Genomic DNA, 53,997 nt, shown 5'->3' with positions numbered 1-53,997 from the left:
CGGCTTCCTGATCAAGCGCATCCCGCAGACGTCTGGCATCATTCAGGCGCTGGGAAGTCGTGTCGACTTTTGCCTGCTGGCTGGACACGCCGGCATCGGCATCAGACTGCGACATGCCGTCAGCGACGGCATCTGCGGCCTGAACCCGCATCTGCTCAAGCCGGTCCTGCTCTTTTTGCAACCGGAGCGTCAGGCTTGCGACTTCATCGCCAGCCGCAGCCGACATCTGAAGGAAGGATTTCAGGGATCCCGTCATGCTGCCCTGTAAACCACCGGCCACACCCTTCTGGGCCTGATCCAGAGACATCAGCGCATCACGCATGCCCAGTGTGGCCGCGCTGCCCTGTCCCAGCTCGCCATTCCATGCGGCCTGCGCATCCGCCGCCGCTTTCTGGCGCTGCGTCAGGTCTGCGATCTGATCACGGGTCTTGCCCAGGGTATCCTGAACTTCGGACAGCCTGGACGTGATGGCAGTAGTGTCTGCGCCCGCAGCAGAGGAACGGTCGAGATCTTCCTGAAGGGCCTTTTCCTCCTGACGGAGGCCTGTGACGGCGCGTCGGAGCGTGGAAAGGCTTTTGACCCCGGACTGTGCCGTATCTTCCAGAGCAGACGAGGCCGTGTCCGCCGTCTTCGCGACGGCCTCCACTGCTTCCTGGGCAGCGGTCCCGATGCCGGAAAGGGAGTCCGCAACAGAGTCACTTTTCTCCTGGAGCGCATCGAGGTTTTTACCTGCGCTTTCTGCCCCCGCCGCAGTGTTATCCTCAACGCTGACATCGTTGACGATCTTGTTGATCTGCGTGAGGGTCGCCATGGCTATGAGATCCGTTCAGTCAGGATAAGGGTAGGATAACGCATCTGCTGCCCGGCCTGCCGGTCGGGTCGACGGCTGGCATAGGCCTTGTGTTTCCGGCTCCAGCCGGCCTTTTTGGTCCAGCTCAGGCCCGACGCGATGCCAGCACTTTTCAGGATGTAAGGAACTGCCCCACCACGGGCATCGCGGCCGCCTTTCAGAGCCTGAAAGCCACGCTCTGCTTTCACAGAAGGGAAACGGCTTCCCATGCTGCTGCGGACGCTCTCCACGATCTTTGGATCGACGCGGACTTTCTGGCCACCAACGTCAATCTTGCGGGCATAGGGCATCGTGTTGACGATCCAGACTGTCGATCCCGTTGGGATCTTCGCAGCCGGCTGCGTCCATTCCTTTTCGTCGACCAGGATGGTCCAGCTCTTGCGGAAGGCCCCGCTCTTCACGGGTGAGCGCTTGCGGCATTCTGACAGCGCCCAGTTCGCGGCCTGTGCCAGATCACTGAAGACATAAGTGATGATCCCGCCATCGAGGCGGACCTCTTCCTCCAGGCGCCCCAGCTGCCCATCGACACGGGTCGTATACGCCCCCGACGCCAGTCCCTGGTGGATGGCGTCATCGCGCAGGCTCCGGCTCTCCTGCGCCACAAGGGCATGAAGGGCCGGGCTGGAAAGAGCGGCAGTCGTGTTGATCGCAATCTGCCGATGCATCACTTCCGACCATTTCAGAGCAGATGACCGTCGCCTCATGATGCTCTCTGCCGCTCCTGTTTTTCGACCCATCGGCGAATGAAAACTTCGTCCATCAGAACGATACAGCGATCGAGCAGGGCCATTTCCTGCATGGACATCCCATGGTGTTCGGCCCAGAGCTGCACGGATGACCAGGGGATCTGTCGGGGGCGGCCACTGATCAGACCGCCACCCATCGGCATCATGATGCCATGGGGCGCTTCATGGCGTTCTGAAGAAAGACGATGCCAGGCGCGCCAGATCCAGAGCCACTGCGGCTCCGGATCGACACGCACGGCATCTTCCCCCTCCAGGTCATCCCAGAATTCGGGGTATTCTCCCCATTCCAGCCACCATGCCAGCGCCCGCGTCAGTTTCCCGAAGCGGCCTCGGCCTGCTCAACCGCGCCGTTGGCGACGAGGCTGGCAGCCTCCCAGCAGCAGCGCATCAGGCGCGCATATTCGGGATCGGCAATCAGCTTTCCGAAGTCTTCCACCGAGACCTTCTGGGTTTCGGCATCGTCCGCATACAGACCGTCGACATCGAGGATCAGGAAGTCAGCCAGCAGGCCTGCGTTGATCGCGCGACGCACAGCGTTTGGAATGCGGGACGGATCATTGCGGAACTTCTCCGCAGCCACAGCCAGACGCCGGTTCTGCGCGTCGACAAAGGCGTCAGTGTAGCCACGCGTGCGGATCCGCAGGCCGGGGAACTGTTCGATATCGACCCAGACGCCGTCGTTGATGGAGGCACTGTCGATCTTGAGGTCTGAAAGTTTCGGCATGTGAATTTTTCCAGTCTGAAATGAGGGATAAAAAGCGCAGATTTCCGGGGATCAGCCGCCCGGAGCAACTGCCGGGATGCGCTGGATCTTGAAGGTGCCACCACCGGCCTGCGGATTGCCCTCGATGTCGAAGGTGGCGACGATCGAGGAGTTCTTGCTGCCGGCATTGATGACCGGATTGCGCAGCGCCGCATTCAGGAAGGTCAGGACGTAGCTGTTGCCGTCCGCGTCCTTGACCGTGGTGACGATCGGCCCCTGCGTGCCACTGGCCCAGACCTGATACATGTCCCAGGTCTTGAAGAAGATCTGCGCCGAGCCCGAAGCCAGCAGCTGACCGACGCGGATGCCACAGGCATCGGCATGGCCCATGCCGTAATCCGAACCCGAGCCATCACGATCGAGCGTGATCTGGATCTGCTTGACGCAGCCATCCGGAGCCACGCCGTTCACGGTCATGCCGACGAAGTTATCGACCGTGTTGAACACGCGGCCGGACGGCGCATCGGTGTAGGTTGCAGCCGGGTCGGCATCCGCCAGCGTCTGCTGCTTGCAGGAGAAGTCGAAAGACGTCGACGCAAAGCTGCCTTGGGCAAAGGTCAGCTGCGCCTGAGTGCAGTAGCTGCCCGGACGCACCACCCATTTGCCGTTCATCTTTTCGATGATGGTCCAGGTCTTCACGACAGGGCCATTCTGCGCGACGTTGTTTGCCCAGTCTGCGCCGAGCACGGCCGCCAGCATGTCGTCGTAGGTGCCGTAAGACAGCGCACCCGACAGTGTGCCAGCGACGGCCGTCTGCGTCAGGACAGCCTGCGCTGCCTCGATGTCGGCATTGATTTCGTCCGGACGCTGGGTCGTGTCCGTCGGCTTGAAGTTCTCACCCGTAAAGCGGGTGCGCTGGTAGTTTCCCGTGGCCGGGACGCCGTAATTCGGCTCCATCGCATAGGAAATCGCAGTATCGTTCGCCTGCGCGGCGGCCTGATAGCCTGCCGTGGCACCGGTAAAGGCCATGTTTCACCTCATAAAAAAAGCCACCCGAAGGTGGCTGCGTCAGGAATTTCAGGATGCCGGCAGGACGATGTCCTGATAGCGATAATCCACCATCAGGGAGAAGCGGACCCAGTTGCCGGTCTGATCGTCATCGGGCGGATCGAAGCCCTGATCGTCGTAGAACAGACCGGCAGGCAGCGGCGCGACCGGAACCCGGAACGCGACGGACAGAGCCTTGCGTTTCGTGACGGCGTCGATCGCGCCCGTTCCGCGCCGCACCATCAGGTGCAGCCAGATCTGGCCGGTTTCTTCGTCGACGATCTCGCCCATGCCCAGACGTCCGGAGGAGGCGCTGGCCGTCTCGAAATAGATCCACGGGCCGGTGTTCGTCTCTTGATCCTGTGCGAGTGCATCCTTGACCACCAGTCCCAGCGATGTGGCGGCGGCCGTGGCGCGGTCAAAGGCATCCTGCCAGACGACGGGAGAGGTCATGTTCCACCTGCTGCAAAAAGTTTCCAGCCGCAGAGCAGGCTGCCGTCATAGACAGGCGTGGCATCTGTCAGCGCGTATTGACGACCGCCATCCGTCAGGATGTCGGCATTCCGGGGTTGCCCGTAACCCGCTGCCGCCAGTTCGTCGTTCAGGGTCTCGGCCACAAAGGGCATGACCGACACGCCTGATTCCAGTGCGGCCGTCGCGGGCGGTGCGGCATAGGCCATCAGCGTGACCGGGTTGGCCTCGTTCGGCCGTGATAGCGTCATCAGCCGGCCTTTCTTGCGGATCTGCCGACGACGGCAGTCTGCCTGGTATCCCATCACGCCGTCCCCGGAGACTGGTAGCGCTGGACGAGGCCAGCCGCTTCAGGTGTCAGGCCACCCAGGGCAGGGTCAGGTGTGACCCAGCTGGTCGAGCCGATGCCCTGGGCACTTTCGGACTTCAGGGAAGGGTCACGGCCTTCCGCATAGTAGGCCGCTGCCGCAACCCTGCGGACAGCGAGCTGGATCGGCCGGGGAATGTTCCCAAGAAGCGCCGTGCCATCGTCCTGCGTGGCCGGAAGCTGGTATCCGGCCTCATAGGTGATCTCATAGCGCCCCGGATGCCAGAACGGGCGCTCCGCATCCGGCCGGAAGATCTCGCCGGTTTCATCCGCGATGACGAGACCGTCGATTTCATCCTGAGACAACGCTGTCCCGTTGCGGACGATCCCCAGAACCTTCTGGACAGGGTAGGCCGCAACCAGAAGGGACAGGGTTCGTGGGAAGTGTCGGACAAAGATCTGATCCTGCCAGGTCTGGGACAGGATCGGGCGGCCGATGAAGACCAGAACGGCCTCGGTCGCATCCAGGAGATGCCGCTCGAGGGGATCGAAGGCCTGGGCATCCGTGATACCCAGATCCGTCATCAGATCCTGCACGGATGCCAGGGGAACCGTCGCAGGAGCCGATCCGATGGAAATGCTCCTCATAGATCGTCTCCTCCGTCAGATCAGCCGCCAGTCGGGGCACCGGTCTGCAGGGCCTTGATGGCCGTGCCCGCCCCCGGAACGCCACCACCAAAGCGGGCATATCCGAAGTAAGCTGTCTGCAGCGCATCAGCGTAGCGCTCATTCAAACGCACCACCGACAGGCCCTTTACGTTGCGGAACTTGTAGTTTTTGAAGTTGCCGAACAGCATCGCCTTATTGCCGGCCGCAATGTCGGGCATGCTCTGGTTGATGTTCAGCGGCGAGCCCGCGAACATGTCGGGTGCGCCAGCAGCGATGGACGGCGACCACAGCGGACGGCCCTCGTTATCCTTCAGCTTGCGCAGAGCCTTGAACGTCATGTCGTTCAGCATGAACGAGGCGCCCTGACGATAGGCGGGGTCAACACTGTGCTGCAGATCGAGGATGTCGTCATAGCCAATGGCGACGGTTGCCGTGGTGGGGCCTACGCCTGCGGCCGTGCACACACCCTGCGGCATGTTCGTGCCAGTCCCATTGGTCAGATCGTCTGCCAGCGTGCGCCCGAAGCGGGTAGCCAGAGCGCCGCGCAGGAAGGCATCCAGATCCAGGAAGGAATCCTGCATCAGCGTCCAGGGGACCAGAACAGCATCCGTGGCGTATAGATAGGCCAGGATGCTGGAGATACCGAACTTCATGTCGCTGGTGCTGATCGTGGTGTTCTCACCGATGATCTTGGCACGGGCAGACGTATCGTCATTGGTCGGCCAGGGCAGCGGGGCTCCTGTTGCGGTCGGGATTTCGTCAAACAGGTCCAGTGCCGTGAAATAGGCTTTCAGGGCCACCAGCAGCTGATTTTCGAAGAGCGGAGGCACGAGATAGCCGCCAGCCTGACCGGTCTGTGTGCTCTGCGCTGCCCGGAGTTCGGTGCCGAGCTGCGCCTGGCGCATTGCGAACAAGCGGTCTTCACCGGAAAGGTTGTCCATGCCACCACGAAGCCAGGCACCGAAGACGCGGACTTCCTGCGTCTCACGATCGCGCTGTTCGTCAGTCCCACGGCCTTCCTGTTCGCCACGGGCCGCGATCTGGCCGACCAGTTCTGCTTCAGCCGCATCTGCGGTCTCGATGCGGTCGATCCGCGCCTTGAGCTCGTCAGCCTCGGCCATCATGGCATCGAACTGGGCACTCTGTTCGGCAGTGACGGTCTCGCCGTTGATCAGGGCGCGGGCGTCAGCAATCAGCTTTGCACGCTTGGCGCGCAGTTCCTTGGAACGCATGGGTATTCCTGTTTTTGCAATGAAGGAGGACCTGCCGCGCAATGTTGGCGGCATTCTAGAAGGGTCATGACCTGATGCCGCCTCGCGTGGAGGTCGGTCTGGACATGGTCAGAGTGCGTTTTCGGCCTCAGCCAGACGGGCCATACGCCGGCGCGACGCAAGGGCAATTTCCCCGGCCTGTGCGAGCAGGTCCTCGGGCGGCGGCTGTGTTGCCTTGGCTGCGGGCGAACTACCGCCGGAGCGGTCATCATCGACGATGACGTCCGCCAGACCTGCATCCAGGGCCTCCTGGGCCGTGAACCAGGTCTCGGCATCCATCTGGGCCGAAATGGCGTCGACGCTTTGGCCGGTCTTGCCCGAATAGAGCGCCGCCATCTGGCCGTCGATCTTGGACATGACACCTGCCGTTGCCGTCATGTCGGCCTTGTTGCCGATCACAAGCCCCCAGGCGTTGTGGATCATCATGAAGGCATTGGGCGCGATCGAGACCGTATCGCCAGCAAGGGCGATGTAGGAGGCAGCCGAGGCAGCCAGACCGTCGATGATCACGTTGACTGCGCCATCATGCTGCTTGAGCGACGAATAGATGGCGAGGCCGTCGAAGACATCGCCGCCCGGGCTGTTGATCCGCAGATTGATCGGTCCGGGACCGACCTGCGCCAGCTGGCCGGCAAAGTCCTTGGCCGTCACACCCCAGAAGCCGATTTCGTCATACAGCAGGATCTCGGCCGGCTTGCCGTCAGCCCGTGGCCGGCTGCTCAGGGTCTGCGGGAGCCCTGCCTGCGTGAAGGCCAGAAGGGCTCGGTTCGAGAACCGGCCTGCCTGGGCATCATAGCGTTTCATTCCTGTTGCCCTGGTGAAGGTGGAGGAACAGGCGAGGACTTGTCTGGCCCTTTTGCCGCCTGTGTCGTCAACGGCACGTTGGTGCTGTTGATCAGCGGGGTATCGCCGCCCGTTACAGGTGGACGATTTTTCTTCCGGCGTGCCTCGTTGATCGTGCTGACACCGCTGGAGATCTCGCTCTGCATGACTGTCGCGGTCTTTTCAGGATCCATGGAAAGCAAACCATCACGGTCAAATTCCACGAAAAGACGGGTGTTCGAGAACAGCTTGTAGTTCAGCTCGCTTTCGATCCGGCGCAGGTCCGCATCAAGCGAGAAGATCAGATAAGCCAGCGTGTTCTCGGACAGGCCCGTCCCCCAGGACGACGTCTTGTCCGTCTCGTTCAACAGATGCAGGGGCACACCGAAGAAGCGGGAAATATCGGCCACCTGATAGCGTCTGCCCTCGATCGTCTGGAGATCCTGCGGAGACAGCTGGAAGGGCGTGTATTTCGACCCTTCATCTGCGATGACGGTCTTACCCCAGTTGGCGACACCGGAATGGGCTTCCTGAAGCTGGCGTTTCAGGCGACGAAAGCCATCATCCGACATCTTGCCCTGCACCTGCATGATGCCGCTCGGCATCGAGGCATTCTGATGGACCCGGCCCGTGCGTTCTTCCATGGAGCGCGCCAGCCCGACAGAGCCACGTGCGAAAGACTGGATCCGGGACAGACCCTTGATCCCGTCAAAGCCCGGACCGGGAATGTGCAGCATGTCCTCCTGGTGGAGGACCTCACTGTTGCCGTCATCATCCGTGCAAACGTAGAAATTGACCCCACGCTTGCCCGGAAGGCGCACCACCTGAACCTGCCAGGGCATATAGGCGTCAAAGCCGATGACCCGGCCTGCGCCGTCATAGCGGATTGCGCTGTAGTGGTTACCCCAGAGCAGGACATTCACGCCCCAGAGTTCCCGCCAGGAGAAGGCTGTTAGAGAACGTCCTGGAAACGGCGCCGTCTGAAGGAGCGGCATCAGCCGGTGATTCGACAGTTCTTCGCGCTGGCCATCCACCGAGAGGCGATAGATTTTCAGGGGCAGTCCGGCGATGACGCCAGCTTCCAGCGTCACGCAGCGATAGACGGCCGAGCAGGCCATCGCCGTGCGTTCGCTGGTAGGCGGGATCCAGTCATCACTGGTCCCCGGCAATCCCAGAAACTCGCTCCAGTTGCCGATGTCAGACAGTGGCGTACTGGGGTTTTCGAGGATCTGCGCCAGGACGGGCTCTCTGCGCTCCGGAAGAGGACGTTGAGAACCGCCGAAAATACTCTTCAGGAATCCCATAGGTCCTCACGGTCAAAAATGCTTTTCGGTCCGGGTGGCTCCGGGTTTTTGGACATGCAGGCCACGGCATCGAACAGCGCCATCAGAGGATCAATCTTCTTTCCGCCCGCCAACTGCTTGGTGATTTCGATGTTGTTGCCTTTGGCCTGGGCTTTCGCATTCCCAACGGCCCAGGCCATGATCGGCCGGCCGCCATGGTGGAAAGAGCCATCTGCCAGTTTGCGCTCGAGCGTCTTGATCGGTCCGGTGAGCTTCCAGCCCTGACTGACACCGACGATCTGGCTTTCCTCGATCTCCTGCCGGCGTAGCTCGAAGACGATCTCCGCCACGCCAGCCGGGTCGAGCCCGATCAGCGCCAGTTTTCCCGACCGGTTCAGATCCGCGGCGATTTCGCCCAGTTCGATGATGTCGTCCTGCATCGTTGTGACCAGCACGAGATCACGCTGTTTTTGGAAATCGAGATAACGGGGCGCTTCTTCCTTGCGGGTCTTGAGGACGTCGCAATAGACCCAGCTGCGCTGCCAGTGCAGCCACTCATCGGTCTCGGCATCGCAGCCCAGAACGGCCATGGACAGGAAATCGTCCAGGCCGCCACCGTCGATCCCCACGACCAGGACACTGGAGCGTCTGACCACATCGTCCAGGGTGAGGTTGGGATCCCCTCGCTGCTCCCAGTATTTCGCGCCTGCCCAGGCTTTCTCTCGCAGGGAAAGCCCGACCTGCACATTGAGGTGCTTGGCCATCCAGACCCGAAGCGGGCCTTCGCCAGCTTCTTTCTGCTGGTCAAACTGGCTGATCAGGAACTCGGTTCCGACCGACAGGCCGAGGTTCGGATTGGTGACGTACCAGTAATCCGGATCCTTGTGCTTCTCAGCCTCAATCAGCGCGGCCGGAAACTCGTAGATGACCGGGAAGAACTTCCTGTTCTGGATCTTCCCGTCGCGGACGGAGCGGGCATAGTCCAGCTTTGATTTGAAAACGCCGGCTGGCTCTTCCTCTGACTGGGTGGTCAGATAGATCACAAAACCTTCAGGGCGCGACGAGATGCCGCCCATGGCTTCCATGAGCATGTTCTCGCCTGTCGGCTTCTTGCCAAACTCCCAGAGTTCGTCGACGAGAATGCCGGTCGCCTTCTTGCCGACCACCGACTGACCGTCAGCGGCCACGACCTTGAGCGTCGCCCCGGTCTGCCGGTGGGTGATGATGCGGTTGTACTGCTGGACGTGGAAGATCGCGTCCAGATCCGGATCGTTCAGGACCATGTCCCGTGCCGGTTTGAAGGCGTTGTCAGCCGCTTCCTTGGTTGGTGCCAGGATCAGAAATTCAGCCGATCGCCGCCAGTTCAGCACCAGCTGGGTCAGCATGACGCCGGCTGCGATGGTCGATTTGGTGTTCTTCTTGCTGACCAGCAGGAAGAACTCGCTGATGTGTCGAACGCCGGTTTCCGGATCGTAGGACCCGAAGAAGGATTCCGCGAAGTCCTTCAGCCATGGCCGGCAGGATTCCCCGATTGTCGGCTCGCCCATCACGTCGACGAGCTTCAGGGCATTGAAGACGTCCATGCCCTGTTTGGCAGCCTCAGGGAAAAGCGGCGGGCAGGGGATGATGCTTTCGCCGGCGACAATGCGCTTTTCCCAGGTGGGGCACGCCGTTGACCAGGTAAGCGCAGGAATGACAGGAGCCTGCTTGAGAGCCTTGCGCATTCCGGTCCGGCGCGATGCCGGTTTCCGCCCCCGAGAGCTGACTTTAACTGTCCCGTCGCTTGCCATTGTTCACTACCAGTTTGGGTTGAGTCATGGGCGCAAACTTCCCAGAGGATGCAGTATCAGCAGCATCTTTGAGCTGCTCCTTCTTGCCCTTTTTGCTGGCCCCTTTGCCGCCGAGCAGCGCGACGGTCTGCGCGATCGTCTTGAGCGAATTGGCCCGGATCGGGTGACTGATGGCTTTCAGCATTGCCTCTTTTCGGCGCGGGTTTTCGTCGTCCATCGTCTCAATTTCGATTGCTTCAGAGATTTCGCCCTGGTGCGCCGTGATCTGCTCCAGTTCGTCGGTCATGCGTTCTGCCAGGCAGAGCAGGCGGCCCTCGATGTCGTCCGGGATGGCTTCTGCGATGATCGGGGAAGGGCGTTTTGGCGTTGCTGTTCCAGAGTGCGCAGCGGTGCGCACTTTTGGAGTGCGAGTGCGCACCTTTTGCGCACCTGTTTTCTCCCATCCTTCAGACGCGATGCGCTTGCGCAGGGTGCTTTCGGCAATCCCGAATTGCTTGGCAATCTGGCGATTTGACAGGCTTCCTACGCAGTAGGCGCTGGCAATCTCCTCCCAGTTTGCGGGCGGTTTTTTCGACATTCTGGACCGTCCTGCGCAGGATGGTGCGCACCTCATTTCGTAATTTCAGGAAAATTTTTCACGCGTGGAACTGGCGCGGTTACGCCCCTGGGGTCGGGCCGAAGATTTGACCCGCCCCCCCCTCAATCCGTACCGTTTCGGTCGCCTTTTGGGTTGAAAACGCGAGAAAATGACGGTTTTCAGCCGTTTTTCACCAGCTTTTCGCCGCGCGCTGCGCTTTTGCCCGCGCCGTCTTGGCCGTGTGGCACGAGCCGCAGAGCAGCTGGACGTTCGCCGGATCGAGCTTGGCGCCGCCGTCCTTCAGTTCGACGATGTGGTCGCCGAAGATCCGGCAGCCAGACCGGCCGCAGCGCTCGCAGACGCGTCCACGCTGCTTGAGGATGGTGCCCATCAGGGCGCGCCATTCCTTCGAGACATAGAACGCGTCTGCGCGCTTGGGTGGTTCGTGGGCGATGCTGGTGTCCAGCACTGCCAGCCCGCTGTTGATGCAACGCAGCAGTGCCATGATGCTTCTCACTATTATTTGTAACTACATTATATCCTTGCTCTATGGATTATTCGTAGCTACATCAAGTTCATGAAAGTCGAGTTCGATAACGCCAAGTGCGATAAAACCTTGTCTGAACGCGGTCTCGACTTCGCCGACGCTGCTGCCGTTTTCGAAGGCATGACAGCAACCGCGCCGGACTTACGAAAAGACTATGGCGAAGAGCGTTTCATTACGGCCGGGATGTTGAATGAACGCCTTGTCGTGATGGTCTGGACACCACGTGGCGATGCTCGCCGCATTATCTCCATGAGGCATGCACATGAACGCGAAGAACAACAGTGGAAAGCCAGAATGGGTTGATCCGGACGATGCTCCGGAACTCACCGATGCTTTCTTTGAAGCCGCGACCGTTCGGAACGGTAAAACGGTCGTGCGTCGCGGACGTCCGACTAATCCGCATCGAAAGCAGCAGGTCACATTGCGGCTGGATGCTGACGTTCTGGACGCTTTCAAGCGGCAAGGTGCTGGTTGGCAGACAAGAATCAACGAGGCGCTTAAAGCCTCATTGTCTCATTGAGACGGTGCAATGACTGAATACCTTGGTCTCGTTCACAAAGATCCCGATAGCGATTTCGGTGTCAGTTTCCCAGACTTTCCGGGCTGCGTAACAGTTGGTGATACATTGGCTGAAGCACACGTCATGGCCTACGAGGCTTTGGCTTTTCACATTGAAGGAATGATCGAGGAAGGATGTGACATGCCAGATCCATCATCCTTCAAAACTATTATGCGGGATCCGAATAACGAATCGGGTATGGCATTCATCGTCAGAGTAAGGCTGCCTGAAGACGATACTCAGTCCGTATGTCAGCTCAGAGACTATGCTTGTTGATTCTGAAACGTGACAAAGCGCCGTTAACTGCGAAAAGCCGGACATTGCTCCGGCCTTTTTTTATGCCTTGGCAATGTCCAAGGGAACCTGAATGAACGCGCTGTCCGGAGAGGCGCGCTCATGGAAACGGATGTAGCTGCGCGATGCGTTCACCTTCACCGCGTCAGTGATGGCCTGCATGGCGCGCTTCCATTCATCATCGTCGATCGAAAGCCGGCGCAGTCCGAGGATCTTGGACACGTTCAGCTTGCCTTCTTTGCCGACGTCAAAGGCATCGGTGACGACGGCGCGGATATTGGCGTTGCCGCCTTCCGTCCAGCGCGTCAGGCAGCTGTCCACCAGTTCCTTGGCGATCTGAAGCTCTGGGCCGAACGTGATGGTGTCGCTGATGGCGATGGTTACGCGCTCGCAGCCGTCATAGGTCGCCAGCGTCAGATTGCCCTTGGCACCGCCCTTCTTGGCTCCGTACTGCTCCGCCAGAAGATCCAGAAAGGCGCGAATGTCGCTGTCTGCATCCTCACGAAACTGGCGCATGCCTTCACGGATGGTGCGGGCGCGCTCGAATAGCTTGCGCACCAGCTCGTCCTGAAGCAGGTCCTCCGGCTTCACGTTCGCCCGTGGCACCAGACGGCCAGCGGAATCCTTCATGTAATCGTCGGGGTTGTGGCTCATGCCTGTTCTCGCTTGCGATCGGCCTCGATTGCGCGGGCGCGGCGCGCTTCAGCGGCTGCCCAGATCTTCATTCCCGGCATCCGCGCATGCTGTGCCGTGCGCTCGTATCGCTCGGCTGCGCGGGTCCAGAAATCGACATGCTCCGCCTGGATCTCTTCAGGCGTTTCGGGGCGGCGTCGGTATCGAGTGCTCATTTTGCTCTCCAGTAATGGCCGACGCTGCCTTTTCGTGAGGCGTCAGTCTTTCAGGTAATTGCCGCCACCGTCGCCTTCGCGGACGTGGGCGTAGCGTGTCGTGGTCTTCAGGTCGGAATGTCCCAAAGTCTGCTGGACGACATGCGCGGGTGCGCCATTGTCCAGGGCGTGTGATGCGTGGGCGTGCCGGAACCAGTGCGCCGAGGCATCTGGCAATCCGGCACGCTTCGCCGCCCGCTTCACGAGGCGATGTGCAGCTCTCAAGTGAAGCGGGCTCCCATCGTGGCCGGGGACAACAGGCGTTTCAGGACGCCAGTCGTCAGCTCTCACAGCCACGATCTCTTTCCACAGCTTTGCGGGAACAAGCACATGGCGTGTCTTGCCCCCTTTGCCGAACACGGAGGCCACGCCTCCCTGCTGACGCCGTGTCATGTCTCGCCAGGTCAGGCTGCACATCTCCGAGATGCGCAGTCCCATGAAATACAAAACGCGGAGGGCGACCCGCTTTCGCGGGCATTCCTCCATGTCGATGACGCGCCGCACATCCTCTTCCGTGAGGATGCGCTCACTGAGACGATCTCGCCCACGATCGAGACGGAGCGCCGCGCCAACGTCTACGTCCAGAAAACCGACGCGGACCCCGAAGGCCAGAGCCGATTTGACGGAGGCCAGCTTTCGGCGGCGCGTGGCGTCCGATCCCTTGAGGCTGTCAAACCAGCCTTGCAGGTCATCCAGCACAACATCCGCAAGCGGCTTGTCGGCCCACTGGCGAAAGGCATCCACGTCCGCACGATAGGCGCGGGCCGTGTTCGCGGAGCGGTTGTGAAGCCACATATTCACGAGGCGATCGTCATCAGAGATACGGGGCCTTTTCGCGGCCGTTGCTGGTGCCATTGGCCCAGTTCTCCGACAAGTCGTTGAATAATAAGGATTTCCGATCCTGCGGAGACCCTGAAAAACCGTCAGATAACAGGTATTATCTGACGGGTTATGAACCCTTCTGACGGGTTATCTGACACTCTGTCTTGATAGGCTTGTCAGATAACTCCGGGTTATCGTGTCGCCTTTCGCGCCTGTCAGTCGGATGGTGAGCCACCCTTCTTCCGACCGCGATCACCGAGCTTGGGCCCGCGCGCCAGAGTGGATTGATACAATCCGGAGCGGCCAGTCTCGATTGCCTGGGCTTCACTGTCCCGACACAAACTGGCGAGGATTTTTCGCATGACTGAAGGGCTGACCTGCAACGTGCAGCTATCCCAGCCATTCTCGCGCCAGCGATGATCTGTGCAACGGACAACCGTTGTCCCTGACAGCTGAAGCGATTTTTCGCGCCGACTGTCCCAGAGGAAAACATCAGCGCGATGAATGAATGTGCGGTTGAAGATGACGGGCACGCAAAGCGCCCGTTTCCCCTCGACCGCAAGCACACAATAGTGCTGCGCGCCGCGACGGCACACGTCGCCTGCGCTCGCAGGGGCGAGTGTCCGCATTTCTGATTCGCTTTTGGGAGAGGGGCGAAAACGCCAATAAAAAAGGCGTGGACCTTCAATGGTCACACGCCTTCGTAGAGCTTAGATGTTTACTGTCCGTTCCTGTTTCAGGTCAATAGCTAACTATGCTTGATAAGGCTGATCAGGAACCTTCAACTTAGCTCTGCATTTCAAAACTATCTTCTCCAGATCATCGACCAGCAATCTTTGGAACTCAGCATGGCGCGCTCGATGGTGAGCTGCTTCAGCGAGGGAATTTCTTACGGCCTGTGATGAATGGTCACTTTCTCGTTCGACCCATTTATCGAGAACAGAAGCTTGAAGTTCTTCTGCCAAGATATCTGCTATTTGCTTATCTATGCCTCGGATATTAAAATTCATACAGTAAGTATCTTCTATTTCTTGTATTATATCAGGTATATCAGAATTTGTCTCCCGCGTTCCTAATATTTTGTTTTCATTAGATTTTAGCCATGTTGTAAGTTTTGATAAAGACGATCTTCTCACATCATAAAGGCTTATTAAATATTGGTTTGCAGCAATGTCCTTTTGGGCCTGTGTGGCATCTTTTGCTTCGACAGAGACTTTATATGCCACCCAGGCAACTAGAGCTGGTGCAGCTGCTTTTAGCCCATCCCAAACAAACCCAAGAATATCTACAAAGGTCCAGTCTGGAATATGCCAGAAGCAGTTGAACATCATCTCACAACCTGTTTTGTAAAAACATCTCAGTTCGTATCATAATAGTCTGTGACTTGCTCGAGCAGCAACTCGACTGCACCTGTCATGCCTTGACGATTCTTACCGTACAGTTCTGCGATTTTCGCAATGGACAGCCCGTCTAGCACCAGAAGAACAAGCAAATCGGCTGCATATCGCCCCAAGGTTCGGCGTATGCCTTCACAGCGTGCCACTGCCGCAGATCGCGCCAGTAACATGTCTTCTAGCGTACCCTGTCCGTTTGAGCGTCGCTCCGGATCAGACGCGCCCATAATGCCCGTTTCAAAATCCCGCGCCCATCGTTCGGCATTATCTACATGCCGCTGTGTAATCTTCCCGCTGCGGAGGAGGCTATACAGCCCGACACCGCGTCGAATGACTTCGACAGGTGGTCTGTCTTTTCCTAAATCCAGCTCAGTTAAGGTGAAGCGGTTAGCCCAAGCCCCGACAAGCGGGACGATGTTTTCTCTGATATTTTGAGTTGCCTCAGTGGCAGTAGTCATTTGCATTCCACGTTCATGTGGGGTTGCGCTTCATAAATCGGCCGTCGGCATCCCGGTTCGAGGTGAGCCGAGCCAAACGGGCCTGGAGCGTGACAATCTCCAGGGCTTGATCCGCGACAGTCAGCTCCAGTGCCAAGGCAGCATGCTGCGCCTGGTCACGTTCAGAGCGGACCGTGAGGAATTCAGAATGGGTGAAAGAGGCGAGGGCTCTCCGCAGCGCCTTCATGCGGCCTGCGCCTGCGGGCGGTACCAGTCCAGATATGCATCGCGCTCAACGGGGCAGGTAGGCAGGTCATGGGTCTTCGTCAGTTCCAGCCAGTCCCGTTTCACGGCCGAGAAGTCCCGCTTCAGGCGGAAGGCTTCATTCCAGACCCTCTGCGCCCTGGCATAGACTTCCAGCGCACGATCTTCCCAGTCTTCCCGAGCTACTGGCTCCGGGGAAGGGGCGGTTGATACGCCCGCCTGATGATCGGCCCAGAACCGCTCGATCGGCTTGCGGAAAGCGCCCATTTTGTAAGCAGTGTCGCCATTCAGCGCCATTTTCTCGGCATGCTGCTTTACAGCCTCAACCAGCACATCGGCTGGAACACCATCTCGCAAGAAACGGCCGCAGATGCTCTTGGCGAACCCGGCCTGGCCGTCTGGCAGGCGTCCAATCTTGAGGACGCGGGCGACGGTCTGGGAGATCAGTGCTTCCGAAATCTCCAGGGCCGGTTTGTCGGTTTCGGTTTCTGCCGGTTTCGTAGAATTAGAATCAGAAGGGGATATATCTTTCTCTAATTCTAGATCTACGGAAAACCCGGAAACCGGTTTTGAAACCGAAACCCCGGAAACCAAAACCGCTTTTGAAAACTGGCTTTGGTTTTCAGTTTCCGAAACCCGCCCACCCGACACGGCCGACAGCAAACGCATTTCACGCTGTGCGATCGCTTCACGCTCCCGCCGCGCATAAGCCTCTTCCGGCTTCTCGCCCTGGCGCGGGCGTCCCCCCTTCGCAGCATTGGCGCGAGAGGTCATCTTTTTTATAGATGCCCCTGGAGCGAATTCTCCCGCGTCTTGACGCTCCTGAAACTCTTCCAGGCGACGTTGCTTTTCAGCACGGGCCTGAGCCCGTTCTTCACGACGGATCTGCCGTTCCACGAGGTGCGGGCTGTAGAGCGCGCCGTCTTCGTCTCGCAGGATGAACCGGGTGAACTCGAGTTCCGGCAAGACGCGACGCAGCACCTCGACGTTCTCGCACGCCAACTGCGCGACTTGAGCATCGTCCAGCGCGCGACCGCCAATGCGGAACACTACGTCACGGGCAGATTTCAGAGCGTCCATCAGAGAATGGAACACGCCGCGCAACTCGGCCGGTAGAACCTTCAGGAACGCCATGGCAGGAATGTCGTCACGATCAAACGTGACGGGGATCTGGAGCGTCATGCCGAGGCTCCTGTCTTTTCTATCCCGCGCACGATCTTGAGAGCATGATCGACAACGCGGCGCAGCTTGGTCAGCTCATGGCCAAGGCTGTGGGCTTCATCGACCGTCACGATGCCATCCGCCAGAACGCGGATCGTCATCTTCATGGTATCGTTGGCCTTGTCCGCCACGTCTTCCATGATCTCGGCTACATCGCCATGACCCAACTGGATCGGCGTCAGATTGTAGCCAAGCTCATGCGCCATGGTCTGGAGAATGAAAGGCTCCTGGGCGAACTCGTCCAGCACGATGGCGATATCGACCGGGGCTGTCGTTGTTGAATTCCGGTTCTGATACTCCGAGATCCGGGCACGACCGACGCGTGTGACAGCTGCGGCGGCATCGATGCCGCCAATCGCACGAACGGCCAGTTGCGTGGCTGTCTTGAGGGCGGGGGCGTGATTCATGGCTTCACCCCCGCAGCACGATCGGCCATCTTGCGCGCATCTATAGCGAACGGAGCGAGGACACATGGCTGACGAATGGAAACTGAAGGAAGACGGAAATCTCGATATCTCAAGCCTGACGGGTTTCCGCACGGTGGTAATTCAGGACGGTGCTGTCGTGCTGCAGGTGAAAGCGGCCACAGCGCCAGAGCATTTCCCGGCGGGCGATAAGCTCGAGCAGTTTTCCCTGTCCCCGCAAACGGCTGCTGAACTGGGACGCGACCTGCTCGACGCTGCCGAAATTCTTCTCCAGAAACCCAAAGGCGAGATGCATTAAAGCCCGCTGATTTTACCGCATCCTGCGCAATACTTTTTTGTGAGCAGCAGTCTGATCCAAGCACACGCGAGAAATTGTCGGAAATGCTCACACTGCTGCTCCAGTAAGCACAGTCGAGGACTCGCATCCTCGACTGTGATCGTTCATCCTGTGTTTCTCACAACCAACAGGAGACGATTTGCATGTATGAAATCGGCAGCTGCGAAAAATGCGGAGCGCAGTTCGAAGCCAAAGGCGAGCGCAACCATTTTCAGTCAACTTTACTCGATCGTTTTTCCATGAAACGTTGCTTGGATTGGCATGATCAGAATCCCGGCTTTGAAAACGATAGGCAGGGCAGCATCGGATGCCAATTTGCAACAAAATCTTGTAACGAAATGACCGCAAACTGGCCTCGTCGCTAAGATCCGGCCAGCCTGCGACGAGAATGTGGGCGATAAAATGTCGCCACCGTACATAGGACCAGCCTCTGACAATAGGCTGACTATCGTGATCGTCCCGGGTGGTTACTTCAAAAATCGGAACGAATAGCCTGCTCTTTAACGAAAACTGCAAGAAGGGAGAGGTCTCACTCATCGCAAGGATCGGAGGTGAGATGAAAGACTGTAAGCTCAGCAAGACACCATCTTGCTGACGGCGGCATGAGCGGAGTTTACGTTTGAGGGTATGAAGGATGCTCATGCTGCTGCTCCCCTAGTCGAACCTTGCTGCGGATCGTTATTGGATCTTGTCGAAGTAAGCGGCACGAGAGCGTCCAGTGAGACATTCAGAGCTGACGCGACTTCTCTCAGCTTGTGCGTGGGGATGTACGAAGCCCCTTTCACCCACCGGGATACGGTTGGCTCGCTCATTTGCACTTGTGCAGCCAATTGAGTCTGGGTGATTCCGCGCTCGATGAGGATAGCTTTCAACGACATGCAGAAAATTTATTCTGATGAAACTTTCAGGTCAAGAAAGTTTTCATGTGGAGGTATCCCGCTTCTTCGCTTTAGCCGCCAAAATGGCAGCATGATCGAGAAAGAGCTCTCCCCTCAAGAAGTCGCCAAAAACCGTCACACTCTTCGGTTTGTTAAGGCATGGATGAAGCTCAAGGGATATACGCAACGAAAATTGGCTGAAGCATTAGATATGTCCGAGCCGTCAGTCTCTAAATGGCTGAATGGCAAGGTTAATATGACGTTATCGCAATTCGTGCGGGTAGCAGAAATTCTTGAAACTACCCCGGAATCTCTTCTCTTCGATCCTTCTGAGCTCGATATGTCACAGCGATATAAAGAGGCCGCTGCATTGGCAGCTAGCTTGGACGCTGGAGCATTTGATGCGTGGATCAATGCTGGAAAAGCAATGAAAGGAAAATAAGAAATTTCTTCTAATGAAATTTTTTATTGACCAATAAGTTTCTTCTGGTGAAACTATCTCCATCGCACGAACGCGATGGAGATCGATATGTCATTGTCTGAAAATTTAGCTAACCTATCTGCTCCGCGCCTTAAGCTGATGGAGCCTGAAGTTCATGACCCCAGAAGTCTCGCCAATCGTTACCGGGTCATTCGTGAAAGAGGCTCAGCCTATGGAAGAACTGTACGACGCGGAACAGGTCGGGGCCTCTTCGGATCGGCAAACTCTTCGTCTCTGGAAGGCGACCGAAGCACAGCGGATTGCGAAGGATCGCATCGACGCGCAGATGAAGCTGCTGGAGCGCTACATGGCGCGAGGGGCAAGTTTCGTGGGATGGGGCCTGACAGCAACGATTGGGCTATCGGCGGCCTGGAGGCTCCACAGTCATCCACCTTATATATGGATACCGGCTACTCTGACAGCTGCGGCTTCATTTTCAGCGGCATTGCTCCTGTGGCCGCTGCGGTGGCAGATTTCTGGCGATCTGCCGTCCTACCTCGACAGCCTGCAGTACGAAACAGAGCTAGAACTACGCGAAACCCTCGCCCAGAGAGACGAGCAGGGGATCAAGCTGAACGATATTCGTTTGGGCTGGGCTTCGGTATTCATGAAATTAACGCTGGGTCTTATGGCAGCAGCGGCTTTAAGCGTTGCGGTAATTTTTCTGTCTTAAATGGAGGCCAGCTTACCTGTGGAGTAGGCTTGGGTGCAGGGGCCTGTATTGGCGGCGGAAGTGGCTTGGCCATTAGTTTCCTCATTGGGTGTTTGTCCGCACCAATGATGGAAAGAACGGGAGAATTGGGCAACCGATTCTCCCGTATATTCAGTCTATCTCTGAAGGCGCAGGGCGCGGCATGATGCGCCAGCTTCATCCTCTCCTGCGCGGTCATACGGACCAGTCTTTCGCCGCTTTGCTTTCCGACCGTCCAGTAGCGGTGCAGCAGAAGGCCCGCGAACGTCGCGTGTGCCTGATCTATGCCCGTGAGCGTGCCAAGGACGCTCCGAATTCCGGCATTGCCGCTGCCTACACTAAGACGGCCGAGGAGGTCGAAGACGAACTGGTGGCGCTGCTTCATGCAACACGCCCGGCCGATCCCGTTCCGTTCCCGGAGCCGCCTGCCGCATCCGGCCCGCAGACGCTGGACGACCTGCTGGAGCATTCCGCCCCGCAAGTCCGCGGTCTTCGCCTCGCGAGCTTCCTGCGCTTCTGCACGGACCTGCTTCCCGGAGGGCGCGATGTCCACTGATCTCATGGACGTGCTGGTCCCGTGCGTTCTGGTGGTAGCGCTGTATGGGGTAGGGATCATCACCGGCCTTGTCATCGCCAAGGCAGATGACTGGATGCAGGGCCTCGGCCGGAGGCAGGTGCCATGAAAGCATCTGCCCGCTCGCCGGATCTCTTCCGCGTTACCGTCTTGGGAATGCGCCCCAGTCCCCAGCGGGATCAGGGGTTTGCCGAATACCGGGACGCCGAACGCCGCGCCAAGGAAGACACGCGCCGCACGATCTGCGCCCACGACATCTATCTCGGCAACCGCCTGGTCGCCACCGTCAGCGCCCCGTCTTTCGCTGGGAAGATTTCAGTGGATCTGACGGAATTCGGGAGCAGCTGCGCATGAATGTAATCCACAGCGCACTCGCCACGATCAAGCGGGAAGCACTCAGGGCCAACGCGAAATGAAGAAATGGCTCAAGAAGATCTGGCGCGCCCTTACTGCAGAGCCTGCGCCACCTCCGAAGTGGACTGATGACGAATACCAGGGCAGCGACATTCATCTGGATACATGGTGATGACCCAGCGCACTGACACGGAGCGGCTGGACTGGTTGGAGGCTAACAAACTGACCGCTGGTTTCCATCAGTTCGGAGGGGACCCAAACCATCGAGTTAATATGTGGATTATCTGGGATTATTCGGGGCCCCAGTGCCGCAAACTGAGCAGTGGCCTAATCCTGCGAGACACATTGGATATAGCCATGGACGGGGAGGAACGGGCATGAGCGGGAAAATTGTTCAGATGCCGCCACGCGTCCTCGATATTGGCGATGCGGCATCCTATCTGGCGATGTCGGTCGGGACGTTCAGAACTCAGGTTCTTCCCCATGTGCGCCAGATTGCCCTGTCGGCTCGTCGGCGGGGATATCTTGTCTCGGATCTGGACCGCTGGATCGATCAGCAGGCTGGCGGCGGGACAGAGCTGCCAGCTTCTGCCAACCCTTGGGACATGATGAGTTGACCACCCTTAGACTGCCCTACATCCAGCGTTTCAAGGATCGGCATGGGAAGGTCAGATACTATTTCCGCAAGAAGGGCCAGAAGCGGATGGCGCTGCCGGATCTTCGGGATCCGGGTTTCATATCCGCCTATCAGGCCGCGGTTGCGGGGGCAGAGCCGAGAGGGCTCGACGCAGCGCAGGTGACGCCCACCGGCAGCCTGAGAGATGTGATTGAGTCCTGGTATGCCACCGCGCATTTCAAGACGCTTGAAGAGAGCACGAAGGCCGTTTATCGGCGCTTGCTGGAACGCATGAGAGGCGCAGACTACGCCGCCAATCCCGTCCTGCTCATGGAGAGCCGGCATGTGCGGATGATCATGAGCCGACATAACGATTCGCCCACGACCGCCAACCGCATGCTACGGTTGCTCTCGGTGCTGATGGAGCATGCCATCCACATGGGCTGGGCCGAAAGTAATCCGACGGCTGGTGTCCCGCGGATGAAGGTTAAAAGTGACGGCATCCATTCATGGACAGATGATGAGATTGCCCGATACGAAGCCCGCTGGCCAAGCGGCACGAGAGAGCGTCTGGCCTTGGCTTTACTGCTCTATACGGGGCAGCGCCGAAGTGACGTTGTGAAGATGGGCCCCAGTTCCGTAAGTGCGAACGGCATTCATCTCCGTCAGCAGAAGACAGGTACCGAGCTGGTGATCCCTATCCACGAGCAGCTGCGCATCGAACTGGATCAGTGGCAACCGAACGGGGCAGGGACGTTCCTGGCGACTGAGCGAGGCCGGCCGATGTCAGTGAACAACTTCTACAATCAGTTTATCGACTGGTGTCGTGAAGCCGGATTGCTGCCCGGATGCAGCCCGCATGGTCTTAGAAAGGCCGCAGCTCGAAGGCTCGCAGAAGCTGGCTGCACAACCCACCAGATCGCCGCTATCACAGGCCACCGGAGCCTCAGCGAAGTCGCCCGCTACACCCGTGCTGCCGAGCAGATGGAATTGGCACGATCGGCGATGTCAAGGCTGAGGCCGAATGTCAAACCTGTCCCGGAAGGTGTCAAACCTGCCGAAAAACTGGCGGAAGATAGCGATTTTTGAGATTGGTGGTGGACCTGACGCGATTCGAACGCGTGACCTTTGCCTTCGGAGGGCAACGCTCTATCCAGCTGAGCTACAGGTCCATAGGGGTTCAGATAACTGCTTCGGCGGAAGATTGCCAGCCCTCTTTTTGAAAGTTCTGCCGTTCATTTGCGTGATCGGAAGGTGGTCATGGAAAACTTCCTGTCTGGGCCGTGGCCTGCCATGCGGCCGCGGCGATATCGCCGCCTGAGGGAAGCAGACGATCCGGTTCGGTCAACCATGACACAGTATCCTGCACAGCGCCTCTGCGATCGCGGCTGAGGAGATGGTGGGCGCCCGGCAGTTCGTCGGTCCGGGTGCCGGTGGGCAATCTGCGGAGCAGACGGGCCGTGAAGGGGGGCAGGACGAACTGGTCGCGGCCTCCGAAGATGATGAGCAGGGGTGTCCGTACTTTTGGAGCGGCCTCGTAGGCACTCCGCATCAGTAATGTCAGGCCGTAGAGCGGATGGATTGTCGAGCTGTGCAAGGTAAGGGGATCGAAATACATCCGGCGCAGGGCCTGAATATTGTCGCTCGCGACGCGGTGACCCGGCACCGCCGACCCGTCCAGCTTCCAGTGCGGCGCCAGAACATCCATTCCCCCCAGAAGAATTTCCCACGGCTGGCCGATGTCCAGTGCGGCCGGGGCGAGCAGGATTGTGCTGCTGATCTGCGGCGTGTCGGTGGTCGCCAGTAGCAGGGCGATGGCACCCCCCATGCTTTCCCCCATGACGTGAATGGGGACGTGCGGATAACGGGCGTGCAACCAGAGCACCTGTTCGCGGGCGTCCTGCACCAGCCTTGCCGTGCTGCTCCATCCGTTCCGCTTCGGAGCCTGTCCAAAGCCGCGGATGTCGGGGGCGGCAAGGGTAAAGCCCGCGGAGGCGAAGGTTGGAGCCGCGAATTCCCAGGCGTCCCGGCTGTCACCATATCCATGCAGTGCCAGGATGATGCCACGTGGTTCAGGCGTGCTGGCGGGGTAGAGGCGTAGCGGGATCGAGGCGCCGTCCGACATGTCGAGCGTCACATCCGGAGGAATGAGGGCTGTCTCCTGTGCCGTTGGATGCAGGTCGGGCATAGGCGGTGCTGTGCACGCCTGTAACGCCAGCAGGCCAAGCAGCCCGCAGGAAAGACGTCTGAGGCGGTTTGAAACGGAAGGGAATGGGCCTATCATCGCGCAGATTTTAGAACGTCCGCTCCTTCGGGGCGAGAAGGGAGACATTCGTGCCGCCAGAAAAGCCTGATTCGGGAAAGCCCCATCTGGTCCTGATCGACGGATCTGGTTTCATCTTCCGTGCGTTCCATGCCCTGCCGCCGATGAGCAGCCCGCAGGGCGTTCCGGTCAATGCGGTCTATGGCTTTACGAACATGCTGTCGCGTCTGCTGCGGGACCATGTGGGCACGCATTTGGCGGTGATTTTCGATGCTGGCCGCGTGACGTTCCGCAACGAGATTTACCCGCAGTACAAGGCGCACCGTCCGGAAGCCCCGGAAGACCTGCGCCCGCAGTTCGGTCTGATCCGTGATGCCACGGCCGCCTTCAATGTGCCGTCGATCGAGCTTGAAGGCTGGGAGGCGGATGACCTGCTCGCCGCCTATGCCAAGGCGGTCGTGGAGGAGGGCGGGTGCTGCACCATCATCTCATCCGACAAGGACCTGATGCAGCTTGTGCGTCCCGGTGTCGAACTGATGGACCCGATGAAGCAGAAGCCGATCCGCGAAGCCGAGGTCGAAGCCAAGTTCGGCGTACGCCCCGATCAGGTCGTAGATGTTCAGGCGCTGATGGGAGATTCGACGGATAATGTGCCGGGCGTTCCGGGTATTGGTCCGAAAGGAGCCGCGCAGCTCGTTAACGAATACGGCACACTGGAGCAGATCCTCGCCGCAGCCCCCGGCATGAAGGCGTCCAAGCGGCGCGACAATCTGATCGAACATGCCGAGGCCGCGCGCATGTCCCGCAAGCTGGTCCTGCTGGACGACAATGCCCCGATGCCGCAGCCGATCAGCGAGCTGGGATGTCGCGAGCCGGTTCGCGAGACCTTGCGGGACTGGCTGGAGGACATGGGGTTCCATTCCACCATCCAGCGCATGGGGCTGGGTCTGGCCGCCAAGCCGCGTCCGTTCACGCGTCAGATTGTCCGGCCCGAAGACAAGGTTGCTGCACGGGACGAAGCTTCGGCTGTCACGGTCCCCGATGCGCCTTATGGCCCCTACGAAACCATCACGGATCTGGAGACGCTGGACCGCTGGATCGCAGAGGCCCGGACGGCGGGTGTGGTGGCCGTCGATACCGAAACGGACAGTCTCAATGCGCGTCAGGCCAATATGGTCGGGCTGTCGCTGTCGGTTGCGCCAGGGAAGGCCTGTTATGTGCCATTCCTGCATGAAACCGTACGAGACCTTCTGGAAGAAAATTCGACCGGCGAAGCTGCCGTCCGTCAGCTGGACCGTACCGAGGCACTGGAGCGTCTGAAGCCCCTGTTGCAGGATGCGTCCGTTCTCAAGGTATTTCAGAACGCGAAATATGATCTGACTGTCTTTCGGGGCGCTGGCATTCCCGAGATCACGCCCATCGACGATACGATGCTGATTTCCTACGCCCAGTCCGCCGGTGAGCACGGGCAGGGGATGGACGAGCTTTCCGAACTGCATCTGGGGCACACGCCTGTCCCCTATGATTCCGTGACGGGAACAGGCCGAAAGCGCATTCCGTTCGCACAGGTCGCGATTGACGCGGCGACCGCCTATGCCGCCGAAGACGCGGATGTCACGCTGCGTCTGTGGCAGGTGCTGCGTCCGCAGTTGCGGACCCGTCAGGCGCTATCGCTGTATGAGGAAATAGAGCGTCCGCTCATCCAGATCCTGACGGATATGGAAGACGTCGGCATCAAGGTGGACGCCACCGAACTGCGTCGCATGTCCGTTGATTTTGCCGAACGCATGGGAATGATCGAGCAGGACATCCATGAGCAGGTGGGGCGGAGTTTCAATGTCGGCTCCCCCAAGCAGCTTGGCGAGATCCTGTTTGATGAAATGGGCCTGCCCGGCGGAAAACGGACGAAAAGTGGAAGCTGGGGTACCGATTCCGGGGTATTGGAATCGCTGGCCGAGCAGGGGCATGACCTGCCGCGCAAGATTTTGGACTGGCGGCAACTGGCCAAGCTGAAATCGACCTATGCCGATGCGCTGGTCCAGCAGATGGATCAGGACACGCAGCGGGTTCATACATCTTTTCAGATGGCCATCACCACGACGGGTCGTCTGTCGTCCAACGAGCCGAACCTTCAGAACATCCCCATCCGCACCGAAGAAGGCGCACGCATCCGCAAGGCATTCGTCGCTGCTCCCGGCTGTGTTCTGCTCTCGGCGGATTACAGCCAGATCGAACTGCGCCTTCTGGCCCATGTTGCGAAGATCGAGCCGCTGCTTGAGGCGTTCCGTCTGGGGCAGGACATTCATGCCCGCACGGCGTCCGAAGTGTTCAGTATTCCGCTTGAGGGCATGGACCCGCTGACCCGTCGCCGGGCCAAGGCCATCAATTTCGGCATTATTTACGGCATTTCGGCTTTCGGTCTGGCGCAGCAGCTCCAGATTTCGCCGGGCGAGGCACGCTCCTATATCGACGCCTATTTCGCCCGCTATCCCGGCATCCGCGCCTATATGGAGCGGACCAAGGAAGAGGCGAAAAAGCACGGCTATGTCACGACGCCGTTCGGACGTCGCTGCTATGTGCCGGGCATCGCGGAGAAAAACGGTGCCCGTCGCGCCTATGCGGAGCGTCAGGCTATCAACGCCCCGCTTCAGGGCGGTGCTGCGGACATCATCAAACGCGCCATGGTCCATCTGGCGCGGCGTCTGCCCGCCACGGGACTGAAGGCGAAAATGGTTCTTCAGGTGCACGATGAACTGCTCTTCGAAGTCGAGGAGCAGGACGCGAAGGCTCTGGCGGAGTTCGTCCGCACGGAAATGGAAGGGGCCGCCAAACTTGACGTGGCCCTTGAAGTAGAAACCGGTATCGGCCCAAGCTGGGCTGACGCACATTAAAGACAGGAAGGTCATGCAGACCAATCACGAACGCCGCAAGCGGGTCGGCAATCGCATCATCTGGAGCGTTCTCGCCGTGGCGGCCGTTCTGGGGTATGTCGGCTTCCACCTGGCGTCCAATGGCGGGCCGGGCCTTCTGGTCCAGTCCAACGGCAACGAAATCGGTGGCAGCTTCCGTCTGGACTCGCTGGGCGAAAGCACGGTTACCGAAGGCGATTTCCACAATACCTGGATGCTGGTGTGGTTCTTTGATGCGAACTGTCCCGAGGACAAGTGCCAGCCCGTATTGAAAAGCATGGATCAGGCACTGGTGACGCTCCGGGCGCAGGGCATCCGCGTCTCGCCGCTCGCAGTGTCGCTCAATCCCTTTGATGAGGCGGACCCGCTTCGGGAATACGTTCTGCCCGTCGCCCCCCATGTCATGCCATTCACCGGGACCCCGAACATGATCAAGGCAATGACGGCCGAATATCATGCGCCGCTCCAGAAGGAGGGGGATCATTTTGTTCCTGCGCCGCAGATCGTCATCATGGACCCGAATGCGCGCTATGCCGGCACCGTCCCGGCTGACGGCAATGCAGATGCCCTGATCGCGCGTCTGCGCGAACTTGCGAAGCGCTGAATGAGGCGCGGGGCAGCGCTTCTCGCGGCAAGTCTGCTTCTGGGGCCTGGATTTTTTCAGGCCCATGCACAGGAGCAGACCCCGCCGCAGTGGAACGGTATTACGCTCGGCAGCCCCCATCGTGGCGGGACCCTGCATCTGACGGCGGACGGCCCCGGCGGTACGCTGGACCCGCAGATCAATTACGGCACGCAGTACATGCAGGTGTTCGTCAATATGTACGACCCCCTGCTGACGTTTCGTCTGGCGCGCGGAGCCGCCGGACTGGATGTGGTACCGGACCTCGCCGATGCCATGCCGGTCATCAGCCCCGATGGCCTCACGTGGCGGCTGCATTTACGCTCCGGTCTGCATTTTTCCAATGGTTCCCCCGTGCGTGTGGAAGATGTGGTGGCATCTTTTCGCCGGATCTACCGCGCCGGAAGCCCGACTGCGGGATCTTTCTATGGCGGTATCGAGGGGGCTGCGGACTGTCTGGCCAAGCCTGACCGCTGCACGCTTCCCGGCGTCGAAGGACACCCGGAGACAGGCGAGATCGTCTTTCATCTGACGAAACCCGACGGCGAATTTCTCTACAAACTCGCATTTCCCCACGCTGTGATTGTGCCTGCCACCACCCCAACTCATGACATGGGGGGAACCACGGTTCCTGGAACCGGGCCGTATCGCATCACGCAGTACGATCCCGGACACGGCATGGTTCTGGAGCGCAATCCGTATTTCCATGTCTGGAACCCGCAGGCCCAGACGGACGGCTTCGTGGACCGTATCGAATACGATTTCGGCCTGTCGGATGAAGCACAGGTCACGGCGGTCGAGCAGGGCCGGTATGACTGGATGCTGGACGCCAAGCCCGGAGACCGTCTGGGCGAACTCGGTGCACAATACACTGCTCAGGTTCATATCGAGCCCTTGCTGGGCCTGTATTATCTGGCGATGAACACGCATGAAAAACCCTTCACCGATGTGCGGGTGCGCCGGGCGGTCAGCATGGCCGTCAACCGCCATGCCATGACGATCCTGTTCGGGGGCAGCGCGATCTCCGTACCTTTGTGTCAGATGGTGCCGCATGGGATTTCCGGCGCGGATCTCGGGTTGGACTGCCCGCAGGATGTGGAAGGCGCGCGCCGCCTGATCCATGAAGCCGGGGCAGAAGGGGCGTCGGTGACACTGATCGTCCCCAACCGCGCCATGGAGCTCGGCATGGGCACCTATCTGCGCAACGCTCTGCAGGCCGTGGGCCTGAACGCGCAGCTTCGCCCTATCACGGCGGGCCTTGCGGAATCCTACGAACAGAACACCGCCAATCACGTCCAGATCGCGTTGTCCTACTGGTTTGCGGACTACCCGTCCGCCTCAACCTTTCTCGACGACCTGTTCGGCTGCGACAACTACCATCCGAATTCAGCCGTCTCCCCGAATGTCACCGGTTTTTGCGATCAGCACATCCAGTCCCTGTTCGATCAGGCGAAAGCCCAGACGGACCCGGCAAAAGCCGCCCCAATCTGGCAGGAGGCCGGTCACGCTGTCATGCAGCAGATGCCTGGCGCACCCATGATCCAAATGAAGACGGTCGATTTTGTTTCGAAACGGCTGGGGAATTACTTTTCAACATCTCTGAACCACATGCTGTTTTCACATGTGTGGGTGCAGTAAGGGTGGGTATTGTTGATGATGGCTTACGGTGCCGGAAAAGCCATCCATAACGTTTCATGCGGGTAATCGACGGTCACTCTGAAGCGCCCGTAAACATTCGCGCCCGCTGCTCCGACCACCGTCTGGCCCATCCAGAGACTCATGCGCTCGGGACCGAAATTCACATCGGGCCTTTCACTGAACCATACGGGCCCGACATGAACGGCACCAATGGTGACATCCGGTACCCGGATCAGGCGTGTTCCGGGGATGAGGTGGTCACCGTTCAGGATGACAGGCCAGGCCGGATGACGGGCATGCCATCGGTTGAAAATGCTCGTGATGATATAAGAGGTAACGCCGATCCCATTCACGGTTGCGATGTGCTGGGCCGCTGCGCCGGATGGGGTGGGCAGCGCGGTTGCTCCGGTATCGAGCAGCAAACTGAGTGCTTCACCATCAATAGTCAGCGTAACTGCAGGAAAGTCACTGAGCCATTCGCCCGCGGAATTCCGGGCAAAGAGTAATGGCGCGTGTGTCGCATGACCATCGGGTTGCCATGACGGGCTTTCAACGATGAGGCGCTGCGCAGGGTAATCGAATGTCCAGATGAAGTGCGAAAGATAGGCGGCTCCAAGGACTCCGTCATATCCAAGGTCGGGTAGAGTGTTCACGACCGCCGCCGCAGCGCCGCATGCCTCTGGTCCTGCCGGAGCAGGGAGACGCGTCGCGGCGGTGAAGGGAGGCATGCGGGCTCCATCAAAACTGAAGCCGGGCAGGCGGCATGGCCTGGCCTGGCCACCAATCCGTTTCAAGGCGGCCGCTTTCATGATGTAGAGGATGCCCATTCCTCCACCACCTGTGTCGACGAGAAGCCGGACCGTCTGTCCCTTCGAGGTTCTGGGCGTGGCATAAAAATGCCCGGCTTCGAACGCTGTAGGGATGACGCGTCCGTCTGATGCAGCATGTGCACTGCTCACGCTGCACAATGCCAGACAAACCAGCAGTTTCCACAGACGGGTCATCCGGGCTTCCCTCGGTTGGTGCTCAACGATTCTGAGCGTATTAAAGCCCGATATCGTTCCGGAAAATCTTGTCCTCCCACTGGATCGCAGACGCCCCTTCATAGGCCAGTTTTCTGGCGTCTTCCGGCGTTGCAGCCTTGGCGCAGACCGTCAGGACACGCCCGCCATCCGCCACCAGAACGCCATCTGCCAGTCTGGTTCCGGCATGGAAAACCGAAACGCCCGGAACGGCTTCCGCACGCTCGATCCCGCTGATCCGGCCACCCTTTTTCGGAGCATCCGGATATCCGTTGGCGGCCAGAACCAGCGATATCGAATGTTCGTCCGAGAACTCGGCGGCTGCGTGTTCCAGATTGCCCTGTGCCAGTGCGGCAAGGATCGGCAGCAGGTCCGATTGCAGTCGGATCAGCAGGGCCTGGGCTTCGGGATCGCCAAAACGGACATTATATTCGATCAGCTTGGGCCCTTCGTTCGTCAGCATCAGCCCTGCAAAGATCACACCCCGGAACGGCGTGCCACGACGGACCATCTCGGCCAGCATCGGTCGCACCATGATGTCGAGCGCTTTTTCCTGCATCTCGCGTCCGAACGCGGGGGGAGGCGCAATTGCCCCCATGCCGCCGGTGTTCGGACCGGTATCGCCGTCACCGAGACGCTTGTGATCGCGCGCGGCACCGATGAGTACGGCCTTGTCGTCTGAGCAGAATGCGAAGAGCGAGACTTCCTCGCCCACCAGACACTCCTCGATCACGAGTGGCATGCCGAGCCTGCGAATGGCGTCCTCAGCCTCGTCCACGCTCTGTGCCACGACGACGCCCTTGCCCCCGGCCAGACCGTCCGCCTTGATGACGATAGGCGCCCCCCGACGACGCACGAATTCGATGGCCAGAGCCTCGTCTTCAAATCGTTCCCAGCGCGCGGTTGGAATGCCGGCTGCGTCTGCCACATCCTTCGTGAACGCCTTGCTGCCCTCCAGCAGGGCCGCCGCCTTCGTCGGACCGGCGCACGGAATGCCCGCTTCGGCACAGGCATCCGCCAGGCCTGCCACCAGCGGCGCTTCCGGGCCGGGGACGATCAGGTCGATCTTCTGTTCCTGCGCGAACCGGACCAGGCCCGGAACGTCATCGGCCTTTAGCGGAACAAGCGTGGCAACGGACGCCATGCCGGGATTGCCCGGAGCCGCATAAAGAGCCGTCAGGCTCGGCGAGCGCGCAAGACATATAGCCAGGGCATGTTCACGCCCTCCGGACCCGACCAGCAAAACGCGCATTCCGCTTATCCTTTATTATGCAATCATGGGCTTCGTTTGAGGGCGTCCGTAGCATAGACTGACGCCATGATGGAGAGTGATGGCGCGTCGATCCGCGGGAATGTGCCGCAATATTCGGTTTCCGAGATTTCCGGGGCGATCAAACGCACGCTGGAGAGTGGATTCGGGCGCGTGCGCGTGCGGGGCGAGATCACGGAACTCAAACGCTATCCGTCCGGGCATATTTATCTTTCTCTCAAGGATGAAGGTGGCAAGATCGCGGGTGTGATCTGGCGCGGGAGTGTCTCGCGCCTCGGCATGGCTCCCGAAAACGGCAACGAGGTCATCGCAACCGGCCGCGTCTCTGCCTACGGCGAACGCTCCAGCTATCAGCTGGTCATCGACCGCATGGAGTTTGCGGGCGAGGGGGCTTTGCTCGCAAATATCGAGCGCCTGCGCCGCAAACTGCTTGAAGAAGGTCTGTTCGACCCCGAGCGCAAGAAAGCCATCCCGTTCCTGCCGTCTCTCGTGGGTGTCATCACGTCGCGGTCCGGCGCGGTGCTGCACGATATCATCACGACCGTCAGCCGCCGTTTCCCGCGGGACGTCCTTCTGTGGCCGGTTCCTGTGCAGGGCGAAGGGGCGGCAGCCCAGATTGCTGCCGCCATCGAAGGCATGTCCGTGCGTCGTCCGCGCACGCCGGATGTGCTGATCGTTGCGCGTGGGGGCGGGTCTCTCGAAGACCTCATGGCGTTCAACGACGAGCGCGTCCTGCGCTCCGTTGCGGCCTGTCCCATTCCTGTCATTTCGGCAGTCGGGCATGAGACCGACACGACGCTGATTGACCTTGTCTCGGACCGTCGGGCGCCCACCCCGACCGCCGCCGCCGAAATGGCCGTGCCGCTGCGCTCGGAAATGGTCGCGGACATGGCGCATCGCAATGCACGTCTGACGGGTGCGCTCACCCGTATCATCCAGACGGCGCGTGCACGGCTGGATCAGGCCGCCGCCCGTCTGCCGGACCTGCCGGGACTGCTGGATTCCGCCCGGATGCGTCTGGATGATCGTGGTCAGCGGCTCGATCTGGCGTTGCCGTCTTTCGTCATGCGCATCCGCAACCGGCTTGATGCGCCGGGCATGCATCTGCCATCGCCGGAGCTTCTGATCGGGCGCAGTCAGGCACGTCTGCAGGCCCTGCGTCTGCCTGCGCCAGAACTTCTCGTCAGCCGTGCACGAGCCCGCCTGAACGGGCCAGTCACACATCTGCCGAACCCCGAACTGCTGATCGAACGCCGCCGTGCCGCCCTGCGGATGGTTTCCAGCGGTCTGGACGCCTCATGGCAGCGTTCGCTCCAGACTTTCCATCTGCGCACCGAACGCCAGCGCCTGTCGCCGGATGTTCTCAGAAGCGCCATCCGCCTTCAGAAAATGAGGTTTCACGGGCTGGGCAGCCATCTTGAAGCCGTGTCGCCCCGCGCCATTCTCAGCCGCGGTTATGTGCTTGTGCAGGATGTGAACGGTCAACCCGTTACGAGTGCGGAAGCCCGGCCTGTTGCCGATCGCGTCGTTCTGTCTTTCGCGGATGGAGATCGTGGCGCAAAACTGGACAGCCTGTCGCCGCAGGGCGATCTTGGGCTTTAATCTTTCACCCATCTGATCTGCGATCCGGAGTCTGCATGCGTTCGTTCTGGTTGAGTCTCGTTACCCTGCCACTGCTTGCAGCCTGCGCTGAACAGCCCACGGCCCCCGCGCGCCCTGCTGCCCCGGCGTCGCAGGCCAGGATCCCGCCGCAGGATTTCGCGCCGGGTCTGGCGGAAGAGGCTCCCGAGGACGGCAAGAAGAAGCTGTTCAACGATCCGTCCGCGCCGCTGAACACACCGCTCTGCGGCACAGCGCTACAGGAACAGGCGCGGGCTGGTGCGGCGCTGTATCCGCAAAGTCTGGCCAGCACGAGTTCCTGTCCGCGCAATGCCTGTTTCCAGCCGCTGACTGGCACCTATATCGCGGCAACCGGGGCGCAGAGCGTCTGCCGCTAACTGGAGCGCCGTGTTTCAACAGGACAAAGAAAAAGGCCGGTCAGGATTTCCTGACCGGCCTTTTTTATGGCTGTGGAAAGTGCTGACGGATCAGCGCTTCCACCATCCTGCACGACGCTTCGCCGGAGCGACTTCATCAATGTTCACCGGCTGAAGGATGTTTCCATCCTCGGCCGGAGCCTCGGCAGCGGCGGTCTTTGGCGCGCGACGGGTCCGGCTGCGCTTCGGCTTGGCGGTCTCTTCCGCTGCGACTTCAGCCGGAGCCGGCGCAGCTTCGGGGGCGGCTTCAGCCGGGGCTTCAGTAGCCACGGCCTCCGCCTTCGGAGTGCGCCGCGTCCGGGTCCGACGGGGCTTGGGAGCCTCTTCGGCCAGAGGCTCTTCGACAGCCGGAGCAGGAGCGACTTCCACTGCAGGCGCGGCTTCCGTCACCGTTTCGGCAGGAGCGGCATCTGCAGCCTTGGCACGGGCCGGGCGACGTCCGCGACCACGGCGGGGCTTGGGAGCCTCTTCCGTTGCCGGAACTTCCGCTGCTCGCTCTTCCACGGCAACAGCCGTTTCGACAGCCGGGACATGTTCGATCACGACGTCCGTGGGCAGGCTGATCCCGGTCTGAAGGGCCTGTGTCGTCCCTTCAAATTCCGCCTGCTCAATCACGTCGAAGATGTCGAAGCTGCCGCCGAACGGATCAGCAGGCGTAGGGCCCGTGTAGCGATGCTGGGCGGGACGCTCCTCGCGTTCCTCCCGGCGACGCGGATTGCGCGCTGCGGGAGCCGGTGCGGCAGGGCGTGGTGCCGGTGCGGGGCGCCGGGGCGCAACGTCACGGGTTTCGGCCACGGGTTCTGCACGCGGCGCTTCAGAGCCCTCGGCTTCCTTGACGATGCGCTTGAAGCGGGTGCGACGGCGGCCCGGAATGATGCCGTTTTCGTCAACATTGTCAGCGGGCGGGGTCTCACGCTCTTCGGGCGCATGGACGTTATGGTCCTGCGGTGCGTCCGCTGCGACGTCTCCGTTCTGCTCGCGACGGCCACCACGGCGGCGGCGGCGGCGGCGGCGGCGACCATCGTTGCTGTCTTCCTGGCCTTCCGACGGCACAACATCTTCAATGACTTCCGCATCGACGACCGGCGTTTCCACCCGCAGGGCGACGGGGGCCTGTTCTTCGATGATCTCGATCGTGCGGACGCTTTCCGGCGCACGCTCCACGGCGCGTTCCGTCCGTTCCGGAGCGCGGGCCTGTGCCGGAGCCGCTGTCTGGGTTTTCAGGCGCTCGATCCGCATATCTGCGGCAGCGAGGTTTTCTTCCGTACGGAAGATGACCTGCATCCGATGATGGCGCTCGATGTCAGCCAGCCAGGAGCGCTTGTGGTTGAGGATATAGAGGGCAATCTCGGAGCCCACATAGACTTCGATTTCGGCTGAACGCTGGCGTGCGCCTTCTTCGTCGATGGCACGCAGGACGTGCAGGGCCGAGCTTTCCGTCCCACGGATGAAGCCGGTACCCTGACAGTGCGGGCAGGGCGTGAGGACGGATTCCGCAATGGACGGGCGCAGGCGCTGGCGGGACATTTCCAGCAGACCGAAATGGGAAATATGCCCGACCTGTATGCGCGCACGGTCGGAACGCAGGGCTTCTTTGAGACGCTTTTCCACCTGTGCGTTGTGGCGGCGGCTTTCCATGTCGATGAAGTCGATCACGACCAGACCGGCCAGATCACGCAGACGGAGCTGGCGACCCACTTCCTCGGCGGCTTCGAGGTTCGTGCGCAGGGCCGTTTCCTCAATGTTGCGCTGCGAAGTGGACTTGCCGGAATTCACGTCGATGGCGACGAGGGCTTCCGTCTGGTTGATGACCAGATAGCCACCGGACGGCAGACGGGCCGTCGGCGAGAACATGGCGTCCAGATGGCCTTCGACATTGTAGCGCGCAAACAGGCTCTGCCCGCGGTTCTGCCACAGCTTCACCTTGTTGGCGTTGCTGGGCATCAGCAGGCGCATGAACTCGCGCGCGTTCTTCCAGGCCGCTTCGCCATCCACGAGGATGTCTTCGATATCCTTGGAAAACAGGTCGCGGATGACGCGCTTGATGAGGCTTGCTTCCTCATAGACCAGCGTCGGCGCGACCGAGGACAGGGCGTGGGAGCGGATATCGTCCCAGAGCTGGAGCAGGTATTCGCAGTCGCGCGTCACTTCCTGTGCCGGGCGACCGGCACCGGCGGTCCGGACGATCATTGCCATGGACTTCGGCAGGTCGAGTTCCGCGATCACATCGCGCAGGCGGCGGCGGTCGGCATCGGAAGTGATCTTGCGCGAAACGCCACCGCCACGCAGGGCGTTCGGCATCAGGACACAATAGCGCCCGGCAAGAGAGATGTAGGTGGTCAGGGCCGCACCCTTGTTGCCCCGCTCTTCCTTGACGACCTGCACCAGCAGCACCTGACGGCGGCGGATGACTTCCTGGATCTTGTAGTTGCGCAGGAAACGGGCCGTGCGGCGCGACGACGCGCTTTCCTCGCCCGTATCATGCTCGCCACCAACGGTCTCGGGCGCGCGACGGTCGTGGTTGTCGCCGTCTTCGTTATCGGCACCGTCTTCGGAAACCGTTTCGGTCTCGGCATCATCCGCCGCATCACCGCGCTCGGCAATTTCTTCTTCCTGGAGCGCGATGAGCTTCTCGCGGTCTGCGACAGGAATCTGGAAATAGTCCGGGTGGATTTCGCTGAAGGCGAGGAAGCCGTGGCGGTTGCCGCCATATTCGACGAAAGCGGCCTGAAGGCTCGGCTCTACGCGAATGACCTTGGCAAGATAAATGTTGCCCTTGAGCTGCTTCTTGGTCGATGTCTCGACGTCGTAATCTTCGACGCGGTCACCATCCATGACCACAACACGCGTTTCTTCCGCGTGTGTGGTGTCGATGAGCATACGCTTGGTCATGGAACACTGAACTCCACGACGCTCCGCAATGGCTGCCTGGGCCGGGGGGAACGTCAGATTGTGTGGGGTGGAGGGAACGGCGCAGTCCGAACGCACAGCGACGGGACATGTTGGGTCCCGTTTCGCTGAGGTTGCTGGCTGCGAGCACGTTGAGTGACATTCGTCCCCTGAACAGACGGCCGGTCCGAAAATCCGGAGCCGGATGAAAAACCTGATCCGGACGGGCGTCTGGCCTGTACCGGAGTGACATATCACCAGTTCGATCCGGTCAGGACAGGGTACGGAAGGCTAGTCGCGCATCTGTCAAACGACGGGACGTCGTGGTGGGGACAGGAAAAGGCGGGAGCGGTACGGGAAAGGTTAAAGTCCGTAGCCGGTCGGACCGCACTTTACAGGTCCCTGTCGCACAGGATGACTGAAACCGCTGTCTGTGGCAAGTCTGGGTGCCCGGCGGGGAAAAGCGGCGTGTTTCATTTTTCTGTGGAAGAGGCCTGCGGAAGTCTTCTGCCATGTTCCTGACAGGGTTTCGTGCTGTATGGTTCTTTCGTCATTCACCGCTGCAACCGGGAAACAAGGGATGCTGACGCGACGCACACTGGCCAGTGGTCTTTTCGGTGGCCTTTCGGGAGTATCGCTGCTGGCGCCCCTGACGGCCTTCGGGCGTCACCCGGTTCATGGTCCGCTTCACGGAAAGCTGCACGCTCCTGCCGTTCATCGCGGAGCCGCACCGCCGAAACCTCTTGTGATGCTGGACCCCGGACATGGCGGCAAGGATCCCGGTGCCATCGGGATTTCCGGTACCTATGAAAAGCATATTGCCGAAGCCGCAGCCTCCGAACTGAGCCGTCAGCTTCTGGCTTCGGGACAGTACCGCGTCGCCATGACCCGCTCCGAAGACCGTTTCATTCCGCTTGAAGGGCGTGTCGAACTGGCACAGCGGCATCAGGCGCATCTCTTTATTTCGATGCACGCCGATGCCCTTCATGACAGGGATGTGCGGGGCGCGAGCGTCTATACGCTCTCTGGTGGTGCCTCGGACGCACAGACGGCGTCTCTCGCACGGACGGAGAACAGCGCCGATCGTTTCGCTGGGCCGGCCTTTCATGGCATGTCGCCCGATGTGCAGCAGATCCTCGCCAGCCTCGTTTCGGAAGAAACGCGCCGGGGGTCGGCGCATATGGCGGCCAGTGTGGTGAATTCGTTTCGGAACAGGATCGGGCTCCTGACCCATCCCTCACGTCATGCGGCTTTCGTGGTTCTGAAATCTTCCGAAATTCCATCGGTCCTGGTTGAGATGGGGTTCATGTCGAACCGGCTGGATGAGGCCGCGCTGCGTCAGGCCGTCCATCGCACACAGGTCGCCAGCGCCATGAAAACCGCCATAGACCGTTATTTTGCAACGCATGCCGGCGTGATGACGGGCTGATCCGCTTTTTGCGCAGGGGAGGCTTTATGCTCATGCGGGTTGCGCATGACGCAAGAATCGGTCATTTAACGCGCCTATGATGTTTCTTTCGATCCTCTCGCTTCGACTTATTGGCCCCTGAACGCCTTATCCTAGGCGGACAGCGCTCCGTTGCGTTCAGGGGATAACAGACAGAAAGCCACCCTGAACCAGACGAGACGATCTCCATCATGACTTTCCAGCACCCGTCCTTCGGTAATATCGCCGACGACCGCGTCATCATTTTCGACACCACGCTGCGCGACGGCGAACAGTCCCCCGGCTTTTCGATGAATATCGAAGAGAAGCTTCGCATGGCCCATGCGCTGAGCGCTCTCGGCGTGGACGTGATTGAAGCCGGGTTCCCCGTGGCGTCCGAAGGCGATTTCGAGAGTGTGCGCCGGATTGCCGAGGATGTCCGTGGATCGGTAATCTGCGGTCTGGCCCGCAGTGGTGGCAAGCGGGATATCGAATCCTGTGGCGAGGCCCTGAAGAAGGCCGAGCGTTCGCGGATCCACAACTTCATTTCCACGTCCCCGCTGCATATGAAGTACAAGCTGCGGATGGAGCCGGAAACGGTGCTGGAAATCATCGCGTCCGGCAACCAGAAGGCCCGTCAGTACACGGATGACGTTGAATGGTCGGCCGAGGACGGCTCCCGGACCGATCCGGACTTCCTGTGCCGCTGCGTGGAAATGGCGATCCGCAATGGCGCAAACACGATCAACATCCCCGATACGGTCGGCTTTGCCACGCCAGAAGAAATGCGTGCGATCTTCACCATGCTGCGTGAGCGCGTTCCGGGTGCGGATCAGGTGATTTTCTCCGCCCATAACCATAACGATCTGGGGCTCGGCGTCGCCAACACGCTCGCTTCCGTCGAGGGTGGGGCGCGTCAGATCGAGTGCACGATCAACGGTATCGGCGAACGTGCAGGCAATGCCGCGCTCGAAGAAATCGTCATGGCGCTGCGGACCCGTCACGATCAGTATGGCAAGACGACCGGTATTGAGACAACGAAGCTGCTGGGCATGTCTCGTATGCTGGCGACGATCACGGGCTTTGACGTGCAGCCGAACAAGGCCATCGTCGGACGTAATGCGTTCGCGCATGAAAGCGGCATCCATCAGGACGGGATCCTGAAAAACGCCGCGACCTATGAAATCATGACGCCGGAAAGCGTAGGCTGGAACAAGACCTCGCTGGTCATGGGCAAGCATTCCGGCCGTGCGGCATTCCGCGACAAGCTGGCGCAGCTCGGATACCCGCCGCTGGAAGATGAAGCCCTGAACGCTGCGTTTGCGCGCTTCAAGGATCTGGCCGACAGCAAGAAAGTCGTGTTCGACGACGATATCCGCGCACTTGTGGATGACGAGAGCCGCGATCACGAGCGGGTTCACCTGATCTCGCTGGAACTGGCTTCTGGCACGAAGCAGAAGTCCCAGGCGAAGCTCGAAATCAGCGTGGACGGCGCCATCCAGTATGCTGCGGTCAGTGGCAACGGTCCGGTCGATGCAGCCTTCCGCGCCATTGGCGAAGCGTTTCCGCATACGGCTGAACTTGCTCTGTTCTCGGTGGCCAACGTCACGGAAGGCACAGATGCACAGGCGCGTACGACCGTGCGGTTACAGGAAAACGGCAAGCTCGTGGACGGGCAGGGCGCTGATGCCGATACGGTGGTCTCTGCGGTCCGTGCCTATATCCATGCGCTGAACAAGCTCCTGACCAAGCGCGAACGCCGGGAGCCGGAAGCACTGTCCTGATCCGTCCGGGGCGACATTGTTTCAGTCAGCGGGCATGCGGAGGATTTCTGCATGCCCGTTTTTTTGAAGGGCGGTTATAAACTATATAAAATAGTTTATATAAGAAGTAGACAAATATAACACGAACGGTATGGTTTTCTTATCTGGCCGGACAAGGAACCCTCATGCCGCATTCATGGCTTTATACGCTTTCAGGACTGCTGGTGGGCTTTCTGGTCGGAATGACCGGCGTAGGCGGTGGCTCCCTGATGACCCCGCTGCTGATCCTGTTATTCGGCGTCAAGCCGCAGTCGGCGGTCGGCACGGACCTGCTCTATGCCGCCATTACCAAGATCTTCGGTACGGCGCTCAATCGCCATCACGGCGTTGTACGCTGGAGAATCGTTCTTCTTCAGATGGCAGGAAGTCTTCCAGCCGGTCTGCTGTGTCTCATCTTCCTGCGTCATTTCGGTCCGAGCCCGTTCGTTTCGAAACTGATTACCGAAGTGCTGGGTGTGGCACTCCTGCTGACGGTGCCTGCCATCTTGTTCAAGCCGAAGCTTCAGAAATGGTCAGCCAATGCAGGAACCCTTCGTCCACAGACGGTCGATGCGCTAACGGTTGTGCTTGGTATCGTTCTGGGAACGCTGGTCACGTTGTCTTCCGTGGGGGCCGGGGCGATCGGCATGGCCGCTCTGACAGTGCTCTATCCGCGTGTCAGTACGCGGGAGCTCGTGGCGACGGATATTGCACATGCCGTGCCGCTGGCACTTCTGGCCGGTGGCGGACACTGGCTTCAGGGCGCAGTCGATTCCGTTGTGCTCGTGGAACTGCTGATGGGGTCTATCCCCGGAATCCTGCTTGGAACACTTCTCGCAGGACGTATGCCAGAGGATGCGCAGAGATGGTTTCTGGGCATCCTTCTGGCAATTATCGGCCTGAGAATGATCTGAGGCCGATGGGTCGGGGTGGTGTTGCGGCTTAGTAGCCGTAACCGCCCTGATAGTTCTGGGGCTGCTGCTGGTAGCCGCTCTGCTGTGAATATCCGCTGTTGGGCGGGTAGCTGTTGTTCGGATATCCGTTGGGATACTGGGGTTGCTGGCAGTTTATGTTCGGCGGGCACTGGTACTGCGGCTGCATGTACTGGCCCTGCTGCTGCGGGTAAGTGCCCTGCTGGTTGTTATAATAGCCCTGCTGCTGGCCATTGGAGTAGCCGCTCTGGTAGCCGGGGCGATTGGGCGTCGTCACCGCACCCGCGCCGGCACCCAGAACGCCGCCTGCCAGAGCGCCGATTGCCGCACCGCGGCCGCCACCTGCCAGCGCACCGATCGCAGCGCCCGTTCCGCCGCCCAGAAGGCCGCCGCCCAGTGCGCGTGAGCCAGGGTCGTAATTCCCTTCACATCCACCCAGAGCCATGATCGTGGCAAATGCTCCGACCAGCGCCGTGCAGCGCAGGCCAGTATGGGAAAAAGCGGTCCTCATAGTCCGAATCCTTGATCGTCTCTAACGGAGTGAGCGCTGCTTATAGCTCAATATCCGTTGCTTGGGCGGTTGGGGGTCGTTGCGGCACCGACTGCCGCACCCGTGCCGCCGCCTGCCAGAGCGCCGATGAGCGCACCACGGCCACCCCCTGCCAGAGCGCCGATTGCTGCGCCACCGCCTGCGCCGATCAGTGCGCCGGACCCGGCGCGGGAGCCGCTGTCATACGGGCTGCCACAGCCGGTGAGGGCAACGCCACAGAGAGCAAGAGCTGCCAGAAAGCGGGGTGTTGTAAGGGTCTTCATGACAAAACATCCTGTTAGACGTTCCGATCCGCGTTCCGGTGATCGGTTCGGAAGGAACGGTTTCGTACTTCTAGACACATACAACGTGACAGAAGGGTGGCAGGATCAGGGCGCACGATTATTTTTTTGCATGTCCCCGGACGGGATCCGGAAAATGGGATCTGGACGCCCCGATCCCGTCGCGCGCATTATATTGACTCTCCGGGCCTTGCTGAACCTGCCGCGTCTGGTTAAGTCCACCCGCGGGGAACCGCCCCGCAATCACGATCCGCTATCTGTCACCCGCACAGAGCCGCGCCAGGAGTTTTGGATGTTTTCTCGTCTGCTGGGTCTCATGTCTGCCGACATGGCCATCGACCTCGGCACTGCCAACACGCTCGTTTATGTCAAGGGTCGCGGCATTGTCCTTGATGAGCCCTCCGTTGTGGCGATCGCCGAAGTGCGTGGCAAGAAACAGGTTCTTGCGGTTGGCAATGAAGCCAAGCAGATGGTCGGCCGCACGCCGGGAAACATCACGGCCATCCGCCCGCTGCGCGACGGCGTGATCGCGGACTTTGAAGTCGCGGAAGAAATGATCAAGCATTTCATCCGCAAGGTTCATAACCGCCGTGCCTTCGCCAGCCCGCAGATTATCATCTGCGTGCCTTCCGGCGCTACAGCGGTGGAGCGTCGGGCCATTCAGGAAAGTGCGGAAAGCGCGGGCGCACGCAAGGTCATGCTGATCGAGGAGCCCATGGCGGCAGCCATCGGCGCTGGTCTTCCGGTGACGGAGCCATCGGGCAGCATGATCGTGGATATCGGCGGTGGCACGACGGAAGTTGCGGTCATTTCCCTTGGCGGCATTGTCTATGCCCGGTCCGCGCGCGTGGGCGGAGACAAGATGGACGAAGCCATCATCTCCTATATCCGCAAGACCTATAACCTTCTTGTCGGCGAAAGCTCGGCCGAGCGGATCAAGATCGAACTCGGCTCCGCCATGATGCCGGACGATCCCGCCAATCCCGACGGCCCCCTGACGGAGATCAAGGGCCGCGACCTTATCAACGGTGTGCCGCGTGAAGTGGTCGTCAGTCAGGCCCAGATCGCCGAGAGCCTGGCGGAACCCGTCATGCAGATCGTCGATGCCGTGACGACCGCGCTTGAAAACACGCCGCCCGAACTGGCCGCCGACATCGTGGACAAGGGCATCGTTCTCTCGGGTGGTGGTGCACTTCTGTATCGTCTGGACGAAGTGCTGCGTCTTTATACCGGTCTGCCCGTGACGGTTGCGGAGAACGCCCTGTCCTGCGTGGCACTCGGAACGGGGCGGGCGCTTGAGGAAATGCGTCGTCTGCGCAGTGTTCTAAGCAGCATGTACTGAGGACTGGCTGACGCCGGATGCTGTCCATCCATGCCCGGCAGGTGCTTGCAAAGGCCATCCTGCCTCTCCTGATCCTGCTGGCGGTCGGGCTTGTCCTTCTGGGACTGGTCCGACGTCCGGCCGTTGATGGCGTGCGACTGATGGCGACGGACTTCATGGCCCCGGCCTATCACGGGCTGGTCTGGCCGCAGGAGCGTGTGGCCGTCTGGCTGACGGATCTGCGCGGTGCGACCGATCTGGCCAAAGAGAATTCTCGTCTGCGGGAAGAAAACCGCGCCCTGCGACACTGGTATGACGTCGCGGTCGCGCTGGCGGCGGAAAACGGGCGCCTGAAGAACAGCCTGCACTGGATTCCGCAGACCGTTCCCCAATACGTGACCGGACGCGTCACCCGTGACGATGGTGGCCCTTATTCGCGCGCGGTTCTTCTGGACGTCGGTAGCGGCCATCAGGTCCGGATCGGGGACGTTGCGCTTGATGCCGCCGGATTACTGGGCCGCGTGACGGAAGTCGGGCCGCATACGGTGCGCGTTCTGATGATCAATGATGATGCCAGCCGCATTCCCGTCACGCTGGCGTCCTCGCACGGGGATGCAATCATGGCCGGTGACGATACCGCCGCGCCGCGCCTGATCTTCTATCCGCAGGACCATCACCCCGTTGAAGGCGAGCGCGTCGAGACGCGGGGCCAGAGCACGATGCCCGCCGGGCTGCCGGTCGGGACGGTACATTACAGCGCGCCAAACCGCCCGGTTGTGGTGCCGGATGCGGATCTGGACCGTCTCGATATCGTGCGCGTGTTCGATTATGGCGATGACGATTCGCAGGCGCCGGATGCGCCGGGCCGCGTGCGTGTGAAAAAACTGCCGCAGAATCCGCTCACCGGGCCGCTGCCGTTCTCATGGCTGCCTAACCTGCCGGACATGCCGGGGCGGGGAGGGCAGTAAGCGCCATGGTTGCCGAGAACTCCACGCCCCATCTGCATTCCGCAGTTGAACCCAAACAGACCTTCCGTCGCGCCCTCGACATGTCCAGTCGGGCGGCCATGCCGTCGCTGTTCATCATGTTCAGCGCCATCCTGCTGTCCGCGCCGTTTGGAATTCCCGGACAGGCGCAGCTTCAGTTTGGGATTGCGATGTGTACGGTCTGGTTCTGGGCCCATAGCCGTCCCCGCTCCATGCCGGCGCTTGCGGTCTTCCTGTGCGGGCTGGTTGTGGAAATTTTCAGTTTCGGACCACCGGGAACGGTGCTGCTGTCACTTCTGGTGATTTACGGTGTGGCGCATCACTGGCGCTATGGCCTGTCGCGTCTGGGATTTCTCATGGGGTGGCTGATTTTCAGCATTTTTGCTGTTCTGGCCTCCTTTTTCCAGTGGTCCCTCGTGTGCCTGCATGCGGTTGCACTTCTCTCTCCCGCACCTGGCCTCTTTCAGGCGGCGCTGACAATCGGTATCTATCCCAGCCTGACAGCGCTGTTCGTCTGGGGACGCCGCACATTTGCCAATCCCGATCAGGCCTGACAGCGTCCTTCTGCGTGCCGCGCTGAAGGCTGTTTTCTTTTCCGGATCTGAATTCCTGCCCTGATGTTTTCCCGAAAGACCCCTTTCCGCTCGCGGATACGCCAGAAACGTCAGGCTGAGCCTGTGCGGTCAGGACGTGGCGTCTTCACGCGCCGCGCTCTGCTGGTCATGGCCGTGCAGGCCGGGGTTCTGGGTGTGCTGGGGCGGCGGCTGTATAATCTTCAGGTCGTGGATGGCGGCCATCTGCGACAGCTCGCCGAGCGCAATCGCACAAGCAAACGCCTTCTCGCCCCGGCCCGGGGCACGGTTCATGACCGTTTTGGCGTGGCTCTTGCAGACAACAAGGTCAGCTGGCGCGCGCTGCTGATGCCGGAAGAGACGACGGATATCCCGGCCGTCATCGAACGTTTCTCCCAGATCGTGCCTCTGGACGAGCATGACCGCGCGCGTATCGAGCGTGATCTGCGCCATGTCCATAAATATGTCCCCGTCACGCTGCATGAGTTCCTGTCCTGGGACGACATGGCGCGGATCGAACTGAACGCGCCCTCTTTGCCGGGTGTGCTGGTCGATGTCGGTTCGACGCGGCTGTATCCGTTCAAGGGACTGACCGCCCATATCGTGGGTTATGTTGCGCCTCCGAACGAAGAGGACGTGGTGAAGGACACGACGCTCTCCCTACCGGGAATGCGCGTCGGTCGCGCCGGGATCGAGCAGACGCAGGAAGCGTCGCTGCGTGGCGAACCGGGTTCCGTTGAGATGGAAGTCAACGCGGTCGGGCGCGTCATTGGCGAGATCGACCGCGTGGAAGGGCAACAGGGCGAAGACGTGCGCCTGACGCTGGATTCCGTCCTGCAGCAGCAGGTGCTGGGTCGTCTTGAAGACCGTGTGGCGAGTGCGGTCGTCATGGACTGTCGCAACGGCGAAGTAATGGCGATGGTCAGCACGCCGTCTTTTGATCCGTCCCTGTTCGATTCAGGCGTGAGTCATGCCCAGTGGAACGAATGGGCCAGTGATCCGCGCACGCCGCTCGTGGACAAGGCCGTATCCGGTCTTTATCCACCCGGCTCGACCTTTAAGCCCGCCGTGGCGCTCGCAGCCCTCAAATCCGGTTCCGTTACGGCGCAGGACCGTTTCAACTGCCCCGGATATTACGATCTGGGTGGCGTGCGTTTCCATTGCTGGAACCGCTGGGGCCACGGCATGATCAACATGCGTGAGGGTCTGAAATTCTCCTGCGACGTCTATTTCTATGAAGTCGCGCGCCGTTGCGGCATGGACCCGATCAAGGCGGTTGGCAACACGATGGGGCTGGGCGTCAAACCGGAAATTGAATTGCCACATGTTCGTTCCGGTGTGATCCCGACGCCCGAATGGCGTCAGAAGCACGGCTTTCACTGGAATGGCGGCGATACGGTCAATGCGGGCATCGGGCAGGGGTTCGTCCAGGTCACCCCGCTGGAGCTTGCCACCTATACCTCCCGCATCGCTTCGGGCCGCAATGTTCAGCCGCATCTGCTGCGGGCGACCAATGACCAGATTTCCACAATGGCGTCCGCGGACGATGTGCCAAAGGTCGATCTGCCGCCGGAATTTCTGGATGTCGTGCGTGGCGGCATGTTTGCGGTCGTCAACGATCAGCACGGCACGGCCCCCAAGGCGCGGCTGGACCTGCCGGGGATCCAGATGGCCGGAAAAACAGGCTCGGCGCAGGTCCGGCGCGTCTCGCGTGCGCTGCGTGAGTCCGGGCATTTCAATTCCATGAACCTGCCGTGGGAATACCGTCCCCATGCGCTGTTCATCTGTTTTGCGCCTTACGACAACCCGAAATATGCCGTCGCGGTGGTCGTGGAACACGGCAATGCGGGCGCGGACGAAGCAGCCCCGCTCGCCAAACTCATCATGACCGATACCCTGCTGCGCGACCCGGCCAGTGACGTCCGCCCTGCTGCCCCTGGTATGGCCTCCAGCGTTGTCCCAAATGCTGCACCACCGCCCGCCGGAGCGGAAATGCCGTCCGCACCCGCGGAAACCGGCACTTCTGTTCCCACGGACCCTCCTGTTGCACAAACCCAGCCGGAACCGGGGGCAGCGCAATGAAGCGTAATGGTCTGAACACGTTCGGTTTTCTGAAATCCGACCGGCGCCTTCTGCGCGCGGAGCCTGATTTCAGGCCCATGGCGCGCCTGCTTCAGGTCAACTGGCTGTATGTCCTGTTGGTCTGTGTGCTGGCGGGCGTAGGCTATATCGCCCTCTATTCCGCAGGCGGCGGCTCGGCCAAGCCGTTTGCCGGGCCGCAGATGGTGCGGTTCGGCTTCGGCCTTGTCATGATGATTGCGGTCTCGCTCGTCAGTCCGCGCGTTCTGCGGATGGCGGCGGTTCCGGTCTATCTGCTCTCGGTCACGCTCCTCGCCCTTGTGTTGCGGATGGGCCATGTGGGGAAGGGGGCGGAGCGCTGGATCAATCTGGCGGGGATGCAGTTCCAGCCCTCCGAATTCGCCAAAATCGGCCTCGTTCTGATGCTGGCGACCTGGTTTCACCGCATTGGCAATGAGCGGATGGGCAACCCGCTGCGCCTGATCCCGCCAGCGCTCCTGACATTGCTGCCGGTCCTTCTGGTGCTCAAGGAGCCCAACCTTGGAACGGCCACCATCATCGGCGTCATCGGGGCGACGATGTTCTTCGCGGCGGGAATGCGGCTGTGGCAGATCCTGCTGCTCGTGGCGCCGCTGCCTTTCATGGGAAAGCTGATCTACAGCCATCTGCACGACTACCAGAAGGCCCGGATCGACACCTTCCTGCACCCCGAACATGATCCGCTCGGCGCGGGCTACAACATCATCCAGTCCAAAATCGCCCTTGGTTCGGGCGGCATGTGGGGTGAGGGATACCTGCATGGCAGTCAGGGACAGCTGAATTTCCTGCCGGAAAAACAGACGGACTTCATCTTCACCATGATCGGAGAGGAATGGGGCTTCGTCGGCGGGGTTGCCGTCATCGCGCTGCTCGGAACGCTCGTCATGGGCGGAATGCTCATTGCGATCCGCAGCCGCAATCAGTTCGGGCGCTTGCTGGGTCTGGGCATCGCGATGGATTTCTTCCTGTATTGCGCCGTAAACCTGTCGATGGTCATGGGTGCCATCCCCGTCGGTGGTGTGCCGCTGCCCCTGATTTCCTATGGTGGCTCGGCGATGCTGACGATGATGTTCGGTTTCGGCCTGCTCATGTCCGCCTGGGTGCATCGGAACGAACGCGATCCGGGGACGGAAGACGATGAGGATTGAGCGCCTGCCTGCTTTTTTTATGCTAAAAGGCGGTATGCCGGCGTCCCGGCTGGTGTTCTGGGGACTGGTCTTCGCGGTGGCCCTGTTCCTGAGACATCCGGGCGCGCTGCTGATGGCGCAGTTCTGGGGCGAGGATTCATGGGTCTGGTATCCGCAGGCCTATGAACAGGGCGTGGCAAGCCTGCTCAATCCGGAGACAGGATATCTCCAGACTTTCCCACGTCTGATCGGCCTTCTGGCGCAGGGCCTGCCGTTCCATCTGGCTCCGACCCTTTTTGCGGTCGTGGCCTTTCTGGTGCAACTCGCACCACCTCTGTTTCTGCTGACCGGACGTCTGGATCAGGCATGGCCGGACAGGACGTCGCGCCTGCTGTTCGCGCTGTTCATGGTTGCGTTGCCCAATTCCTACGAAGTGCAGGTCAATCTCACCAACTCCCAGTGGCACCTCGCCATTCTGGCGTTTCTGGTTCTCCAGAGCACGCCGCCACAGGGCTGGGGGCAGCGCCTGTTCGACGGCGCCGTCCTGCTGCTGTCAGGGCTGACAGGGCCGTTCTGCGTCTTCCTGTTTCCGATCGCCGTGCTCCGTTTTGCGGCGGTCCGGGACCGCTCGCATCTGATACGGCTTGCGCTCGTCAGTCTCTGTGTGGGCCTGCAGGCAATTACCTATCTGCACAAGGCACATCAGCGGGTCGGCACTGAACTCGGGGCCTCGCTCATCACCGGGATGCGCATCATCGCCCTCAATATCGAGATCGGCCTCCTGTTCGGACAGCATGCGGCTGCAGATGTGGCGGGGTCGGCATTGTGGTGGCAGCATCGCAGCCCGCCGGTCGTGCTCTGTCTTCTGGGGATCGCCGCCCTGATCTATGCCTGCATGCGTGGCCCTACGATTTTCCGTGAGGCGCTTCTTGCTTCCGGGCTGACCTTTGCGGCTGCCCTGGCGCATCCTCAGGTGTCCATTGATCAGCCCCAGTGGCATGTCATGCAGTATTCCGGCTGGAGCGATCGGTATTACATCTTCGCGATGCTGACCCTGCTCGGGTCATTCTTCGTTCTTGCCCGGGCCCCGCGCCCTGCGCTGAAGGCAGCCGGGGTCTCGGCGCTCCTGCTCGTCACAGCAGCCTGTATCCGGGACTGGCACTTTCCGTTCTTTCCGATGTCCGATTTCTATACGAAAGCCGCAGAGTTCGAACGCGCCCCTGCCGGAACGGTCATCACCTACGGAATTCAGCCCTCGCCAATGACCGCACAGATCCACAAGCGCTGAGAACCGACGGTCCCCTCGCGTCAATCATAAGCGGAATGCTCTGCGCCCCGAGGCTGGAATACGATGCAGGTTAACCGCTCAGCAGATCCGCCAGATCGTTCTGCACGGTAAAGGGCGGAGCGGTATCAGCGACAGTTCCCAGAAGGGGTACACCGCATGCCATCAGAAAATCTGCGATCCGGTCCAGTGTTTCGGGATCGCGTGTCGGATCATCTGCACTACCCTGCGGCACCCAGATCAGGGTCTCGTATCGGGCCCGTGTCAGCAGGACGCGATAGGTGTTCAGTCGCCATAGCGCCGTTTCCTCAGATTTTACATTGGCCCATTTCGTGCCCGAGAAACGACGTGGCTGCCAGCAATCGTCTGATGAGGCGCGGATCAGGTCTCCATCCCAGCACAGCCCCACGAAATCCAGTTCCAGCCCCTGGATTGCAAACTCCGTCGCATAGGTTTCCAGCGCATCAGAGGCCCGGATATCCCTGTCCGGAACCCAGCGGTTCAGAAACCACTGGGAGACAGCCTTGTCATCCATATGCGGAACTTCACAGCCAAGCCCCTCGGCGCGAAGACGTTTCGCTTTGGAGCTTGCGACCAGCCCGCACCGGTAGGTCAGGCGGGAGCGATGACGGAGCCCGGCCCGCAGATCATCCAGACTGCGTGTGAGCCGAAACGGCAGATCCGTCTGCCCGGCCAGACTTCTCGCTGTCTCGACGTCTCCATTCAATACGGCATTGACCCAGCGGGGTGCTTTTTCTTCGCGCAGGGAGCGGATTGCCACCCCGAGATGCAAAAAGCGCTGCCGGCCCGCCGCAAGTGCTGATGGCAGGTGGGTCAGGTCCCCGGTCCCGATCACGTCCGGAGCGGCCTCCACCAACCATGCCGGGCGGCTTAAAAGTGCCTCGCCCCAACAGGCCAGACCGCCTTCGCCATCATTGATTTCCTGTCCATGCCCGATCAGACACAGAATGGCTGCAAACCCCTCATGCCGTCCCATGATGTCCAGCAGATGAGCAGGCTCGGAGTCCGTCAGCTTCACGTGACGTGATGTACTTTTGCGCACGGCCTGAGCCTGCGTCCAGCACCGTTGGGCCTCGTCAATGACCATGATCTGTTCAGGCGGACATTCTTCAGGCCGCCCGACATAATGATCGCGGAATTTCGTCAGGGACTGAATGGTGGATTCCATCCGCTGCTCTACGAGCAGGCGCTTTTGTCCACGACTGACGGTATCGCGCGTGAGGGCCTCCCGCAGAACCGAAACAAGGGTCGGGTTCCCCGTCAGAAACGTGGCGCCAGTTGCGTCGCTTCCATCTGCGAAAGCCGCTTTCAGACCACATAACGTCTTGCCCGCGCCCGGAATACCCGACACGAACACAATCACCTTGCGCCCAGCTGTCCGGGCCGTGTTCAGAATGCTGGCGATGCAGGCCGAGGTCTGTGTCAGGTTCGTTGCATCGGCACGGGCGGTGTGGATGTCGGCAACGCTATGTGTCGCGTAAATCTGCCGGGCCGCCTCCACAATGCTTGGGACCGGATCGTAGGGAGCATGCTCCCATTGTGCGGGGACCAGCGGATGATCGGTATGAGCCGTCTGTGCCGCCAGCGTGGTCAGGAGCGTTTTCAGTCCCGCTGCATTGACGCACTGAACCTCTGTGACGCCCAAGGGAAGCAGAAGCGGCGTTGTTTGGGCTCGGGACGGCGCATCCGTGGCGACCAGAACGGGAACGAGCGGGTGTTTCCGACTTGCGGCATGAAAATCCAGCAGGTCGAGCGCATAGCCCTCCGTCTGGGAGAGAGCGGCCGCGTCGAAGCTGGACGAGCCAATTTTGAATTCCAGTACATAAATCGCGCCGGGCGAGACCAGAACCGTGTCGATCCGGCCGCCAAGCCGCGGGATCGGAAACTCGAACAGAACCTGCCAGTCCTGTGCGTTGGGAAGTGTGGAGAGAATTTCATGCAGAAGATCGATCTGCGCTTCCCAGGCACGAGCCTGCTGCGGCTCGCCCTGAAAACGGTTCTGCACCACCTTATGGGCCAAAGCGGCGCAGAGCTGGTCCGGAGGCGTGTGAAGGAACGTGGTGACGGATCCGGACCACCACGCTCCCATCGTCTCAGCCCTCGATCTGGCCGAAATCGGCGATCAGGGCGGTTGTCTCGCGGAAGCGGGACAGCAGCCTGAGGCGGTTGGCCCGTACTTCCGGCTCCGGCGCATTGACCGTCACGGCTTCGAAGAACCGGTCCAGCGTCGGGCGCAGGGCCGCAATGGCCTGCATCGCATCGGTGAAACGCTCTTCTTTGAGAGCTGTTTCAATCGCGGGAACAGCCTGATCCAGACCGGCAGCCAGAGCGCGTTCCTCGTCCTGCGTATAGAGGGCCGGATTGGGCGCGCCGGTATGCGGGCCGTCCTTCTTGTCCTCGATGCGCAGGATGTTGGCGGCCCGCTTGGCAGCAGCGAGCAGATTGCGGCCGTCTTCCGTCTGGATCATCTCCGACAGCGCCGAGGTCCGGGCCAGAAGCCGGACCAGATCGCCGTCCAGCCCGCGCGTCAGAATGGCCGCAAGAACGTCATGCCGCTCGCCTTCGCTGCGAAGCTGCACGCGCAGACGCTCGGCAATGAAGTCCGGCAGCTTGGCCAGTTCGCCGCCCGTCCGGCCATTCTCGGCCTGCGTGAACAGTTCCGTCAGGTCCAGACGCAGCCCGTTGTCACGGATGGTGCGGATGATGCCGAGTGCCGCACGACGCAACGCATACGGATCGCCCGAACCGCTCGGCAGTTCGCCGATGGCAAAGAACCCGGCCAGCAGGTCCAGACGGTCCGCGAGTGCCACAGCGACCGAAACCGGCGCCTTTGCAGTCTCATCGGACTGACCGCGCGGCAGGTAATGCTCGGCTACGGCGCGGGAGACGGCTTCGTCCTCGCCGTCATGCGCCGCGTAGTAGCCGCCCATGACGCCCTGAAGTTCGGGGAACTCGCCGACCATTCCTGTCGTCAGATCCGCCTTGGCCAGCAGACCCGCGCGCTCGGCCTGTGCGATCTGCGCGCCATCAAGACCCATGGCCTGCGCCACGGTGCCTGCAAGCTTCGAGATCCGCTCGGCGCGCTCGGCCTGCGTGCCCAGCTTGGCATGGAACGTCACCGCTGCCAGAGCCGGAACGCGGTCAGCCAGTTTGGTCTTGCGGTCCAGATCCCAGAAATGTCGGGCATCGGCAAAACGGGCGCGGAGCACGCGCTCATTGCCCGCCGTGGTCAGCTTGCCACCATCCTTAAACGGCAGATTGCCGATGAAGGCGAAATAGGGTGCAGCCGAGCCGTCCGGATTGCGGAGCGCGAAATAACGCTGGTTGATCCGCATGGAGACCTGCATCACTTCCGCAGGCAGATCCATGAATGCAGCGTCGATTTTACCCAACAATGGGACCGGATACTCGACCAGCCCGCAGACTTCATCGACCAGCCCGTCATCCTGCACGACCGTAATGCCATGTTGGTCCGCCAGACGCGCCACGCCGGTGCGCACCATGTCGCGGCGGCTGTCCATGTCCACGATGACCGAGCGGGTTTCAAGCTCGTCCTTCCACTGCTGGCCGGACAGGATCTCGAACGCGCCGGGCGCGAGGAAGCGGTGACCTTCGGAGAGGTTGGACGCCTTCAGCCCATGCGCGTCGTCCCCGTCACGGGCGAGGGCGAACGGCACGACGTGTCCGTCCAGCATACACGCGATCCGACGCAGCGGCCGGACCCAGGTGAAGTTCGACCCCTCGCCCCAGCGCATGGATTTGGGCCAGGGAAACTTCCACAGCAACTCAGGCACGGCTTCCGCCACGCGGCTTTCCGCGCTCACCGGATCGAGCGACTTGTTCAGAACCCAGAAGCCGTTTTCCAGCGTCAGATCCCCTGGCGTGACGCCATGCTTGCGGGTGAAGCCCTCCAGCGCCTTTTCTGGAGCTCCCTCGCGCGGCCCGCGTTCGGACACGCTGCGCGCCGGGATTTCGGCATCAACGCTCAGGACTGCCGCAATGCGCCGGGCGCCGAAGAAAATGCGCAGGTCGCGCGGGTTCAGGCCGTCGAGCGCTTTGGTCAGCAGCGAACCCAGATCGTTCGCCGCGCGGGCCTGCATGCCGGAGGGGATTTCCTCGCTGAACAGTTCGATAAAGAGTTCAGCCATGGGACGTCTCCTCCTCACCGGCGAGCCAGGCATCGCAGGCGGCTTTGGCAAGCGCTCGGACGCGCCCGATATAGGATGCGCGCTCGGACACGGAAATCACGCCCCGCGCATCCAGCAGATTGAACAGATGCGAGGCCTTGAGGCACTGGTCATAGGCAGGCTGGGCCACGCCGGCCTCGGACAGCCGGATGGACTCCCGCTCGGCATCGTTGAAATGGGTCAGCAGCATCTGCGTGTCAGCGAGCTCGAAATTATGGCGCGAATAGTCCTGCTCGGCACGCAGGAACACATCGCCATAGGTCAGGCCACGGCCGTTGAAATCGAGGTCATAGACGTTCTCAACGCCCTGCACATACATCGCCAGGCGCTCGAGCCCGTAGGTCAGCTCCGTAGACGGCATGACGGTCGGAATACCGCCAACCTGCTGGAAATAGGTGAACTGCGAGACTTCCATCCCGTCACACCAGACTTCCCAGCCCAGTCCCCAGGCGCCGATGGTCGGGTTTTCCCAGTCATCCTCGACGAATCGGATATCGTGCAGTTCGGGGTCGATCCCGATGGCGCGATAGCTGTCGAGCAGAAGCTGCTGGCTGTCTTCCGGCGTCGGCTTGAGCAGCACCTGATACTGGTAATAGTGCTGAAGACGGTTCGGGTTCTCGCCATAACGGCCATCCGACGGACGGCGGCAGGGCTGCACATAGGCCGCGGCCCACGGCTTGGGACCGAGCGCGCGAAGCGTGGTATGAGGGGAGAGCGTGCCTGCTCCGAGTTCGGTATCGTAAGGCTGCAAAATGGCGCAGCCCTTCTCGGACCAGAATTGATGAAGGCGCAGGATCAGGTCCTGAAAACAGAGCGGCCGGGTCGCAGACAATTCGATAGGCTCCGGTTGGCAGAAATCGGGCGTCACCTTACAGGCACAGGCCCTGAACCGGAAGGGAGCCTCCTGCGGTTGATCTTGTAGAGTGCTCGTGGCTGCATCATATGATGGAAGCTCAGCAATTTCTTCATCTGGAAGGATGATGACGATGAATAACGAAGAACGCGATCTGATCGCCCGTTTCGTCGCCCGTGTCGGGGGAGGGCCGCAGGTCACGGGACCCGGCCAGCCACCGGCCGCCCCTCTGCCGCCTGTAGACCCCGAAGCGGACCGCTTCATCGCCGAAAACTTCCAGCAGTATCCGGAAGCACGCTACCGCGTCACCCAGATGGCCGTGGTGCAGGAAGCCGCTCTGGCGCAGGCGCAGAACCGTATCCGCCAGCTTGAATTCCAGCTCCAGCAGGCCCAGCAGCAGCTCGCACAGGCGCAGCAGTCTGGCGGTGGCAAGTCGGGCGGGCTTTTCGGTGGTTTCTTCGGCGGTGGCAACCGCCCGCAGCAGTCCGCTCCCCCGCCGGGCTGGGGCGCACAGGCTGCGCCTCCGCCGAACTTCATGCCGCAGCAGCAGTATGGTTATCCGCCAGGTTA

Annotated in this window: 60 protein-coding genes and 1 tRNA gene (2 of these 61 running past the window's edge); 27 read left to right on the top strand and 34 right to left on the bottom strand. The window is 60.6% G+C overall.

The window, feature by feature from the left end; genetic code table 11:
- The 14 genes from GAL01_RS01905 to GAL01_RS01840 all read right to left on the bottom strand — a co-directional run.
- Positions 1–811, bottom strand: partial view of a hypothetical protein gene (locus GAL01_RS01905; RefSeq protein ID WP_062027683.1) — the start only. Its footprint begins 4,238 nt before the window's first position; the window shows 811 of its 5,049 coding nt (coding positions 1–811); its start codon is at positions 809–811; its stop codon lies beyond the left edge, outside the window.
- Positions 812–813: 2 nt separating this feature from the next.
- The gene (locus tag GAL01_RS01900; RefSeq protein WP_099253036.1) at positions 814–1,554 is read right to left on the bottom strand and encodes a hypothetical protein; all 741 of its coding nucleotides are present in this window, start codon (positions 1,552–1,554) and stop codon (positions 814–816) included.
- Positions 1,551–1,832: a hypothetical protein gene (locus GAL01_RS01895; RefSeq protein ID WP_062027681.1), complete on the bottom strand. Its 282-nt coding sequence runs from the start codon at positions 1,830–1,832 to the stop codon at positions 1,551–1,553. The genes GAL01_RS01900 and GAL01_RS01895 overlap by 4 nt, the downstream gene beginning before the upstream one ends.
- A gap of 74 nt (positions 1,833–1,906) precedes the next feature.
- Positions 1,907–2,320, bottom strand: a complete 414-nt coding sequence (locus GAL01_RS01890; RefSeq protein WP_062027679.1) for a hypothetical protein — start codon at positions 2,318–2,320, stop codon at positions 1,907–1,909.
- A 51-nt stretch (positions 2,321–2,371) separates the two neighbouring features.
- Positions 2,372–3,328: a phage tail tube protein gene (locus GAL01_RS01885; protein ID WP_255308561.1), complete on the bottom strand. Its 957-nt coding sequence runs from the start codon at positions 3,326–3,328 to the stop codon at positions 2,372–2,374.
- 48 nt (positions 3,329–3,376) lie between these two features.
- The gene (locus GAL01_RS01880) at positions 3,377–3,799 is read right to left on the bottom strand and encodes a hypothetical protein (RefSeq protein WP_062033849.1); all 423 of its coding nucleotides are present in this window, start codon (positions 3,797–3,799) and stop codon (positions 3,377–3,379) included.
- Complete coding sequence (locus tag GAL01_RS01875; RefSeq protein WP_062033847.1) at positions 3,796–4,122, bottom strand: hypothetical protein; 327 nt, start codon at positions 4,120–4,122, stop codon at positions 3,796–3,798. The genes GAL01_RS01880 and GAL01_RS01875 overlap by 4 nt, the downstream gene beginning before the upstream one ends.
- On the bottom strand, positions 4,122–4,772 hold the full coding sequence (locus GAL01_RS01870; RefSeq protein WP_062033845.1) for a hypothetical protein: 651 nt from the start codon (positions 4,770–4,772) through the stop codon (positions 4,122–4,124). Before GAL01_RS01870 ends, GAL01_RS01875 begins: the two co-directional genes overlap by 1 nt.
- Before the next feature lie 20 nt (positions 4,773–4,792).
- On the bottom strand, positions 4,793–6,025 hold the full coding sequence (locus GAL01_RS01865) for a phage major capsid protein (protein ID WP_062033843.1): 1,233 nt from the start codon (positions 6,023–6,025) through the stop codon (positions 4,793–4,795).
- A gap of 108 nt (positions 6,026–6,133) precedes the next feature.
- Positions 6,134–6,868 (bottom strand): head maturation protease, ClpP-related, encoded by a 735-nt coding sequence (locus GAL01_RS01860; protein WP_062033841.1) that lies wholly within the window; start codon positions 6,866–6,868, stop codon positions 6,134–6,136.
- Positions 6,865–8,190 carry a phage portal protein gene (locus tag GAL01_RS01855; protein WP_062033838.1) on the bottom strand — a complete coding sequence of 442 codons (1,326 nt, stop codon included), beginning with the start codon at positions 8,188–8,190 and terminating at the stop codon, positions 6,865–6,867. Before GAL01_RS01855 ends, GAL01_RS01860 begins: the two co-directional genes overlap by 4 nt.
- The gene (locus GAL01_RS01850; RefSeq protein WP_231865440.1) at positions 8,178–9,893 is read right to left on the bottom strand and encodes a terminase large subunit; all 1,716 of its coding nucleotides are present in this window, start codon (positions 9,891–9,893) and stop codon (positions 8,178–8,180) included. The genes GAL01_RS01855 and GAL01_RS01850 overlap by 13 nt, the downstream gene beginning before the upstream one ends.
- 43 nt (positions 9,894–9,936) lie before the next feature.
- On the bottom strand, positions 9,937–10,536 hold the full coding sequence (locus GAL01_RS01845) for a hypothetical protein (RefSeq protein WP_062033831.1): 600 nt from the start codon (positions 10,534–10,536) through the stop codon (positions 9,937–9,939).
- Positions 10,537–10,726: 190 nt separating this feature from the next.
- Positions 10,727–11,041, bottom strand: a complete 315-nt coding sequence (locus GAL01_RS01840) for an HNH endonuclease (RefSeq protein ID WP_062033827.1) — start codon at positions 11,039–11,041, stop codon at positions 10,727–10,729.
- 72 nt (positions 11,042–11,113) lie between these two features.
- Between GAL01_RS01840 and GAL01_RS01835 the strand changes: the two genes are divergently transcribed.
- The 3 genes from GAL01_RS01835 to GAL01_RS01825 are packed head-to-tail and all read left to right on the top strand — an operon-like array spanning position 11,114 to position 11,918.
- The gene (locus tag GAL01_RS01835; RefSeq protein WP_062033824.1) at positions 11,114–11,386 is read left to right on the top strand and encodes a BrnT family toxin; all 273 of its coding nucleotides are present in this window, start codon (positions 11,114–11,116) and stop codon (positions 11,384–11,386) included.
- Entirely contained in the window at positions 11,346–11,603 is a 258-nt protein-coding gene (locus GAL01_RS01830; protein ID WP_082790828.1) for a BrnA antitoxin family protein, read from the top strand. The genes GAL01_RS01835 and GAL01_RS01830 overlap by 41 nt, the downstream gene beginning before the upstream one ends.
- A gap of 9 nt (positions 11,604–11,612) precedes the next feature.
- Complete coding sequence (locus GAL01_RS01825; protein ID WP_082790827.1) at positions 11,613–11,918, top strand: type II toxin-antitoxin system HicB family antitoxin; 306 nt, start codon at positions 11,613–11,615, stop codon at positions 11,916–11,918.
- A 60-nt stretch (positions 11,919–11,978) separates the two neighbouring features.
- On the opposite strand, the gene GAL01_RS01820 is transcribed toward GAL01_RS01825, so the two are convergent.
- The 9 genes from GAL01_RS01820 to GAL01_RS01785 form a co-directional block, all read right to left on the bottom strand.
- Complete coding sequence (locus GAL01_RS01820; protein ID WP_062033820.1) at positions 11,979–12,590, bottom strand: DUF3164 family protein; 612 nt, start codon at positions 12,588–12,590, stop codon at positions 11,979–11,981.
- Positions 12,587–12,784 (bottom strand): hypothetical protein, encoded by a 198-nt coding sequence (locus tag GAL01_RS01815; RefSeq protein WP_062033818.1) that lies wholly within the window; start codon positions 12,782–12,784, stop codon positions 12,587–12,589. Before GAL01_RS01815 ends, GAL01_RS01820 begins: the two co-directional genes overlap by 4 nt.
- Positions 12,785–12,826: 42 nt before the next feature.
- Entirely contained in the window at positions 12,827–13,678 is an 852-nt protein-coding gene (locus GAL01_RS01810) for a tyrosine-type recombinase/integrase (RefSeq protein ID WP_062033815.1), read from the bottom strand.
- Between the two features lie 182 nt (positions 13,679–13,860).
- Positions 13,861–14,274 carry a hypothetical protein gene (locus GAL01_RS01805; RefSeq protein WP_231865439.1) on the bottom strand — a complete coding sequence of 138 codons (414 nt, stop codon included), beginning with the start codon at positions 14,272–14,274 and terminating at the stop codon, positions 13,861–13,863.
- A gap of 123 nt (positions 14,275–14,397) precedes the next feature.
- Entirely contained in the window at positions 14,398–14,976 is a 579-nt protein-coding gene (locus tag GAL01_RS15430) for a hypothetical protein (RefSeq protein WP_145995594.1), read from the bottom strand.
- Positions 14,977–15,002: 26 nt separating this feature from the next.
- Positions 15,003–15,497, bottom strand: coding sequence for a hypothetical protein (locus tag GAL01_RS01800; RefSeq protein ID WP_062033916.1), 495 nt, complete (start codon positions 15,495–15,497; stop codon positions 15,003–15,005).
- Between the two features lie 13 nt (positions 15,498–15,510).
- Positions 15,511–15,723 (bottom strand): hypothetical protein, encoded by a 213-nt coding sequence (locus GAL01_RS01795; protein WP_062033812.1) that lies wholly within the window; start codon positions 15,721–15,723, stop codon positions 15,511–15,513.
- Positions 15,720–16,922 carry a hypothetical protein gene (locus tag GAL01_RS01790; protein ID WP_062033809.1) on the bottom strand — a complete coding sequence of 401 codons (1,203 nt, stop codon included), beginning with the start codon at positions 16,920–16,922 and terminating at the stop codon, positions 15,720–15,722. The genes GAL01_RS01795 and GAL01_RS01790 overlap by 4 nt, the downstream gene beginning before the upstream one ends.
- Positions 16,919–17,368 (bottom strand): hypothetical protein, encoded by a 450-nt coding sequence (locus GAL01_RS01785; protein WP_062033806.1) that lies wholly within the window; start codon positions 17,366–17,368, stop codon positions 16,919–16,921. The genes GAL01_RS01790 and GAL01_RS01785 overlap by 4 nt, the downstream gene beginning before the upstream one ends.
- A 64-nt stretch (positions 17,369–17,432) precedes the next feature.
- Here GAL01_RS01785 and GAL01_RS01780 point away from each other — a divergent pair, with 64 nt between their 5' ends.
- Together GAL01_RS01780 and GAL01_RS15425 are read left to right on the top strand one after the other, a co-directional pair.
- Positions 17,433–17,684 carry a hypothetical protein gene (locus GAL01_RS01780; RefSeq protein ID WP_062033803.1) on the top strand — a complete coding sequence of 84 codons (252 nt, stop codon included), beginning with the start codon at positions 17,433–17,435 and terminating at the stop codon, positions 17,682–17,684.
- 182 nt (positions 17,685–17,866) lie between these two features.
- Positions 17,867–18,088 (top strand): hypothetical protein, encoded by a 222-nt coding sequence (locus GAL01_RS15425; RefSeq protein WP_145995593.1) that lies wholly within the window; start codon positions 17,867–17,869, stop codon positions 18,086–18,088.
- 273 nt (positions 18,089–18,361) lie between these two features.
- On the opposite strand, the gene GAL01_RS16155 is transcribed toward GAL01_RS15425, so the two are convergent.
- Entirely contained in the window at positions 18,362–18,601 is a 240-nt protein-coding gene (locus GAL01_RS16155; RefSeq protein ID WP_062033799.1) for a helix-turn-helix domain-containing protein, read from the bottom strand.
- On the opposite strand from GAL01_RS16155, the gene GAL01_RS01770 reads away from it, so the two are divergent.
- From GAL01_RS01770 to GAL01_RS01740, 7 genes are all read left to right on the top strand, one after another.
- Positions 18,600–19,043, top strand: coding sequence for a helix-turn-helix domain-containing protein (locus GAL01_RS01770; protein ID WP_167383450.1), 444 nt, complete (start codon positions 18,600–18,602; stop codon positions 19,041–19,043). The two genes, GAL01_RS16155 and GAL01_RS01770, sit on opposite strands and share 2 nt — an antisense overlap.
- A gap of 154 nt (positions 19,044–19,197) precedes the next feature.
- On the top strand, positions 19,198–19,755 hold the full coding sequence (locus GAL01_RS01765) for a hypothetical protein (RefSeq protein WP_062033797.1): 558 nt from the start codon (positions 19,198–19,200) through the stop codon (positions 19,753–19,755).
- Positions 19,756–19,936: 181 nt separating this feature from the next.
- Positions 19,937–20,329 (top strand): hypothetical protein, encoded by a 393-nt coding sequence (locus GAL01_RS01760; RefSeq protein WP_062033795.1) that lies wholly within the window; start codon positions 19,937–19,939, stop codon positions 20,327–20,329.
- The gene (locus GAL01_RS15625) at positions 20,319–20,456 is read left to right on the top strand and encodes a hypothetical protein (RefSeq protein WP_156476389.1); all 138 of its coding nucleotides are present in this window, start codon (positions 20,319–20,321) and stop codon (positions 20,454–20,456) included. Before GAL01_RS01760 ends, GAL01_RS15625 begins: the two co-directional genes overlap by 11 nt.
- Complete coding sequence (locus GAL01_RS01755) at positions 20,453–20,701, top strand: hypothetical protein (RefSeq protein WP_062033793.1); 249 nt, start codon at positions 20,453–20,455, stop codon at positions 20,699–20,701. Before GAL01_RS15625 ends, GAL01_RS01755 begins: the two co-directional genes overlap by 4 nt.
- A 377-nt stretch (positions 20,702–21,078) precedes the next feature.
- On the top strand, positions 21,079–21,318 hold the full coding sequence (locus tag GAL01_RS01745) for a MerR family transcriptional regulator (protein WP_062033789.1): 240 nt from the start codon (positions 21,079–21,081) through the stop codon (positions 21,316–21,318).
- Entirely contained in the window at positions 21,315–22,406 is a 1,092-nt protein-coding gene (locus GAL01_RS01740; protein WP_231865438.1) for a site-specific integrase, read from the top strand. Before GAL01_RS01745 ends, GAL01_RS01740 begins: the two co-directional genes overlap by 4 nt.
- A gap of 6 nt (positions 22,407–22,412) precedes the next feature.
- Here GAL01_RS01740 and GAL01_RS01735 read toward each other — a convergent pair.
- Together GAL01_RS01735 and GAL01_RS01730 are read right to left on the bottom strand one after the other, a co-directional pair.
- Positions 22,413–22,489, bottom strand: a tRNA-Arg gene (locus GAL01_RS01735).
- 86 nt (positions 22,490–22,575) lie between these two features.
- On the bottom strand, positions 22,576–23,505 hold the full coding sequence (locus GAL01_RS01730; RefSeq protein WP_062033787.1) for an alpha/beta hydrolase: 930 nt from the start codon (positions 23,503–23,505) through the stop codon (positions 22,576–22,578).
- 146 nt (positions 23,506–23,651) lie between these two features.
- Here GAL01_RS01730 and polA point away from each other — a divergent pair, with 146 nt between their 5' ends.
- From polA to GAL01_RS01715, 3 genes are read left to right on the top strand one after another with little or no spacing between them, the layout of a single operon-like run.
- On the top strand, positions 23,652–26,471 hold the full coding sequence (polA, locus tag GAL01_RS01725; protein WP_062033785.1) for a DNA polymerase I: 2,820 nt from the start codon (positions 23,652–23,654) through the stop codon (positions 26,469–26,471).
- Positions 26,472–26,484: 13 nt separating this feature from the next.
- A complete protein-coding gene (locus tag GAL01_RS01720) occupies positions 26,485–27,093 on the top strand; it encodes an SCO family protein (RefSeq protein WP_062033780.1) in 609 nt (202 codons plus the stop codon).
- Positions 27,094–28,749, top strand: a complete 1,656-nt coding sequence (locus tag GAL01_RS01715) for an ABC transporter substrate-binding protein (RefSeq protein WP_062033777.1) — start codon at positions 27,094–27,096, stop codon at positions 28,747–28,749.
- A 23-nt stretch (positions 28,750–28,772) separates the two neighbouring features.
- On the opposite strand, the gene GAL01_RS01710 is transcribed toward GAL01_RS01715, so the two are convergent.
- Together GAL01_RS01710 and purD are read right to left on the bottom strand one after the other, a co-directional pair.
- Positions 28,773–29,753: a hypothetical protein gene (locus GAL01_RS01710; RefSeq protein ID WP_062033774.1), complete on the bottom strand. Its 981-nt coding sequence runs from the start codon at positions 29,751–29,753 to the stop codon at positions 28,773–28,775.
- Positions 29,754–29,793: 40 nt separating this feature from the next.
- On the bottom strand, positions 29,794–31,023 hold the full coding sequence (gene purD / locus GAL01_RS01705; protein WP_062033771.1) for a phosphoribosylamine--glycine ligase: 1,230 nt from the start codon (positions 31,021–31,023) through the stop codon (positions 29,794–29,796).
- Between the two features lie 66 nt (positions 31,024–31,089).
- Between purD and xseA the strand changes: the two genes are divergently transcribed.
- The gene (gene xseA, locus GAL01_RS01700) at positions 31,090–32,643 is read left to right on the top strand and encodes an exodeoxyribonuclease VII large subunit (RefSeq protein WP_062033768.1); all 1,554 of its coding nucleotides are present in this window, start codon (positions 31,090–31,092) and stop codon (positions 32,641–32,643) included.
- Between the two features lie 35 nt (positions 32,644–32,678).
- On the top strand, positions 32,679–33,038 hold the full coding sequence (locus tag GAL01_RS01695; protein WP_062033764.1) for a hypothetical protein: 360 nt from the start codon (positions 32,679–32,681) through the stop codon (positions 33,036–33,038).
- A 90-nt stretch (positions 33,039–33,128) separates the two neighbouring features.
- Here GAL01_RS01695 and GAL01_RS01690 read toward each other — a convergent pair whose 3' ends face one another.
- On the bottom strand, positions 33,129–35,969 hold the full coding sequence (locus tag GAL01_RS01690) for an Rne/Rng family ribonuclease (protein WP_062033761.1): 2,841 nt from the start codon (positions 35,967–35,969) through the stop codon (positions 33,129–33,131).
- Between the two features lie 577 nt (positions 35,970–36,546).
- On the opposite strand from GAL01_RS01690, the gene GAL01_RS01685 reads away from it, so the two are divergent.
- The 3 genes from GAL01_RS01685 to GAL01_RS01675 all read left to right on the top strand — a co-directional run bounded on the left by GAL01_RS01685 (position 36,547) and on the right by GAL01_RS01675 (position 40,108).
- Entirely contained in the window at positions 36,547–37,395 is an 849-nt protein-coding gene (locus tag GAL01_RS01685; protein ID WP_099253033.1) for an N-acetylmuramoyl-L-alanine amidase family protein, read from the top strand.
- A 209-nt stretch (positions 37,396–37,604) separates the two neighbouring features.
- Positions 37,605–39,176, top strand: coding sequence for a 2-isopropylmalate synthase (locus tag GAL01_RS01680; RefSeq protein WP_062033755.1), 1,572 nt, complete (start codon positions 37,605–37,607; stop codon positions 39,174–39,176).
- A gap of 164 nt (positions 39,177–39,340) precedes the next feature.
- The gene (locus GAL01_RS01675) at positions 39,341–40,108 is read left to right on the top strand and encodes a sulfite exporter TauE/SafE family protein (RefSeq protein ID WP_082790823.1); all 768 of its coding nucleotides are present in this window, start codon (positions 39,341–39,343) and stop codon (positions 40,106–40,108) included.
- Between the two features lie 28 nt (positions 40,109–40,136).
- Here GAL01_RS01675 and GAL01_RS01670 read toward each other — a convergent pair whose 3' ends face one another.
- Positions 40,137–40,637, bottom strand: coding sequence for a hypothetical protein (locus GAL01_RS01670; protein WP_062033752.1), 501 nt, complete (start codon positions 40,635–40,637; stop codon positions 40,137–40,139).
- A 47-nt stretch (positions 40,638–40,684) separates the two neighbouring features.
- Entirely contained in the window at positions 40,685–40,939 is a 255-nt protein-coding gene (locus GAL01_RS01665; protein ID WP_062033749.1) for a YMGG-like glycine zipper-containing protein, read from the bottom strand.
- A 310-nt stretch (positions 40,940–41,249) separates the two neighbouring features.
- Here GAL01_RS01665 and GAL01_RS01660 point away from each other — a divergent pair, with 310 nt between their 5' ends.
- The 6 genes from GAL01_RS01660 to GAL01_RS01635 all read left to right on the top strand — a co-directional run bounded on the left by GAL01_RS01660 (position 41,250) and on the right by GAL01_RS01635 (position 48,369).
- Positions 41,250–42,299, top strand: coding sequence for a rod shape-determining protein (locus tag GAL01_RS01660; protein WP_062033912.1), 1,050 nt, complete (start codon positions 41,250–41,252; stop codon positions 42,297–42,299).
- Between the two features lie 17 nt (positions 42,300–42,316).
- The gene (mreC, locus tag GAL01_RS01655) at positions 42,317–43,246 is read left to right on the top strand and encodes a rod shape-determining protein MreC (RefSeq protein ID WP_062033746.1); all 930 of its coding nucleotides are present in this window, start codon (positions 42,317–42,319) and stop codon (positions 43,244–43,246) included.
- A gap of 5 nt (positions 43,247–43,251) precedes the next feature.
- Positions 43,252–43,818 (top strand): hypothetical protein, encoded by a 567-nt coding sequence (locus GAL01_RS01650; RefSeq protein ID WP_062033741.1) that lies wholly within the window; start codon positions 43,252–43,254, stop codon positions 43,816–43,818.
- Between the two features lie 63 nt (positions 43,819–43,881).
- Positions 43,882–45,918, top strand: coding sequence for a penicillin-binding protein 2 (mrdA, locus tag GAL01_RS01645; RefSeq protein ID WP_231865437.1), 2,037 nt, complete (start codon positions 43,882–43,884; stop codon positions 45,916–45,918).
- A complete protein-coding gene (gene rodA, locus GAL01_RS01640; protein WP_062033739.1) occupies positions 45,915–47,102 on the top strand; it encodes a rod shape-determining protein RodA in 1,188 nt (395 codons plus the stop codon). The genes mrdA and rodA overlap by 4 nt, the downstream gene beginning before the upstream one ends.
- A 34-nt stretch (positions 47,103–47,136) precedes the next feature.
- A complete protein-coding gene (locus GAL01_RS01635) occupies positions 47,137–48,369 on the top strand; it encodes a hypothetical protein (protein ID WP_145995592.1) in 1,233 nt (410 codons plus the stop codon).
- 70 nt (positions 48,370–48,439) lie between these two features.
- Here GAL01_RS01635 and GAL01_RS01630 read toward each other — a convergent pair whose 3' ends face one another.
- From GAL01_RS01630 to GAL01_RS01620, 3 genes are read right to left on the bottom strand one after another with little or no spacing between them, the layout of a single operon-like run.
- Entirely contained in the window at positions 48,440–50,476 is a 2,037-nt protein-coding gene (locus GAL01_RS01630) for a DNA/RNA helicase domain-containing protein (RefSeq protein WP_062033733.1), read from the bottom strand.
- Between the two features lie 4 nt (positions 50,477–50,480).
- Positions 50,481–52,535 carry a glycine--tRNA ligase subunit beta gene (gene glyS / locus GAL01_RS01625; protein WP_062033730.1) on the bottom strand — a complete coding sequence of 685 codons (2,055 nt, stop codon included), beginning with the start codon at positions 52,533–52,535 and terminating at the stop codon, positions 50,481–50,483.
- On the bottom strand, positions 52,528–53,406 hold the full coding sequence (locus GAL01_RS01620) for a glycine--tRNA ligase subunit alpha (RefSeq protein WP_062033727.1): 879 nt from the start codon (positions 53,404–53,406) through the stop codon (positions 52,528–52,530). Before GAL01_RS01620 ends, glyS begins: the two co-directional genes overlap by 8 nt.
- Before the next feature lie 154 nt (positions 53,407–53,560).
- Between GAL01_RS01620 and GAL01_RS01615 the strand changes: the two genes are divergently transcribed.
- Positions 53,561–53,997 carry the 5' portion of a DUF2076 domain-containing protein gene (locus GAL01_RS01615; RefSeq protein WP_062033911.1) on the top strand. The gene runs 331 nt beyond the window's last position, so only the first 437 of its 768 coding nucleotides appear in the window; the start codon lies at positions 53,561–53,563; its stop codon lies beyond the right edge, outside the window.

Source organism: Gluconobacter albidus (assembly GCF_002723915.1).
Classification (GTDB): Bacteria; Pseudomonadota; Alphaproteobacteria; order Acetobacterales; family Acetobacteraceae; genus Gluconobacter; species Gluconobacter albidus.
The sequence above is the reverse complement of the archived record's forward strand: the minus strand, read 5'-3'. Positions and strand labels throughout refer to the sequence as shown.

What these genes read in the sequence shown, in the direction of transcription:
- GAL01_RS01670 (WP_062033752.1), bottom strand. Translation starts at nt 40,637, where the DNA reads ATGAGGACCGCTTTTTCCCATACTGGCCTGCGCTGCACGGCGCTGGTC.
- GAL01_RS01800 (WP_062033916.1), bottom strand. Translation starts at nt 15,497, where the DNA reads ATGACTACTGCCACTGAGGCAACTCAAAATATCAGAGAAAACATCGTC.
- GAL01_RS16155 (WP_062033799.1), bottom strand. Translation starts at nt 18,601, where the DNA reads ATGTCGTTGAAAGCTATCCTCATCGAGCGCGGAATCACCCAGACTCAA.
- GAL01_RS01890 (WP_062027679.1), bottom strand. Translation starts at nt 2,320, where the DNA reads ATGCCGAAACTTTCAGACCTCAAGATCGACAGTGCCTCCATCAACGAC.
- GAL01_RS01815 (WP_062033818.1), bottom strand. Translation starts at nt 12,784, where the DNA reads ATGAGCACTCGATACCGACGCCGCCCCGAAACGCCTGAAGAGATCCAG.
- GAL01_RS01900 (WP_099253036.1), bottom strand. Translation starts at nt 1,554, where the DNA reads ATGAGGCGACGGTCATCTGCTCTGAAATGGTCGGAAGTGATGCATCGG.
- GAL01_RS01875 (WP_062033847.1), bottom strand. Translation starts at nt 4,122, where the DNA reads ATGGGATACCAGGCAGACTGCCGTCGTCGGCAGATCCGCAAGAAAGGC.
- GAL01_RS01795 (WP_062033812.1), bottom strand. Translation starts at nt 15,723, where the DNA reads ATGAAGGCGCTGCGGAGAGCCCTCGCCTCTTTCACCCATTCTGAATTC.
- GAL01_RS01680 (WP_062033755.1), top strand. Translation starts at nt 37,605, where the DNA reads ATGACTTTCCAGCACCCGTCCTTCGGTAATATCGCCGACGACCGCGTC.
- GAL01_RS01785 (WP_062033806.1), bottom strand. Translation starts at nt 17,368, where the DNA reads ATGAATCACGCCCCCGCCCTCAAGACAGCCACGCAACTGGCCGTTCGT.
- GAL01_RS01695 (WP_062033764.1), top strand. Translation starts at nt 32,679, where the DNA reads ATGCGTTCGTTCTGGTTGAGTCTCGTTACCCTGCCACTGCTTGCAGCC.
- GAL01_RS01730 (WP_062033787.1), bottom strand. Translation starts at nt 23,505, where the DNA reads ATGCCCGACCTGCATCCAACGGCACAGGAGACAGCCCTCATTCCTCCG.
- mreC (WP_062033746.1), top strand. Translation starts at nt 42,317, where the DNA reads ATGCTGTCCATCCATGCCCGGCAGGTGCTTGCAAAGGCCATCCTGCCT.
- GAL01_RS01860 (WP_062033841.1), bottom strand. Translation starts at nt 6,868, where the DNA reads ATGAAACGCTATGATGCCCAGGCAGGCCGGTTCTCGAACCGAGCCCTT.
- GAL01_RS01760 (WP_062033795.1), top strand. Translation starts at nt 19,937, where the DNA reads ATGATGCGCCAGCTTCATCCTCTCCTGCGCGGTCATACGGACCAGTCT.
- GAL01_RS01885 (WP_255308561.1), bottom strand. Translation starts at nt 3,328, where the DNA reads ATGGCCTTTACCGGTGCCACGGCAGGCTATCAGGCCGCCGCGCAGGCG.
- xseA (WP_062033768.1), top strand. Translation starts at nt 31,090, where the DNA reads ATGATGGAGAGTGATGGCGCGTCGATCCGCGGGAATGTGCCGCAATAT.
- GAL01_RS01635 (WP_145995592.1), top strand. Translation starts at nt 47,137, where the DNA reads ATGCCGGCGTCCCGGCTGGTGTTCTGGGGACTGGTCTTCGCGGTGGCC.
- GAL01_RS01850 (WP_231865440.1), bottom strand. Translation starts at nt 9,893, where the DNA reads ATGCGCAAGGCTCTCAAGCAGGCTCCTGTCATTCCTGCGCTTACCTGG.
- GAL01_RS01755 (WP_062033793.1), top strand. Translation starts at nt 20,453, where the DNA reads ATGAAAGCATCTGCCCGCTCGCCGGATCTCTTCCGCGTTACCGTCTTG.
- GAL01_RS01840 (WP_062033827.1), bottom strand. Translation starts at nt 11,041, where the DNA reads ATGGCACTGCTGCGTTGCATCAACAGCGGGCTGGCAGTGCTGGACACC.
- GAL01_RS01825 (WP_082790827.1), top strand. Translation starts at nt 11,613, where the DNA reads ATGACTGAATACCTTGGTCTCGTTCACAAAGATCCCGATAGCGATTTC.
- GAL01_RS01880 (WP_062033849.1), bottom strand. Translation starts at nt 3,799, where the DNA reads ATGACCTCTCCCGTCGTCTGGCAGGATGCCTTTGACCGCGCCACGGCC.
- GAL01_RS01865 (WP_062033843.1), bottom strand. Translation starts at nt 6,025, where the DNA reads ATGCGTTCCAAGGAACTGCGCGCCAAGCGTGCAAAGCTGATTGCTGAC.
- GAL01_RS15430 (WP_145995594.1), bottom strand. Translation starts at nt 14,976, where the DNA reads ATGATGTTCAACTGCTTCTGGCATATTCCAGACTGGACCTTTGTAGAT.
- GAL01_RS01820 (WP_062033820.1), bottom strand. Translation starts at nt 12,590, where the DNA reads ATGAGCCACAACCCCGACGATTACATGAAGGATTCCGCTGGCCGTCTG.
- GAL01_RS01870 (WP_062033845.1), bottom strand. Translation starts at nt 4,772, where the DNA reads ATGAGGAGCATTTCCATCGGATCGGCTCCTGCGACGGTTCCCCTGGCA.
- GAL01_RS15625 (WP_156476389.1), top strand. Translation starts at nt 20,319, where the DNA reads ATGTCCACTGATCTCATGGACGTGCTGGTCCCGTGCGTTCTGGTGGTA.
- GAL01_RS01710 (WP_062033774.1), bottom strand. Translation starts at nt 29,753, where the DNA reads ATGACCCGTCTGTGGAAACTGCTGGTTTGTCTGGCATTGTGCAGCGTG.
- GAL01_RS01770 (WP_167383450.1), top strand. Translation starts at nt 18,600, where the DNA reads ATGCAGAAAATTTATTCTGATGAAACTTTCAGGTCAAGAAAGTTTTCA.
- GAL01_RS01810 (WP_062033815.1), bottom strand. Translation starts at nt 13,678, where the DNA reads ATGGCACCAGCAACGGCCGCGAAAAGGCCCCGTATCTCTGATGACGAT.
- GAL01_RS01765 (WP_062033797.1), top strand. Translation starts at nt 19,198, where the DNA reads ATGACCCCAGAAGTCTCGCCAATCGTTACCGGGTCATTCGTGAAAGAG.
- GAL01_RS01855 (WP_062033838.1), bottom strand. Translation starts at nt 8,190, where the DNA reads ATGGGATTCCTGAAGAGTATTTTCGGCGGTTCTCAACGTCCTCTTCCG.
- GAL01_RS01805 (WP_231865439.1), bottom strand. Translation starts at nt 14,274, where the DNA reads ATGCGGACACTCGCCCCTGCGAGCGCAGGCGACGTGTGCCGTCGCGGC.
- GAL01_RS01830 (WP_082790828.1), top strand. Translation starts at nt 11,346, where the DNA reads ATGAACGCGAAGAACAACAGTGGAAAGCCAGAATGGGTTGATCCGGAC.
- GAL01_RS01720 (WP_062033780.1), top strand. Translation starts at nt 26,485, where the DNA reads ATGCAGACCAATCACGAACGCCGCAAGCGGGTCGGCAATCGCATCATC.
- GAL01_RS01630 (WP_062033733.1), bottom strand. Translation starts at nt 50,476, where the DNA reads ATGGGAGCGTGGTGGTCCGGATCCGTCACCACGTTCCTTCACACGCCT.
- purD (WP_062033771.1), bottom strand. Translation starts at nt 31,023, where the DNA reads ATGCGCGTTTTGCTGGTCGGGTCCGGAGGGCGTGAACATGCCCTGGCT.
- mrdA (WP_231865437.1), top strand. Translation starts at nt 43,882, where the DNA reads ATGTTTTCCCGAAAGACCCCTTTCCGCTCGCGGATACGCCAGAAACGT.
- rodA (WP_062033739.1), top strand. Translation starts at nt 45,915, where the DNA reads ATGAAGCGTAATGGTCTGAACACGTTCGGTTTTCTGAAATCCGACCGG.
- GAL01_RS01715 (WP_062033777.1), top strand. Translation starts at nt 27,094, where the DNA reads ATGAGGCGCGGGGCAGCGCTTCTCGCGGCAAGTCTGCTTCTGGGGCCT.
- GAL01_RS01665 (WP_062033749.1), bottom strand. Translation starts at nt 40,939, where the DNA reads ATGAAGACCCTTACAACACCCCGCTTTCTGGCAGCTCTTGCTCTCTGT.
- GAL01_RS01790 (WP_062033809.1), bottom strand. Translation starts at nt 16,922, where the DNA reads ATGACGCTCCAGATCCCCGTCACGTTTGATCGTGACGACATTCCTGCC.
- GAL01_RS01660 (WP_062033912.1), top strand. Translation starts at nt 41,250, where the DNA reads ATGTTTTCTCGTCTGCTGGGTCTCATGTCTGCCGACATGGCCATCGAC.
- GAL01_RS01650 (WP_062033741.1), top strand. Translation starts at nt 43,252, where the DNA reads ATGGTTGCCGAGAACTCCACGCCCCATCTGCATTCCGCAGTTGAACCC.
- GAL01_RS01675 (WP_082790823.1), top strand. Translation starts at nt 39,341, where the DNA reads ATGCCGCATTCATGGCTTTATACGCTTTCAGGACTGCTGGTGGGCTTT.
- GAL01_RS01835 (WP_062033824.1), top strand. Translation starts at nt 11,114, where the DNA reads ATGAAAGTCGAGTTCGATAACGCCAAGTGCGATAAAACCTTGTCTGAA.
- glyS (WP_062033730.1), bottom strand. Translation starts at nt 52,535, where the DNA reads ATGGCTGAACTCTTTATCGAACTGTTCAGCGAGGAAATCCCCTCCGGC.
- GAL01_RS01745 (WP_062033789.1), top strand. Translation starts at nt 21,079, where the DNA reads ATGAGCGGGAAAATTGTTCAGATGCCGCCACGCGTCCTCGATATTGGC.
- GAL01_RS01780 (WP_062033803.1), top strand. Translation starts at nt 17,433, where the DNA reads ATGGCTGACGAATGGAAACTGAAGGAAGACGGAAATCTCGATATCTCA.
- GAL01_RS01685 (WP_099253033.1), top strand. Translation starts at nt 36,547, where the DNA reads ATGCTGACGCGACGCACACTGGCCAGTGGTCTTTTCGGTGGCCTTTCG.
- GAL01_RS01845 (WP_062033831.1), bottom strand. Translation starts at nt 10,536, where the DNA reads ATGTCGAAAAAACCGCCCGCAAACTGGGAGGAGATTGCCAGCGCCTAC.
- GAL01_RS01690 (WP_062033761.1), bottom strand. Translation starts at nt 35,969, where the DNA reads ATGACCAAGCGTATGCTCATCGACACCACACACGCGGAAGAAACGCGT.
- GAL01_RS15425 (WP_145995593.1), top strand. Translation starts at nt 17,867, where the DNA reads ATGTATGAAATCGGCAGCTGCGAAAAATGCGGAGCGCAGTTCGAAGCC.